This window comes from Acidovorax sp. Q11 (assembly GCF_054950075.1).
Map to the genome: position 1 here is coordinate 1 of NZ_JBUDZG010000019.1, position 53,238 is coordinate 53,238.

Sequence of the window (53,238 nt, forward strand, 5' to 3'; positions counted from 1 at the left end):
CCACGAGCGCATCAAGCTCCGGCTGCAGGGGCTCAGTCCGGTGGAATACCGATTGAGAAGCACCGCCTAATCGGCGGAATCGTGACCGTCCAACTTCTGGGGGTCAGTTCAAAACCGGGGCGATTCACTGGTCAAAGACCTACAAGCCTTTAGAGAAGAGACGAAAGACCTGCGAGCAAAGCTTGAGCAGCGCAGCACGGAGATATTCGCCGTCCTCAGCGAACTGCGCGATCGATTGCCGACGATCCCGACCAGCGATCCGGTGCAGTCCACCGTGAAAACTCGCAAAGCACGAGCTAAAGCGAGCAATCGATCGAACTAGCCAATGTTGGTCCAGCGATTGCGTTGAATCTATCGACCGGCCGTGAGGCTTGACGTTTTCCCTTCATCAGCCTTGACGTTTTCCCTTCAGCGGATGTTGGAGCAAGAAGGAACGGCCTTCTCCGATGATTTTGATATTTTACATAATATACAGACGCTGGATTGATTTCAGCAGGGCGGCGCGCAGCTCGGGCGATTTCACGCGCTCGGCGGCCTGATCCAAGATGATCGCCTCAGGCGGTGCGCCTATGAATTTTGCGATGCGCACGGCGGTCTCTTCGTCAAGGGTGGCGATCTTATTTCGATAGCTAGAAACCGTTTGCCTGCTTAGGCCGATGGCCTTTGCTATGCCGTAGTCGCTCTCGATTCCTCGAAGGCTCTTGGCCTTGTCAATCCATTCTGCTGCTTTCATTTCGTCGGCTCCTTAGGAGATGTGTCTTAGGGGGTGATGCATGGTAGTCGGCAGTCGGTTGACGTGCAACGCGCAAACCCGCGCGACGTCGTGCATCGTTTGACACGTCAAAAGCAACCCGACTACAGTCCATCCCGTCAGCGGCCGGGGCGGTCACTTTCGTCGGTTCCCCCGCCCTCCGCTGGCCCCTTGTGGGGCGTCAACGTGGGGACCGGCGAAGGGAATCGACGATCATGAAACTTGCAATGGATACCCGGTTCGCTGGGCGCCTCTATCTCTGCCGTTGGATCGGCGGGCGGCTCATCTGGAGTTCGCACCGTGAGCCGGTCGAGGTGTCACATGACAAGGCCGCGCTGTTCGAGGAATTCCGGCAGGCTGGTGTTGTCAAGTTCGAAAGCGTCGGCGTCGATGTCGTCGGGGTCTGTTCCTTCAACTATGTCGATCTGGAAGTAGTTCGGGTCCAGCTCCTCGCCCTCTTCAAGGTCATCCGCGAAGTCGTTCATGGTGCGGATGTCGGCCACGATCCAATTTTTGCCAGCGGCGTTGGTCAATATCTCGCCCTTGGTGGGTCTGCGCATGTCGGTTCTCCTGTGAAAACCGCCACTGTAGCGGCGGGGGGCTGAGCCATGGCCTTCCACAAAGAAATCATGCTGGCGGCTGCTGTGTCGCTGGTCATCACAGCAGAGCGCGGCGGTGCCGTGCACGTGGGCGTGAAGGCGGGGCCTTTCATGCGTTCCTATTCGATCACGATGAAAAAGCTCGATGACATCGTGGAAGCGCTGCTGAATGCGCGAATCGAGGCGCGGCCATGAAATACCTCCTGCTCGCCATCCCCACCGGCTACGCCGTCGCCTACCACCACGCCAGCGCGGGCCTGGTGGCCCTGTCTGAACACTGGGAGCGCTCCAGTGCCGAGGCTGAGGTGCAGCGCCTGAACGCTGAACACCAGGCCCGCATGGCCCTGGCCGCTTCCTGCCGCCAGCAATTCCGCCAGCACTACCGGCCAGAGCGTCGGCCTGTGCGGTGGTTTCCTGATGATGAGTTTGCATGAGCAGCGCGGCGTTTCTGAGCTGCCATGGGCGAAGTGCTTCTGCAGGCTGGTACCGCTCGCGCTGTGCAATGCCTATGCACTGGGTGGTGGCCGAGTGGGGGCCGTGGGGCACGCCCTTTTGGCTCACGGCATCGCGGAATTACTGCGCGGTCGTTGATGATTTCGGGACGCTGGTCCGGGTGAATACATGACTACCGGCCGCGCCTCCCGCAACTACGCGGGCTCCCTGTTCCTGACCTGGGAACGCATCCGCCTGAACACTCAGGTGGCCCGCTTCCCCTTGTCCTGGCAATCCCGGCTGCGCGACAAGCTGGGCCGCAAATCCACGCCTGAGAACCTGAGCCGCTGGGCTGAGGTGGTGGACAAGCTCTGTGCGTCTGAGAGAGGGGGCCTTAGGCCCGATGCCTCAGATAGCGAAATCTGCGAGCAGGCCGACATTACGGCGCGCGACTTTGGGCGGCGCCTAAGGCTGGTGGCCGGAGTGGCCCGCGCTAAGGGCATGTGCGAGCGCGGCATTGTGCGGTTGCAAGCATTCTTTGCCCGCCACCTGCTGGCGCGGCGTGGCCTGCTGGATGTGTGGCGCTGGAAGAAGGCCAAACACCGGCCGGGGGCCGTGGCCCGCATGGAGTGCGCGCGGTTCTGGCGCCGGGTCTATCGCAGGCTGCATGCCCGCACTGTCGAAGCCGTGGCCGTGGGCATTGGCCTGGTTCGCAAGACGGCGGGCCTGTACTGCAGCGATGACGCGGTACAGCGCAGCAGGGCGGGGGACTTGCGTTGCACGGCGGTGCTAGACACGGTGGTAGCCGTCAATGACCACGCGCAGGCGTACCGCCTGGCAGAGCTGGCCGCCAAGGGTGTGGCGAATCAGGAAATCCGGCGCCATGAGCTGTTGACGCGCATTGCTGGATTTGAGCTGATCGCCAAGGAGTGCGGCCACTTCGCCATGATGGTCACGGTAACCTGCCCCAGCCGGTTCCACGCGGCCAAAACAACGGCCAGCGGCCAGGTGGTGGACAACCGGAAGTATGAAGACCTGACCCCGCGCGATGGACAGGACTACCTGGCCAGGCAGTGGGCCAGGTGCCGGGCCATGGCGGCACGGTGCGGCCTGGAGTGGTACGGATTCCGCATCGCTGAGCCGCAGCACGATGGAACGCCCCATTGGCATCTGCTGCTGTTCATGCCGCACAGCACGGATGGGCTAGACACGCAGGTGATGTTGCGGGCGCTGTTCCTGGCCTACTTTCTGGACAACGACAGCCCAGACGAACCAGGGGCAGAGCAATACCGCGTCGATTTCGAGCTGATCGACTGGGCGCGCGGCTCGGCGGTGGGCTATGTCATCAAGTACATCAGCAAGAACATAGACGGCCACGGCGTGGGCGTGGACCTGTTTGGCAACGATGCAGTGACCAGCTCGCAGCGCGTGCGGGCCTGGGCCAAAACGTGGCGCATTCGACAGTTTCAGCAGGTGGGCGGCGCCCCAGTGGGCATATGGCGCGAGCTGCGCCGCGTGCACCCGGACAACGTGCCGGACACGGCTCCGCAGCCGCTGCGCGAGGCTATCAGCGCAATGAACGTGGCGAAGGTAGAGCCCGGCGTGCAGTCGCTGGCCTGGGCCAAGTACACCAAGGCGCAGGGCGGCGTGCACACCTGCCGCGCAGCGCTGCGCGTGAAGCTGATCAAAGAAAAGCAGGGCAAAAAAACCAAGTACGGCGAGCCATCGCCAGATCGCACCGTTGGCGTGTGGTCGGCGGGCGTTGAGCTGTTTGTGCCTGAGCACATGGCCCACATGAAGCACGCGGCCCCCGTGGAGCGGCCGGTGTTGTTCGGTGTGCATTCAGAGCGCGCGCAGTGGTTGATGGGCTGTGCGTCGGTGGTGGCTGCGCCGGGCGCAGGCGAGCAAGAAAAGGCGGCTGCTGTGGCAGCTGCAAAGGCGCGGGCGCTGGCCCTGGGCGCCGTGGTTTTTGAGCGCAGCCGCGCAGCGGCGAGCACTCGGATTCATGTCAATAACTGTACGCGCCCTGATCCGGGTGCGCGGTCCTCTTTTGCGCCGGTTGTGCGCCTTCGGCCGAAGCTGGGGGTGTTCAGGCGGTTTGAAGCCGCGCCGGGCGGTTCCCGGAATCAACTGGAGTGAAAAAATGAACCGTTTTTCTGTTTGGACTGCCGTGCAAGTGAAGCGCGAAGACCATGAGCGCTTCGGCCAGGCTGGCACCGTGTACGAGGTGAGCCAGGACGTGCCCGAAGAGGTGGTGGTGAAGTTCGATACCGATGGCAACTATGTCGCCGTCGCCGTCGAAGACCTGAAGGCGCTGTGATGCCGCGCATCGGTGAAACCCCATGCTGCAACCCCGCCTGCACGTGCACCGATGCCACGGTGAACCAGACGGGCGGGGGCAAATTGCAAGCCAAGTGCCACAAGTGCGGCACCGAACGCTGGGCGCCGCTGGGCACCAAAGCCCACCGCGATCTGATGGCGCAAACGCGCCTGGATGACGAGGGGGACCAGTACCAAAACGACCCCCCTCCGTTACCTGCTGAACCGATGACGCCTGAGCGGGCGAATCGACTGGCGCCGCCATACACGGCCGGAAAAAAACACACCCTGCTGGGGTAGTCCATGAAAACACCACAAGAACCCACCGACAACCTCGAAAACCTGGCCTTCTCCCCAGTCGATGGCCCAGCCCTCGGCGCGGGCCAGGCGGCGCAGGATGCCGCGGCCGACGAGGCTGCAGCGCAAGAGGCACAGATGCTGCAGGCCGTGAGCCTGGGCGTAGCAAAGATCGTGTTTGCGGGCCTGCGGGCCGTGCGCTCGGCCATTGCCAAGAGCATGCCGGAAATCATGGAGGAGTGGCCCGACGAGGTGCTGCGCGGCCCGGCCGATGCCGCTGCCCCAGTGCTGCAGCGGTACATGACGCGCCTGTCTGAGCTGGCAGGGCGCAACCCTGAATTGGCAATGCTGGTGGTGTCACTGGTGCCCCTGGCCATGGGCTACGTCACGGCCCTGGACAAGCACAGCCGCACCGTGGAGGCCGTGCCCGTGAAGGAATCCGCGTGAAGCCGTTCCGCTGGGCTGTGTTCGGCGCCACCGGCACCGGCAAAACCGCCTGGACCCTGCAGCAACTGCGCGCCATGAAGCCCCGGCGCCTGATGGTGTGGGACCCCAAGCATGACCACACGCTGCAGGATCTGGGCACCGGCTACCGGGACTGGGCCGAGTTCGTGAGGGCCTGCAAGGCGAAGGCCTTCCAGGCGCGCTACCTCATGAACCATGACTGTGACCAGCACGAGCAGTTCGCCGCCTTCTGCGCGCTGGCCTGGCGTGAGGGCAACGTGGTGATGTTCGTGGATGAGCTGGCCGAGGTCACACAGGCCAGCCGGGCGCCCGGGGCCTGGCGCAAGATCGTCAACGTGGGCCGGTCCTACGACGAGGGCAAAAAGTCCATCAGCATCATCGGCGCCAGCCAGACGCCGACCGAGGTGGACAAGTCCTTTTTGGGCAACTGTGACCTGATCCACACCGGCCGCCTGGGCAACGTCAGCGCGGCCAAGCTGTTCGCGCAGCAGTGGGGCATCAGCGCGGCCGAGATCAGCGGCCTGCCACCCCTGCACTGGTTGGAAAAACGCGACACATCGCCGGAAATCAAACGCGGCGTGCTCACTTTTTCACAGCGGGGGAAGGCCGTAAAACAAGGGTCTTAGGCGCAACGCCTTAGGCGGTGCGTTTTGCATTTTGTCGGGCCGGGGTTGTCATCGGGGCATCGTTTCAACAACCCCGGATGCCTGAGGTCCCGACATGAACCTGACCACTTCCCAGCTCACCAAAATTGCAATCGCGCTGGGCGGTTGCTTCGCCGCGTACAAGTTCATCGACAACCCGGCCGCGCGCACCATGGCGCTCGGTGTGGCCGGTGTCATCGTGGCCCGCCAGGTGCCCTACATCCAAGACGCACTGAACTGATCGGGGCACGCTATGAACAAGCAAATTGCCCTTGATCCGTTCCAGAACGTTGTCAATTCCGGGGTCGCGATCTCGGACCTGAACAAGCTGCTCGGCTCGGTGCTGGAAAAGCTGACCCTCACTTTGGGCGGCACCTTCACCAAGTCCATGATCACCAAGATGGAGCTGAAGGCCAATGCGAAGGTGATCTGGGAGTCTGACGGCTCCAAGCTGGAAGCCTCCAACCTGTACAACGGCGGCGCCTCCGATGTGACGGTCCTCAAGATTGACTTCATGGACCGCAAGGCCATCACGCCCAACGCGCGCCAGGCCGGTGCCATCGACCTGTCCGCAGGCTCGGGTATCACCACGCTGCGTTTCGAGGTGACCATCGCGGGCGCCACCGGCCCCACGCTGGTCGGCTTTGCCGATGTGTCGCCTCCAAACGGCTCGGATGAGGAGAAGGGTATCCGTGGCCTGATCGCCCGGCGCCACCGCGTCACGCAGGTGATCGGCGCCGCTGGCACCTTTGCGCTGTTGCTGCCCCACATCGATCCCGTGGGCGGCGGCTCCAACTACCGCCGCGTGTACATCTACAGCGCCAACATGACGGCCCTGAAGACCGTGCGCGAAGGCGTGACGGAGCACGAGCTGACCAAGTTGCAGAACGAAGCGGCCCAGAAGGACAACTTCAAGGTGCCGCAGGCCAATCTGGTGGTGTTTGACCCGGTGCAGGACGGCCAGCTCTCGGGTCGCACCTGGGATACCCGCCTGGCTGTCGGCATCCGCTCGGCCATCTTCTACGGCACGTTCTCCGCTGGTGAAACCATCACCATCGAAACCGAAGAACTGCTGCCCTACGCGGCCTACTGACCATGGACCAAAACGCACTCATTGCGCAACAGGACGCGTTGCGCCCGCTGCGGTACTTCGTGGGCGCGTTCTCGGGCGCGCTGGCGGGATATGACCAGGCGGTAGCGGGGCAAGATGGCTGGAGCTGGAACCAGACGGGCCAGTATCAGTCGATTGGCCCCTACGGCGTGGCCGTCGAGGGCACGCCCATCGCCACCACGCGCGGCGGCGGCCTGTACATCTCGCCCATGGTGGTCCTGATCGGCATCGGCGCTGCTGCCGTGCTGCTCATGAAGGGCTGACCCATGGCCGGGCTCTCGTTCTCCCTGCCGTTCGCTGGCGGTGGTGGCGTCGGCATGGGCATGGGCCTGCCGCCGTTGTCGCTCTCCAGCTCGGCAAGCTCGGGCATGGACCAGAGCGGCGCCCAGTTCTCGGCATCTGGCAACGGGGATTGGGTGGTAAACCTGGGCGGCTCGGGCGGCGGGCTGCAAACCGCCTCGGGCGGGATCAACTGGCTGCTGATCGCGGCGGGGGTGGCGGCGTGGTACCTGCTGCGCAAGTGAACCCCGTCCCGGTGTGGACTGCGGACCATGTGGCGGCCCTGCTGCCATCCGTGGAGGCCAGCCCATGGGGCCCGCTGGAATCGGCGGGCGATGTGCTGGGCGGCTCCTACCTGTTCGACTTCACCCAGGCCGGGGCGCATGCGCTGCTGGCCGTGCGGCCCGTGCGCCTGGCACTGGGCACCCGGCTGGATGTGGTCGGGCTGGTCAGTCTGGGGGACCGCATGCAATCCGGCGCCCTGGATGCCGCCTTGTGCGATATCGCCGGGCGCCTGGGTGCGGCGCAGGTCGCCATGTGCACCAAGCACCAACACGTGGCGCAACAGTGCGCCCGCCACGGCTGGACGCAAACCGGCGTGGTGATGACAAAAGGCTTGTATGTCTAGCAGTAAAAGCAGCACCTCACAGGCCACCAGCCAGACCGACAACCGGCGCGTGATCGGGCAGGGCGGGGCGTCCGCTGAGGGCGGCTCCACCGTCACGATCAACGCCCTGGATGGTGAGGCCCTGAACAACTCCTTGCTGTTCGCGGGCAACACCGTCACCAGCGCTTTCGACTTCGGCAACGAGTCGGTAATGAGCGCGCTCGGCTTCGGCGGCAAGGCCCTGGCGGCGGCGCTGGATGCCAGCTCGGATGCGCTGGCCTTCGCGGACCAGAACGCAACCCGCAACACGACGGCGGCCTACAACTTCGCCACCGATGCGCTGGGCGGCGCGCTGGGCATGGGCACGGCGGCCATGAACAAGGCGGCCAATGCTTTTGAGCTGTCTACAGGCCTGGTGAAAGACGCCTATGCAGACGCCAAAGGGCGGGGCGCGCTCACCGACAAGATTCTGATAGGGGCCATCCTTGCGATGGCCGTGGTTGCCTACGCATCGGTCAAAAAATGAGCCTCAAACCCACCGACATTTACGAGTTCACGGTACCGGCCAGCGGCTCGTACCGGCTGATGGTCCAAGGGGACTATTTCAAGATCCTGGCCGCCTCGGGCGCTGTGGATGTGCTGGGCAACTGGGGGCGCCTGAGTGGCCTCACTGCGGGCCAGGGGCTGGAAGAGTCGCCGTTTCAAAGCCTGCTGTTCACCGACAAAACGGGCGGGACAAACGTGCTGCGCGTGGTGATCGGGGATCAGAAGTTTATCGACGGCGTGAGCGGCTCGGCGGCCATTTCCAGCAACGTGGTGGCCCGCGTGGGCGGCATGACGCACACCAGCGTGACGGTGACAAACGCCAGCGCGCAACACGTGGCGGCCAACGCGGCGCGCCAGTACATCGCCGTGCAGAACCGCGATGTGTCGGGCATCTTGTACCTGCGCTTTGGTGCTGCGGCGACGACTGCCACGGGCATCCTGATCCCCCCTGGTCAGTCCTATGAATCGGGGGCGGTGGTGTCCACGCAAGCCGTGCACATCATTGGGTCCATCGCCAGCAATGCCAACGTTTTGATCGTGGAGGGGTAACCCATGGGAATGCCTGCATCGTCGGCTGTGCTGAACCGGTTCCCGGGGCTGCAGCTCAAGGCCTGGGCGCTGTTCAGTAGTACGGGGGTGCTGAATGCGTCCTCGGGTGTGGCTTCGGTCGTCGTGGCGGCGGGGTCCGTCACAGTCAACCTCTCAAGTTCGGTGAATGGCGGTGTGTTTGTCGTGGATGAGGAGCTTGGCGGGGTGCATTGGTCGGTGGCGGGGGCAACTTCGGCCACTGTGGTCTATATCACCACATCGGACCAGGCAGGGGCGGCAATGACGCTGGCCAGGCCTGGCTACGTGGCTGTCTATGCCCCATGAGTCGCCTTCTATTCCTGGCAGCAGCTTGCGCGGTGGTGCTGGTGGCGATCGATCTGGCCAGGCGCCAGGGCGAAGCCAGCAACACGGGCGGCGCGGCCTGGGACGGCATATTGCCCGAAGGGTGGCAAGACCTCGTTCCGGCCTGGGGCGGTGATGAGCCAGACCAGACCACCAACGTTTTTGAGGATCTGATCGTGAACGTGAACCCCAGCACCTACAGCCCGGCCAACGTGGCGCCCGATGTGGCGGCGGCAAACGTGCGCGCCTTTCTGGACATGATCGCGTTTGCTGAGGGCACGGCAGGGCGGGGCGATGACGGATACAACATCCTGTTCGGCTACGGCACTTTCAGCGACTTCGCCGACCACCCCCGCGTGCGGGTGCCATTCCGCGATACCTACAGCACGGCGGCCGGTAGATATCAGCTGCTGGCGCGCACCTGGGACAGCCTGCGCAACCGCCTGAGCCTGCCGGACTTCTCGCCAGCCAGCCAGGACGCGGCGGCCGTGGAGCTGATCCGCGAGCGTGGCGCCCTGGCCGATGTGCAGGCCGGTCGCACGGCGCGCGCCATCGGCAAGGTGGCAAAGATTTGGGCCAGCCTGCCAGGCGCTGGCTACAACCAACCAGAACGCAAACTTTCCGCCCTGCTGAATGCCTACGCCAGCGCGGGCGGTATCACCACTGAGGCCTGACCATGAGCGCTGCAACTTCCCCCGGACCAAACAACCTGCTGCTGCTGGCCGTGCTTGGCATCGGTGCCTACTACCTGATGACCCGGCGTGTCGCTGCGCAGCCAGCCTACGCCACGCGGCCAACCACCACCACGCAAGAGCGGGCAAACCTGCTGGCAGCGGGCGCGAATGCACTGGGCGGCCTGTTCAGTCGATTGGGCGGTTCGTCGGGCTCTGTGCCTCTGCTGGGCACCTATGACGGCCGCGCGCAAACCCCTTGGGATGTGACCCCGCAAGGGACAGATGGCCCGCGCTACAACAACCCCAGCGCCTACGTGGCAAACGATGGCATCGCGGCAAACCCGATAAACGTATCGGCGTTTGACTACTTTGATCAGTACTACGCGATGGCCTGAACATGGAGCGAAAAACTATCATGGGACTGGCGGCGGTGGCGGGCATCGGCCTGCTGATCTACCTGCGCCGAAGCGCGGATACGGCGGGCGTCACTGCCGCTGCCAACACCCTGAACGGCGCCAGCTACGCGGGTACCTGGGGCGCCAGCCCTGCGCCAGTTACATCCCCAGCAAGTGCAAAGCCCGCTGCCGTGGACAGTGCGGCCATCAACACCAAACCCGCACAAGTCCTGCCACCGCAGCCCGTGGGCTCCGGGGCCGCCAGCGTCTTCGTGGGCGTGGGCAGCGATGCACCGCCCGCCGATGTGGCCTATTGGCTCTGGTCCGATGTGGGCCAGGGCAAAAACGGCATTCCCATCACAGACGCTGCCAAGGTGGCAGAGCTGGACGGCGTGCGCGCCTTCGCCACACAGCATGACCTCATGAGCGACTCGGGCACACAGACCGTGTTCGAAGCAGCCAAAGGCCAGGGCCTGTCGTACATGGACACACTGCAGACCCTCGGATCCGCATTCAAGCTCACCGACCGTGAAGTACGGGACCACGCGTCCCGCCACGGTGTGACGGCCTGGTGATGAAAATCGCCCCCGTCTCCGGTGATCTGCTCGTCAAGGGCGCCCTGATGATCGGCGGCGTGCTGCTGGCCGTCTGGGCCGTGCGCCGGATCGCGGGCGCTGCCAGCGATGCCGCTGGCGCAGCCTGGGATGCCACCAGCCAGGCGGTGAGGGATGGGGCCTGGGCCGTCACCCCCTGGAACAACAACAACGTGATCTATCAGGGCGTGAACAGCACCCTGTTTCCCGATGGCTCGGACACACTGGGCACCTGGCTCTACAACGTCACTCACCCAGAACCCCGCCCGGAAAACACGGGCGAGAACTGGGCGTTCTACGTGCCCAGCGGCTGGGATGTGACCCCGCAAGGCCCCAATGGTCCCCGCTACAACAACCCCAGCGCCTACATCGCCCCCGTCGGCGCGCACTCCATCTACAGGTGACCCCATGAAAAAGACCGTTCTGGCAATCGCCATCGCTGCAGCACTCGCAACCATGTCCGGCTGCGGCGGCCTGCATGTTTCCTGGGTGGCAACGGCCAGCTACAACGCCGACGCCATCACGCAAACCCGCGTGATCCACCAGGACGAAAGCAAGAAGTGAAGTTCACCACCGCGCTGCAGCTCGAACGCCTCGAAGACACCAGCCGCGACGGCCGGGGCACCTGGCGGCTACTGGGCCGCCTGGGCTACAGCTCGGACCTGATCGGCCAGGTGGACGTGCCCCAGGGCTTCGTGACCGACCTGGCCAGCGTGCCCCGCCTGCCGGTGGCCTACTTCCTGGCCGGTGGCCTGGCCCACGCGGCCGCCGTGGTGCATGACTGGCTGTACACCACCCACCAGGTGGAGCGGGCCACGGCTGACGCCGTGTTTCGTGAGGCCTGCCAGGCCTGCGGCGTCAGCGCCTGGCGCGCCTGGGTGATGTGGCTGGGGGTGAGGGCAGGGGGCGCCAGTTCGTGGGCCGCCACGGGCCCGCAGCAGGCCCCCGAAGTGGCAATCCAAATCCAACAAGAGGGACTCCTACCATGACCGTCGCCGAAGCGCTCCCCTGGCTCAACCTGCTGATGCTGCCCATGCTGGGCCACATCCTGCGCACCGAAAGCCGCCTGACCAAGCTGGAAACCCAAATGGACCTGCTGCTCGAACGCCTGGGAGTCAGCCAGTGAACATCAAAGCCATCATCCCCACCCCGGCCGAGTTCGGCCGTGAAGCCCTGATCTTGCTGGGCGGCGCCCTGATCGCCGCCTACCTGATGCGCCAGCTCCCTGGCGTCCGCTCGTACATCCGTGAGTCCTGGGGAGAGCCAGGCGCGCACACCTGACAGGAGAAACACCATGGCACGTCGCCGCATGCCCCCTCGCCACAAGTCCGGCCCCAAGAAGGGCCAATTCAAGAAGCGCCGATAGCGTAGAACGGGGCATTGGCCGCCGTGCCGGTGCCCTCGGAAAGCTGCAACTCCAAGGACTCAATTTGCCGCCTCAGGGCGGCATTTTCACGTTCAAGTATCTGTGCGCGGTGGTGCTGCAGAGCGGCCCAGTTCACGGCCTCGCAGTCGGCGGCGGAGCGGCCCCACCGGCTTTCCCAGAACAGGGCCAGCATCACGGCGCGTGGCGCTTCTTCCTTTGCGTGATACGCGGCCATCTGATCGAATGGGATTGCCAGGTGCCGGGCAATCTCCAGGGTGGTTGCTGGAATGTCGGAAAGCAGGGTTTTCAGCGGCGGTAACCCGGCCTGTGATGGTGCTCGGAACATAGGCAAACCATCTTTACCAAAACTTTACAAAGCAGTGGCCGGAAGTGCCGGATTTTGTGGGCCAAATCCGGGCTTACCGCGCACCTAGTATGCAAAGTGCGCTACGTTATTCATAGCGCAACAGCCATTTAACATAATATACATCGTATCTACTAAAGGCTATCTTTTGCGAACGCCATAGACCAGCCTAACCGCGCCGTCTTTCCCTATGATGACCCACCTACCGCACCACTAGGCGCCATGAACATTGACACCACGTCTTTGATCCGGGACATGGGCATGAACGCGGGCCTGCTGTGTTTTCTGGCCGCGCTGTACAGCATTGTCCTGAGCGGGCTGCGCCATCCTGATCTGAGCATCAGGAAGTCGCGTCAGCGATGGTTGCCATCGATCACGGGGCTCATGTTTGGGCTGACCGGCATCCTGACCATGCTCGTGCCGCTGCGGCTGGCCGAGGGCGTGATTGTTGATGCCCGGCTGGTGATGGCGGGCCTGGCAGGTGCCTATCTGTCGCCCCTGGGGGCCTTGCTGTGTGCGGCGGTGCTTGGTGCCTACCGGCTCAGCCTTGGGGGCATCGGCAGTGGCCCGGCCATGGTGGGCATTGTTCTGACCACGGGCATCGGTTGGCTCTGGCAGCGCCACAGGCCTTACTTTTCTAGGCAGCGCTTTGGCGCCTGGTCCGACGGGTTCTGGCTGGTTGGGCTGGGCTTCAGCCTGGCGGTGGGCGGCATGCTGGCGATACAAACCTTGCCGCCGGAGATCGCCCGAGCGGTCACCGCACGGTCCTGGATGGCGGTGGTGGTGATCTATCCCATCGGCACGGTGCTGCTGGGGTTTCTACTCGACAACACGCAAAAGCTCAACCAGCGCGAAGAAGCCCTGGAGCAGACGGCCGAAACCTTGAAGACCATGCTCGCCGAAGCGCGCCAGGCCGCCAGCGTGTTTGTCAATAGCAAGGACACGATCGCCATCGTGCAGCCGGATGGCACCGTGCTGGATGTCAACCCGACCTACACCAACGTGCTGGGCTATTCGCGCGAAGAGCTGATTGGCAAGTCGTCCGCCGTCCTGCGCATTGACGAAGGGGGCGAAGCCACGTTCCTGCGCCGCGTGGCGCATGCTATCGAGCGGGACGGCCGATGGCATGGCGAGCTGGTCCGGCGCCGCAAGAATGGCGAGGCTTTTGTCTCTGAAGTCACCATCGAAGGCATCAAGGACCCGGACGGCGTGGTGCGCAAGTGGGTGTCGGTGGGCAAGGATGTGACCGAACAGCGCCGCCTGGAGCAGGCGCTGCAGCAGTTTGGCAACTACGATGCCCTCACCGGCCTGTCGAGCCGCCGCCTGTTTGCCAAGGAACTCAACGCGGCCCTCCAGAAGCACACCGACGCCGCCGGCATCCTGGTTCTGTGTCTGCTGGACATCGATCAGTTCAAGGACCTCAACGAGCAATGGGGCCAGCCGCTGGCGGACCAGTTCCTTCGCGTGTTTGCCCAGCGCCTGCGGGCCGAGGCGGGGCCGGACAACCTCATTGGCCGCATTGGCGGCGACGAGTTTGCCGTGGCACTCAAAGACTGCGCACACACCGAGGCCGCCCTGCAACGGCTGGAAGCCCTGCGCCAGGCGCTCGCGCGGACGGCGGTGCTGGACAACGCGCAGCTGCGCCTGACCTGCAGCGCCGGGGTCACCTTCTACCCCGATGATTTGGCAGACGCCGACGGCCTGATGCGCCACGCAGACCTGGCGCTGTATGCGGCCAAGGAACAAGGCAAGGACCGGATCGTGGTGTTCGACATCCAGCAGGGCCAGCGGGTGCAGGCGCGCAGGCACACGGCCAAGCTGGTCGAAGACGCCTTGCAGCAAGGCGAGATGGAGCTGTTCTTCCAGCCCAAGGTCAGGATCTCCGATGGGCAGGTCATTGGGGCGGAATCCCTGATCCGGTGGCACCACCCCGAGCGGGGCCTGCTGGCGCCGGGAGCCTTCATGGATGACATTGTGGGCACCCCTGCGGCCAGCAAGCTCGACTACTGGGTGCTGTCCGCCGCGTTCAAGGCCGGTCTCACCCTCGTCGCCCAGGGCAGCCCCCTGCCCTTGAGCATCAACGTCGCTGTGCCCACGCTCATCGACAGCCGGTTTCAGCAGGAAGTCGGCCGGCTCATCCGGCAGCACCCTTCCCTGCCCCAGCCGTTTCTGGAGGTCGAGTTGCTGGAGACCGAGACCTTCAACGACCTCTCGGCCGTGGCTTATGTCATCCAGGGGCTGGACGAGCTGGGCGTACAGTGCTCCATCGACGACTTCGGCACGGGCTATTCGTCGCTCACCTACCTGCAGCGCCTGCCCGCTCAGATTGTGAAGATTGACCAGTCCTTCATGCGCGACATGCTCAATGACGAGCGCGACCGGGCCCTGGTGCGCGGCATCGTGAGCCTGGCCCATGCGTTCCACCGCAACGTGGTGGCAGAAGGCGTGGAAACCCCCGCCCATGCCGAGGCCCTGCGTGACCTGGGCTGTGATGGTTTGCAGGGTTATGGCATTGCCAGGCCCATGCCGCTGCCAGATCTGGTCGACTGGATCCGGGCGTGGCAGCCACCGCCGGAGTGGGGCGGCGCCGGGCAGCCTGTGCGCTGACCGCTGAGAGTTGGCCGTCCTGTTCACGCGCTGACAACAGCGCAAACTGCTGCGTTTCCGGCGCTGCCCTCCTCCCCCAGCCGCTACCATCCACGCCCATGAATCCTTCACGCCCTGCCCCCTCCCTCCCGTCTTCCGTCCACTTTGGCCACACAGGCCGCGTCTGCATCGTCACCGGTGGTGCACAAGGCATTGGCGAAGCCTGCGTGCGCCGCTTTGCCGCCGAAGGTGGCAAGCCCGTCATCGTGGATGTGGACGATGCCCGTGGCCAGGCCTTGGCTGCCGAACTGGGCGCGCTGTATGTGCGCTGCGATGTGGGCGACAAGGCCCAGGTAGATACACTGGTGGCCCAGGTGCTGGCGACGCATGGGCGCATTGATGTGCTGGTGAACAACGCGGGCATCTTCCGCGCGGCGGATTTTCTGGAGGTGACCGAGGCGGACTTTGACGCCGTGCTGCGGGTCAACCTCAAGGGCTCGTTCCTGGTGGGCCAGGCCGTGGCGCGGGCCATGGTTGCATCGGGTGGCGGCGCCATCGTCAACATGAGTTCGGTGAACGGCGTGCTGGCCATTCCCAACATCGCCAGCTACAACGTGAGCAAAGGCGGCGTGAACCAGCTCACGCGGGTGATGGCACTGGCGCTGGCCGACAGGAACATCCGCGTGAACGCCGTGGCCCCCGGCACCATCGCCACCGAACTGGCCGCCAAGGCGGTACTGACCAGCGACGAGGCCAAACACAAGATCATGAGCCGCACGCCGATGAAGCGCCTGGGCGAGCCGTCGGAGATTGCCGATGTGGTGGCCTGGCTGGCCAGTGACGCCGCCAGCTATGTCACGGGTGAAATCGTGACGGTGGACGGTGGCCGCATGACGCTGAATTACACCGTGCCGGTGTAATTCAATGCTATTTTATTGATAGCTTAAAAGGCAATACCATCAGGCGGTAGGGCCATTTTTTAGTCATATTTCAAGCCTGCGCCACGCGCCGCAGCAGCCCCGACATGCTGCGCGGCCAGCCCACCCGGCCAAACCAGGCACCGCCCGCAATGGCCCAGGCGTTGATCAGCCCATACAGCACCAGCGCCCCGCCCTGCGCAGCAAACACGGCCTGCAGCCCGCCGCCCCAGCGCAGGGCCAGCCAGCCCCCGGCCACGGCCACCGCCAGCCGGGCGATGTTGCCGATCACCGGCCACATCAGGCGCCCAGCCCCTTGCGAGGCGAAGTACAGCACCAGGCCCAGGCCGAAGAAACCATAGACCGGGCCGACGGTGCGCAGGTAAAGCGCGCCGGATTCGAGCATGGCCGGGTCGCTGTTGAACAGCCGCAGCCAGGTGGCTGGATAGGCGGCGGCCCAGAGCCCGATGGCCTCGGCCATGGCAAAGGCCATGGCGGCGCCGATCCAGGTGGCGCGCAGCGCCCGCTCGCGCTGGCCTGCGCCAATGCAGGTGCCGACCATGGCCACCAGGGGCGCGCCCAGGCCGAACACCAGCGGCACCAGCAGATATTCGAGCCGCGACGCCGTGCCATAGCCCGCAATGGCCGCTGTGCCAAAGCCGCCCACCAGTGCCGTTGTCACGCCAATCGCGAGGTTGGTGGCCACGGTGGAGACCGTGCCCACCAGGCCCACCCGCAGGATGTCCTTGAACAGCGCCCAGCGAAAACGGATGTGCGCCAGCGACGGCCGCAGCAGGCTGCGTGGCGACCACAGGTAGGCCGCCAGAACCGCGCTGCCCACTGCGTAATACGCCATCAGCGCAATGGCGCCGCCCGCAATGCCCAAGCCCGGCAGCGAGCCCCAGCCAAAGATCAGCAGCGGCGACAGCGGCACCAGCACGACGGCGCCCAGCACCGTCACATACGCAGGCACGGCCATGTTGCCCGTGCCGCGAATCACGGCCGAGAAGGTGTTGAACAGCCAGACCAGCACCGCGCCCGCAAACACCCAGTTGGAGTAGACCAGCGCCGCCTCCAGCGCCCCGCCCGTGCCGCCCATGCGGGTGTAGAGCCAGCGCCCTCCTCCCACCACGCCCACGGTGAAGACCAGCGCAAACACCGCCGCAATGGCCAGCGCATGCAGCACCAGCGCATCGGCATCGTCACGCCGCCGTGCGCCCAGCGCGCGCGCAATGGCCGAGGCAATGCCGCCGCCCATGGCACCGGCCGAGGTCATCTGCATGAGCATGACCACCGGGAACACCAGCGCCATGCCCGCCAGCGCGTCAGTGCCCAACTGGCCCACGAAGTAGGTCTCGATCAGGCCCACGCCCGCCTGGGCCAGCATGACCAGCACATTGGGCATGGCCAGGCGCAGCAAGGTGGGGGCGATGGGCGCCTCCAGCAGCATGCGCGTGCGTGGGTCGAGCGCCGGGGCGGCCGATGCGGTGCTCATGAAGCCGCCCCAGTTGCTGCGGTGGGGGCGGTTGCTGCGCCGGGCCGCCGTGGCACCACGATCCGCACGGTGGACAGCTGCAGCACGTCGCCATGCTGGTTGCGGGTTTCGCTGCGCACCGTGACCATGCCCCGGTCAGGCTTGGATCTGGAGGGCTGGATCTCCATGACCTCGCTCACCACATGCAGCACATCGTTGGCGCGGGTGGGACGGGGCCAGCTGATCTCGGCCCCCGCACCGATGATGCCGCCCGCAATCGGCAGGCCCGTGGTCACCTGCAGCCGCATGGTGATGGCCGCCGTGTGCCAGCCGCTGGCAGCCAGCCCGCCAAACAGCGTGGCGCGGCCTGCGGCATCGTCCAGGTGAAAGGGCTGGGGGTCGAACTGCGCTGCAAATGCCTTGATCTGGGCCTCGTCCATCGCGTGTTCGCCGCTGGTGTAGCGGTCGCCCACGGCCATGTCGCCCAGGTACAGCGGGGTGTGCGTTTCGGGCAATGCGGCGGCTGCCGCCAGGGTGGAAGTCATGGCAGGTTGCTTTCGATGTCGAAGAAAAATGCGTGGGGGGTCAGGCCGCAACGGCAGCGGTCCGGCGCGGTAGCGGCGATTCGCGGATGGGCAGGTTCACCAGCGCGGCCCCGGCAGCCAGCGCGATGTCGATGTACCAGACCCAGTCGTAGCTGCCCGTGGCCTGGAAGACGCTGCCGCCCAGGTAGGCGCCCAGAAAACCGCCGATCTGGTGCGACAGCATCACGATGCCAAACAACATCGCCATGTTGGCCGTGCCAAACATCTTGGCCACCAGGCCCGCCGTGGGCGGGACGGTCGATAAAAAGGTCACGCCCATCACGGCGGCAAACACCAGCACCACGGTGGGCGTTTTGGGCGCTAGCAAGAAGATGAGCACCGCGATGCCCCGTGTGGCGTACAGCAGCGCCAGCAGCGACTTCATGCGCCAGCGCCCCACGGCCCAGCCCATGGCCAGGCTACCGACGATGTTGAACAGCCCGATCACGGCCAGCGCCCAGCCGCCCACCTCGGGGGCCAGCCCGCAGGCGGCGATCACGCCTGGAAGATGCGTGGCAAGGAAGGCCACGTGAAATCCGCAGACTAAAAAGCCCGCCGCCAGATAGCGGTAGCTCGGTGTGGCCAGTGCCTGGGCAATGGCCTCGCGTGCAGTGAGCGCCTTCTGGCCCGATGCGGCAGCAGCCTGCGCCGCCAGCGCGTTGGAATTGCCCTTGAGCACCCACACCGCAGGCAGCGCCAGCAGCACCAGCACGCCCAGCCACTGCATCGCGTTGGCCCAGCCCACGGCGGCTGTCAGGCTGATGGCAATGGGCGCCATCACGAACTGACCAAACGAACCACCCGCATTGACGATGCCGCTGGCCAGCCCCCGCTTGTGCGCAGGCACCAGCCGCGCCGTGGCCGCCATCAGCACCGAGGGGCCGGCCATGCCCGCCCCGCCCGCCGCCAGCACACCAATGGCAAAAATCAGCCCGGCGGTGCTGGTCATGTAAGGTGTGATGAAGGTGCCCAGTGCCACCAGTGCCACGCCAATCAGGATGACGCGGCCGGTGCCAATGCGGTCGGCAACCGCGCCTGCAAAAGGCTGGGTCAGCCCCCACCACAGCTGCCCAAAGGCAAACGCCAGGCTGATGCTGCCAATGCCCAGCGCGGTGGAGGTGTTCAGAGCAGACAGAAACAGGCCCATGGTCTGGCGTGTGCCCATGGTCAGCGCAAAGGTACCTGCGGCGGCCAGCAGCACCAGCCACAGGGCCAGGGTTGGCGCTGCCGACTTCATGCGCGTGGGTTGGGTGTCAGTCGCCATGGCCAGTCTCCTGGTTGGGCAGCGCAGCCAGCAACTGCAGTGAATCGTCCACCAGCGCATGCAGCGCCACCACGCGTTCTGCACCCAGGGCGTCGTTCAAGGCCAGCTGGGCGGCTTTCCAGTGGCGCTGAGCCTCGGCGCGTTTGTCACGGCCTGCCTCGGTGATGTGCACCAGGCGGCTGCGCGCGTCGGTGCCCGCCTCCAGCGTCACCCAGCCTGCATCCACCAGCGGGCGCAGGTTGCGGGTGAGTGTGGAGGCGTCCATCTTCATCTCGGCCGCCAGATCGCCCGGGCGGATTGGCCCGAGCTTGAGCACATGGGACAGCAGCGAATACTGCGTGGTCTTGAGTCCGCAGCGGGCCATTTCCACATCGTAGTGGTTGGCCACACGGCGCATGAGCTGGCGCAGCTTGAAGTTGGTGCAGCCCTGCGGCACTGCAGTGGCTGCGACAGAAGCGCCAAGGCGCAGGGGGCTGGTTTCGGCTTGCATGGATTTAATTGTATCTGCAATAATTGCATATGCAAGTCATCAGTTTCAACCACGGCACCGACCAGGACACCCCATGACCCAACACAACCACCTCGAACACTGGCTGGCGCAGGAGCGCGACATCCTCGCCACCCTGGACGCGGGCCCCGGCCCGGGCGTGGCCCGGCGCGAGCAGATCGCCCACCTGAACGGCCTGCAGCAGATGCAGGCCATGCTGCGTGGCGAGCTGCCCTATGCCGCCATTGCCAAGACGCTGGATTTCTTGATCGTGGAAGTGGGCGAAGGCACGGCCATCTTCCAGGGCACGCCGCGCGCAGAACACCTCAACCCCATGGGCACGGTGCATGGCGGCTGGTTCGCCACCCTGCTCGACTCGGCCCTGGGCTGCGCCGTGCACACGCGCATGGAACCCGGGCGCGGCTACACCACGGCCGAGCTGGGCATCAACCTCGTCAAGGCCATCACCCCCAAGGTGCAGCGCGTGCGCGCCGAAGGCCGCGTGATCCACAGCGGGCGCCAGCTGGCAACGGCCGAAGCTCGCCTGGTGGGGCCGGACGGCACGCTGTATGCCCACGCCACCACCACCTGCTTGGTCTTTGACATGCCTGCACAATCGAAGGGATGAAATTCCTCCACACGATGCTGCGCGTTGGCAATCTTCAACGCTCGATTGACTTCTATACCAACGTCCTGGGCATGCAGCTGCTGCGCCAGTCCGAGAACCCCGAGTACAAATACTCGCTGGCCTTTCTGGGCTTTGAAGGCGGCAACCCCGGCCAGGCCGAGATCGAGCTGACCTACAACTGGGGTGTGGAAAGCTACGAGATGGGCACGGCCTACGGCCACATCGCCCTGGGGGTGCCGGATGCGTATGCCGCGTGCGAGAAGATCAAGGCGTCGGGCGGCAACGTGACGCGTGAAGCGGGCCCGGTGAAGGGGGGCACCACGGTGATTGCGTTTGTGACCGACCCCGATGGCTACAAGATAGAGCTGATTCAGCGCGCCGAGGGCGCGGGCGGCCAGGGTCTGCGTTGATGATGCCTACTATCAAAAATGTAGCTGCTTGGGCATGATGGATGCGCGCAGACGGCATTTTTGACCATAAAAAAACCCGGCATTGCCGGGTTTTTTTATGGAGCGCAGGGTGCAGCCGTTACAGCGCACCCAGGGCCACTTCCACGCGGCGGGCTTCGGCGTTGCTGCCACTGGCCGTGGTTTCTTCGGGCTTCTTCAGCTCGATCTTGTCTTCGGCCACACCCAGGGCCTTGAGTGCGTCGCGCACGGCAAAGGCACGCTGCTTGGCCAGCTCGGCGTTCAGGGCGGCGTCGCCGGTGGCGTCGTGAAAGCCCGAGACCACAGCCTTCTTGCCTTCGGCCACACCCTTGACCACATCGGCCAGGGCTTCGTTGGCGCCGCCCGCCAGGTCGGCTTTGGCGGTGGCAAAGTAGAACTTCACCACACCGTTTTCCACCCGCACGCTGGCTTCGTCTGCCACAGCGGCAGCCACTGGTGCCGCTGGCGCGCTGCTCGCAACGGCAGTGGCCGCAGGCTTGGCCGCGCCCGAGGCGCCGACGCGCTTCACCACCACGGTGCCCACCACGGCCGAAATCACCAGCGCAATCAGCGCAAACAGGAAACCAAGGGCAAAACGTTGTTGGCTATCGTCGTCAGAACTGGACATGGAAAATCCCCCGAGTGATGGATGAATGAATAGATGAGCGAATGGCCAAGCCTTGGGCCCGGCCTGCTGAACAAAGCTTTCGATTGTAGAGTGCAGCCATGACGAATTTCCCCGTGCCCCTGCGCGACCCAGCCCCGATGCTGGAGCGCGCCCTGCATGAATGGGGCGGCCACCAGGACCTGTGGATCTTTGGCTACGGCTCGCTCATCTGGCGCCCGGATTTCGACTACGCCGAGCGCCGCCCGGCAACAGTGCACGGCTGGCACCGGGCGCTCAAGATGTGGAGCCGCATCAACCGGGGCACGCCCGAATGCCCGGGCCTGGTGTTTGGCATGCTCTCGGGCGGCAGCTGCCGGGGCATGGTGTTCCGGGTGGACAAGGCGCATGCCCGCCAGGTGCTCATCAATCTGTGGCAGCGCGAAATGCCCACCGGCGTCTATGACCCCCGCTGGCTCACCTGCCACACGCCCCAGGGCCCCGTGCGTGCGCTGGCCTTCACCCTGTCGCGCAAAAGCCCCAACCACACGGGCGAGCTGCCCGACCACGAATACCGCCGCATTTTTGACGAGGCCTGCGGCCGCTACGGCACCACACGGGACTATGCCCAGGCCACTTACGATGAGTTGCGCCGCCATGGCATCCACGACCGGGCCCTGGCAAGACTGATTGCGCTGGCCCAAAAAGAGGCATAGTGCACACTTTTGCTGGACGCGTGTGCAGCAGGTGGCGAGACTGTGCCCTTGTGCCGGTTTCAATACCGCGTTCTTTTTAGTTGTTCATCTGGAGGAGTTGGAGCCATGAAGATTCGTTTTGCTATTGCCCTGTCGTCCCTGGCCGCCGTCGCGCTGGTGGGCTGCGCGTCACACCTGTCTGGCAACCGCGTGACCGCCAAGCTGGAGCCCACCCGTGGCAACACCACCAGCGGCACTGTGAGCTTTGTCCAGACCGGCGACGGGGTGCAGGTGTCTGGGGAAGTGCGCGGTCTCAAGCCGGACTCCGAACACGGCTTCCACATCCATGAAAAAGGCGACTGCTCCAGTGGCGACGGCATGAGCACGGGCGGACACTACAACCCCGGCGGCAAACCGCACGGCGCCCATGGCGCTGGCGAGCACCACACGGGCGACTTGCCCAGCCTCAAGGCTGACAAATACGGCGTGGCCGCATTCAGCTTTGTATCGCGCAGCATCAGCGTGGCAGGCCCCACCAATGACATCACAGGCAAGGGCCTGATCGTCCACCGCGACCCCGACGACTACAAGACCCAGCCCACGGGCAACGCCGGTCCCCGCCTGGCCTGTGCGGTCATCGTCGCCAAGTAAAAAATCAGGTCCCCCTGGGCTGAACAGCCTCCGCAACCCGCCCGCCAGAGATGGTCGGCGGGTTTGTTTTTGACTTCAGCCCATTTGGCGGCTCGCCAGGATGCGCTCAGCCCGTTCCAGATCCTGCACGGTGTCGATGTCTGTCACCGTGCCTTCATCCGCCACCGCCAGGTTCTGCACCTGCCCCTGCTGCGCAAACTGGCGCACCACGCTGGCCGCGCCTTGTTCGCCTGACAAGGCCAGCAGGTCCTGCAGGCACTGCGCGCCAAACCCTACAGGGTGACCCCGCTCGCCCTGGAAGAAGGGCACGGTCACGGCGCTTCCCGCCACGGCCTGGGCCAACATTCGCAAGGTGTCCGGCCGGACCAGTGGCAAGTCCCCCGGCAACACCAGCCAGCCCGCTGCACCGGCCGTGGCCCGCACCGCCGCAGCAATCGAATCGCCCATGCCCGGATGGCCCACGTCCTCCAGGTGCCAGGCCAGCCCACTGGCGCGCACGGCGGCCAGCGTGTGCTGGAGCACAGGCACCCCGGCCAGCAGCGCACGCAGCTTGTGCACCTGGCCGCCCGAAGCCACAAACCGCTCGCCCCGTCCGGAGGCCAGCACCAGCACCACGGGCAGGCTGGGCGGGATCGTGTTAGAGCAAGGGGCGGTAGCGGTAGTGGGCTGGGTAGGCATATCGCACCATGCTAAGCCAACGGCTGGCCCCCTGCCCTGTCCTGTGCTGCGTCAAGCCAGCGTGTAGCCGCCATCCACCACCAGGTTGTGCCCGCTCACATAGCGGGCCGCCTCCGACAGCAAAAACAGCACCGGCCCCGCCATGTCCTCGGGCCGCGCGGGGCGCCCTGCGGGCGATGCCTGCAGAGCGGCGTGCATGTTGTCCTCACTGCCAAAACCCGCCAGTGCCATGGGCGTGATGGTGGGCCCCGGACTCACCGCGTTCACGCGGATGCCCTGCTGAAAATACTCCAGCGCCGCATTGCGCGTCAGGCCCAGCGCCGCATGTTTGCTGGCGGTATAGGCAGAAATGCCTGCAAACGCCACGCCGGACGAGATCGACAGGTTGTTCACGATGGCGCCGCCACCAGTGGCCAGCATGGCCGCAATTTGGTGCTTCATGGCGTGGAACATGCCCATCACATTGGCCTGCAGCACCGCCTGCACATCGGCCGCAGCCAGCGTGTGCAGCGGCGCGCCCGTGCCCAGAGCCCCCGCATTGTTGAAAGCGCCGTCCAGCCGTCCAAAGCGCTTGACGGCTGCGTCGACACAGCGCTGCACGCTGGCCTCGTCGGTCACGTCCACGGGCGTGACCCAGGCCTCGCCGCCCGCGGCCCGCACCTGCTCTGCAACGGCTTCGCAGTCGGCCACGCGGCGCGCGGCCAGCACCACACGGGCACGCTGGTGCCCCAGGGCCACGGCAGTGGCTGCGCCGATGCCAGACGAGGCACCGGTCACCAGGATGGCCTTGTCGGCCAGATTCCATTCGCTGTTTTGCATGTTGTTTCTCCTTGGGTTGTGCAAATCAGCGGCTAGCTTATTGACGCATTCATCACGCATAAATAGTCAAAGAATGGATTAGTTGGTGAATATGATTCATCAATGAACCTGGACCTTGCCGATCTCAAACTCCTCAGCACCGTGGCCCGGCACCTCAGCTTTCGCATGGCTGCGCAAGAGCTGGGCCTGTCTGCCTCGGCCGTGAGCCACGCCGTGCGCTCCATCGAAGAGCGGCTGGGCGTGCGCATGTTCAGCCGCACCACCCGCAGCGTGGCCCTCACCCCCGCCGGGCGCCAGCTGCTGGACCGCGTGGGCCCGGCGCTGCAGGACATCGCCGCCGCCATCGACGGTATCAACGACTTTCGCGACACACCACAGGGCCTGCTGCGCATCAACGCTCCCCGCCCGGCGGGCGAGCTGGTGCTGGGCCCCTTGGTGGCCGAGTTTCTGAACCGCCACCCCAAGGTCGAGGTGGAGCTGGTGCTGGACGACGGTTTTGTGGACATCGTGGAAGGCGGCTTCGATGCCGGGGTGCGCTACGGGGAAAGCCTGCAGCAGGACATGGTGGCCCTGCCCCTCGGCCCGGCCCAGCGCTTGATGGTGGTGGGCGCGCCCGCGTTGCTAGAGCGCGTGGGCCCCCCCCACACGCCCCGCGACCTGCTCACCCTGCCCTGCGTGCGCATCCGGTTTCCCAGCGGCGCGCGCTACGCGTGGGAGTTCGAAAAAGCCGGGGAGAAGGTCACGGTGGATGTGGAGGGCCGCCTGACGGTGGGCGAGATGCCGCTCATGCTGCAGGCGGCGCTGGCCGGTGTGGGCTTTGCCTACATGTACGAGCCCTACGCCCGTGAGGCCCTGGCCAGCGGTGCGCTGGTCAGCGTGTTGGATGACTGGTGTCCGCCCATCCCGGGCTTTTACCTGTACTACCCGAGTCGCAAGCTGCCCACCGCCACGTTGGCGGCGTTTCTCGAGATGGTCAAAACCGCGCAGTGGCCGGGTTGATGGCCAGCGAAGGCGCAAGCGGGCGAGCGCGGCGTATGACCGCGTGCTCGAATCGTTCTCCCAACCGGTGACGCACGCTACGAAGGCCAATACCGCTTTGCCACCCTGCAAACCTACCCCGATGGCGTAACCAGCGACTTCCACTTTGCGGCCGAACAGGCTTCCCTGCACGCCTGGCGTTACCCCGACCTGACAAGGCATGTGCGCAACTTCAGTGATCTGCTGCGCGACAACGACGCAGCCCGCGGGGCCATCCAGCAATCGGTGGAAATGCCCGATCCCGATGCCGACCGCTTCATCGCGTCCTTCCGCGGCAACGGCTGGGCCTTGACCGGCAAATTGCGTTGTGATCAGTCCGTCATCTTTGCGCCTGAAGGGCGGTTGCACCAAATGCAGGACGCGATTGTGGAGGCTGTGAAAGAGGCGATGTAACCCTAGAAGCCCGCATCTGGCAAGGGGCTGCCACCGCCGGAATTCGAGACCGGTCGTCCAACGTAGAGCTAACCGGCTTGCGACGGCGTGGCGCAAGGTAGCGCTAAGGCGCCGCGCGGCAAGCCAGGGCGTCGGCTAGAACGTGGGTTGTGATTTCACGGGTTCGCGCATCGTGACGAACTCTTCCGCTGCGGTCGGGTGGATGCCAATGGTGCTGTCGAACAAGGCTTTGGTCGCACCGGCCTTCATTGCCACCGCAAAACCCTGCACGATCTCGCCCGCCTCGGCTCCCACCATGTGCAGGCCCACCACGCGGTCGGTATTCGTCTCTACCACCAGCTTCATGAGCGTACGCTCGGTGCTGCCCGAGAGCGTGTGCTTGAGTGCCTTGAACTCACTGCGGAAGATGGTCACGGCACCGTACTTCTTGCGCGCGTCCGCCTCGCTGTGCCCCACAGTGCCGATGCTGGGATGGGTAAACACGGCGGTTGGAATGAACTCGTAGCTCATGCTGCGCGCGGCCTTGTCGGCGGGTGGACCGAACAAGTGATCTACCACCACCATCGCCTCGCCCAACGCCACCGGCGTGAGCTGCAAGCGGTTGGTGACATCGCCCACCGCGTATATCGAGGGAACGTTGGTTTGGTAGTGCTCGTCGACGACCACGGCGCCGTCCTTGCCGAGCGCCACGCCTGCCGTGTCCAGACCCAGGCCATTCACGTGGGGCACGCGGCCTGTGGCGTAGAGTACGGCGTCGGCGACCACCTCACCACCGCCCTTGAGCAACACCCGCAAGCCTTCGGCGGTCTTGGTGATGGAGGCCACGTCGGCGCCGAACCGCAGGTCTACGCCGGCCTTGGCCATCTCGTTGGCGAGGAAATGGCGGATCTCGTCGTCGAAGCCGCGCAGCACCTGTTCGCCACGGTAGAGCTGTGTGACCTTCGCGCCCAGGCCGTTGAAGATGGAGGCGAACTCGCAGGCGATGTAGCCGCCGCCGACCACCAGCAGACGCTTCGGAAAGGGATCGATGTCGAAGATGGCGTTGGAGTCGATGACGTGCTCGCGGCCTTCGATTTCAGGCACGTGGGGCGTGCCGCCAGTGGCGATGAGGATGTGCTTCGCGGTGAAACGCCGTTCACCGGATTCGCCGTTGACCTTGAGCACGACCGCTTGTGCTCCGTCGAGGCGCGCGAAGGCGTCGAACACAGTCACGCCCGAGCCAGTCAGCAGGTTGCCGTAGATGCCGTTCAGGCGCGAGATTTCGCGCGCCCGGTTGGCCTTGAGCGTGGCCCAGTTGAGCACTGGCGCCTCGCCCTCCCAGCCGAAGCCGTACGACTCCTCGAAGGCCTTGGCGTAGTGCGCAGCGTAGCTGTAGAGCTTCTTGGGGATGCAACCCACGTTGACGCAGGTGCCACCCAAACCATCGGTGCCAAGCATCTCGGCCAGCGCCACGCGCGCACCGCGCTGCGCGGCCATGCGCGCGGCTCGCACGCCGCCGCTGCCGCCACCGATGACGACCAGATCAAAATCATAGGTGTTCATCGTGTGGTGCTTTCCAAGAAGCACTTCGCAGCGTCGTTGTGCCAGAGAAAAATCGTGTTTTGGCTGATCATCTTGGTTATCCGAAATTGAGGCATGTAAATGCATTCAAGCCGCACAGGCAGATTGGCGCACATGCCCCGTTGTTTGCAACGGCGCCGCTCAGGTGGAATCGTATCAACGATGGGGACCAAGCGCATGGCCGACACGCGCATTCACGACAGCCAACGGCGGCGACCGGCTGGCATGTTCTTTACGTCGGTGGTACATCTGAAACCGGCCGAAGGGTCTGCGAGGATCGCCGACTCTCCGATGACCGCTGCTGGACCCAGACCGTGAGTTGAAGTCGCAGCCATGGACGGCGGCAGTCGCTGCGTATCGGACATTTGCCACAAGAACTAGGGTGATCGCAATCGCCGGGCGAGGGAGCATTTTGATCTCACGGTGCGCCCAAGTCGATTGCTCGGCAGCGCGCGTGCAACCTGAGCATTGGCGCTGCGCTTTTCCTAGTCGTCTTCGCGCACCCGGTACTGCCTCATCAGCGCCTGTTGGACGGTCTGCGGCACGGCCTCGTAGTGCGACAACGCGATGGTGTAGCTGCCCTGGCCGCTGGTCATCGCATTGAGCCGCGACTGGTAGTCGGCCAGCTCGGCCTCTGGCACCCGACCGCCGATGGCCACAGTGCCGGCCCCCAGCCCCGATGTGCCGGTGACCAGGCCGCGCCGCAACGACAGGTCGCTCGTGACGTCGCCCACGGAATGCTCGGGCACGGAGATCTCGATTTGGACAATCGGCTCGAGCACAGCCGGCCGGGCCTCGCGAATCGCCGCCATGAAGGCCTTTCGGCCGGCGGTCGCGAAGGCGATGTCCTTGCTGTCCACGCTGTGGTGCTTGCCGTCGTACACCACGACGCGCACATCGACCACTGGGTAGCCGGCGATCGCGCCGTACGCCAAAACCTCGCGCACGCCTTTCTCGACGGCAGGGATGAACTGGCCCGGGATCGCGCCGCCCCTGACTTCGTCGGCGAACTCGAAGCCCGCGCCGCGCGCGAGCGGCTCGATGCGCAGGAAGACTTCGGCGAACTGGCCGGCACCGCCGCTCTGCTTCTTGTGGCGGTAGTGGCCCTCGGCCGATGCGGTCACGGTCTCACGGTAGGCGATGCGCGGTGGCCGCGTCTGGACCTCGAAGCGGTAAACCTCGCGCAGGCGTTCGAGCACGATGCGCAGGTGCAGCTCGCCCAGCCCGTAGAGCACCGTCTCGTTGGTCGCGGCCACATGCTCGATGCGCAGGCACGGGTCCTCGGCCGCGAGCTTGCCGAGGATTTCCCAGGCGCGCTGCTCGTCGCCATGCCGCTTGGGCTCCACGGCCAGGCCGTACACCGGCACCGGGAACGGCAGCGGTGCAAGATGCACATGGCTGTCTTGCGCCGCATCGTGCAACACGGCATCGAAATGGATCTCCTCAACCTTGGCCACCGCCACGATGTCGCCCGGCGCCGCGTGCGACACCTCGACATGGTCCTTGCCCTGGAGCATGAACAGGTGCCCCACCTTGAAGGGCTTGCGGCCGTCGCCGATGTAGAGCTGGCTGTCACGCGTGACCGTGCCCTGGTGCACGCGGAAGATGCCCATCTTGCCGACAAAAGGGTCGATCGTGATCTTGAACACATGCGCCAGCACGTGCAGCGTCGGGTCAGGCTTGGCCTTCATGGGCATGGCCTCTGCGCCCTCACCAACGATGAAGCTCGGCGGGTTGGCTTCGGTCGGATCGGGCAGGAGCTTGACGATCACGTCCAGCAACTCGGCCACGCCGGCGCCGCTGCGCGACGAGGCGAAACACACCGGGATCAGGTGGCCTTCGCGCAGCGCCTGCTCAAGCGGCGCGTGCAGCTCGGCCGGATCCACGTCGCCTTCCTCGAGGTAGCGATCGACGAAGGCCGCGTCGACCTCGACCACCTGTTCCACCAGCGCGCGGTGCGCCGCTTCGACGGGACCGAAGTCGGAGCGCCCGAAGCGGTTGAAGAAGCAGTCGATCACCTGCCTGCCGACCCCGTCGGGCAGGTTCAGCGGCAGGCATTCGCGGCCGAAGGTCGCCTGGATGTCGGCCAGCAGGCCCGCCAGCGAGACGCCCTGCGCGTCGATCTTGTTGACGATGATCATGCGGGCGAGGCGGCGCGAGGCGGCGTATTCCATCATGCGCACCGCCATCGGCTCGATGCCGGTGGCGGCATTGATGACCACTGCCACCGTTTCGACCGCCTCCAGCGCCGGCAGGCTCTGGCCGAGGAAGTCGGGGCCGCCGGGCGTATCGATGAAGTGGATGCGCGTGCCGCCGTGCGTGAGGTGCATCACCGATGCGTTGAGCGAGTGCTGCATGCGGCGCTCGAGCGGGTCGTGGTCGCTGACGGTGCTGCCGCGCTCGACGCTGCCGCACGCGCCGATGGCGCCCGCCTTGTACAGCAAGGCCTCGGCCAGCGAGGTCTTGCCGGCGGCCGCGGCGCCCACAAGCGCCAACGTTCGCACGGCTTTCATTTCGGCCGCGAGGCCGTTCGATCGGCTTGGCATGGCTGGACTCCTTTGCACGTCCGGAAGGCCCGCCCGGCGGCCCGCATGGGCTCGGGCATTGCACGTGGACGTCGGGGCAGCGTACGGGATTGACCGCGCTGATGCAAGTTGATTGCGCCGCCGATTTCCTGTACCTGACAGGCATGCATGCCGCATTGACCTCCCCGTGTTGCCAGCGTGCAGAGACATGGGCTCACGCTCAAGTTGTCTCAACAACAACTCTCTGAGCCCGTCACGAGCACTGTCACCACCTACTCTGCATGCCATTGCTGGCGACCGGTCACCGCGCTCTACATGTCGAGCTGACGCAACGGGATGAGCAAAAAAAAGCGCCGGGCTTTTCCAAACCCGGCGCTCTCATTCCATCCAGCCCCCCTCAAGCCAACTTAAACGGCAACTCCCTGGGCGTCTTCCCCGTCAACTTGGCCACTGCATTCGCAAACGCAGGCGCCAGCGGCGGCAACCCTGGCTCGCCCATGCCCGTGGGCGGCTCCGCACTCGGCACGATGTGCACGGCCACCTGGGGCATGTCGGTGATGCGGGGCACGGCGAAGTCGCCGAAGTTGCTTTGCTCCACCACGCCATCCTTGAGCGTGATGGCAGCGCCGGGCAGGCACATCGACAGGCCCATCAGCGCCCCGCCCTGCACTTGCGCTTCCACGCTTTTGGGGTTGACCACCAGGTTGCAGTGCACGCCGGCCGTGATGCTGTGCAGCTTGGGCGTGCCGTCTTTGACGGATGCCTCGACCACATAGGCCACGACAGACTGGAAGGACTCGTGCACCGCCACGCCCCAGGCGCGGCCGGGGGCGAGCTTCTTTTTGCCGTAGCCCGACTGCGCCACGGCCAGTTGCAGGGCGGCCTTGTGGCGTGGGTGCTTGTCGCCCATCAGGGCCATGCGGTAGGCCACGGGGTCTTGCTTGGTGGCGCGGGCCACCTCGTCGATCAACGTTTCCATGACGTAGGCCGTGTGGGTGGATCCCACGCTGCGCCACCAGAGTACCGGTACGTTCACGTCGGGGTGGTGCACCGACAGCTTCATGGGCAGGTCGTAAGGCTCCTTCATGCCCTCGATGGCGGTGGCGTCGATGCCGTTCTTGACCATGAAGGCCTCGAACGGAGAGCCCTTGGTGATGGATTGGCCCACGATGGCGTGGTCCCACGCCAGGATCTTGCCCTTGGCATCAAAGCCGATCTCGGCGCGGTGCACGTGCATGGGGCGGTAGTAGCCGCCCTTGATGTCGTCTTCACGGCTCCACAGGGTGCGCACCGGCACGGTAATGCCTGCGGTGCGCGCGGCCTTGGCCACGCCACAGGCTTCCACCACGTAGTCGCTGGTGGGGATGGCGCGGCGGCCAAAGCCGCCACCGGCCATCTGGGTGTTCACCTTGATGTTCTGCGGCTGCAAGCCCAGTGTTTTGGCGGCGGCCATCGCGTCCAGGCCGGGCATCTGCGTGCCCATCCACAGTTCCGCCTTGTCCCCGTCCAGCTTCACGGTGCAGTTCAGCGGCTCCATGGGAGCGTGCGCCAGGTACGGGAAGACGAACTCGGCACTGATCTTGTGGGGAGCGCCCGCCAGCGGCGCCATGTCGGCTTGCAATGCCACATTGCCTGGCTTGGCGGCCAGTTCGCGGTACTGTGCCAACAGCGCGGTGGTGTCGGGCTTGGTTACTGCGCTGGTGTCCCATTCCACCTTGAGCGCGTCGCGGCCCTGTTTGGCAGGCCAGTAGCCGTCGGCGATGATGGCCACGCCCTCCCCGCCCCGGTCGGTGGGCACGCGCAGCACGGCCTTCACGCCTTTGATGGCTTTGGCGGCGCTGTCGTCCAGCGACTTCGGCTTGGCGCCAAAGACGGGTGGGCGCGCCACCACGGCCGTGAGCATGCCGGGCAGGCGCACGTCAATGCCGTAGTCCTGCTGGCCGCTCGACTTGGCCTTGGCATCGAGCCGCCCGGTGGGCTTGCCGATGATGCGGAACTGCTTCGGGTCCTTGAGTGTGACTTTCTCGGGCACGGGCTGTTTCATGGCGGCTTCGGCCAGTGCGCCGTAGCCCAGCTTCTTGCCGCCATGGCCCACCACAAAGCCGTTGCTTGTGCGCAGCGCCGAAGCGTCCACGCCCCACTGTGCGGCTGCGGCCCCCACCAGCATGGCCCGGGTGCGGGCGCCCAGCTCGCGGTACTGGGTGTACGAGTTCTTGATGGAGTTGGAGCCGCCCGTGAGGTGCATGCCAAACGCCGGGTCGGCATAGGCCGGGTTGGCGTCGCCGTGCACGCTGCGCACCTTGCTCCAGTCGGCATCCAGCTCTTCGGCCAGGATCATGGGCAGGCCGGTTTGCACGCCCTGGCCAAAGTCCAGGCGGTTGATGGTGACGGTGACGGTGCCATCGGCGTCGATGCGCACAAAGGCCAAGGGCTGCTCATGCGGCTTGAGGCCCGCAGGCGCCGCCGCGCCCGCACCCTGTGCGGTGGCCGCCAGCGGAAACGCGCCCAGCGCAAAGCCCGAGGCTGCTGTCACCTTCAGGAAGGTGCGGCGCGCCATGCCATCGGCTGCGTCGTTAGCTATTGAATCAGTAGCTGCTTGTGCTTTATCCATCAGCGCAAGCAGGTTTTTTGGCATGTTGTGGCGTGCGGCAGCCACGGCAGAAGGCTCGAAATGCATGGTGTTCTCCTTCAGTCAGTGGGCTCGGTCAGGCCAGTGCCTTGGCGGCTTCGTGGATGGCGGCGCGGATGCGCACATAGGTGCCGCAGCGGCACACGTTGCCCGCCATGGCGGCGTCGATGTCGGCGTCGGTGGGCTTCTTCTTGCCCTTGAGCAATGCAGTGGCGCTCATGATCTGGCCGCTTTGGCAGTAGCCGCACTGCGCCACGTCGTGCTTGACCCAGGCCGCATGCACCGCCTGGCCCACCTTGTCGCTGGCCGTGACGGCCTCGATGGTGGTGACCTTCTGCCCAGCGGCGGCCGAGATCGGCGTGATGCAGGAACGGATGGGCGCGCCGTTCAGGTGCACCGTGCAGGCGCCGCACAAGGCCTGGCCGCAGCCAAACTTGGTGCCGGTCATGCCCAGCGTGTCGCGCAGGGCCCAGAGGATGGGCGTGGATTCGTCGGCATCGACTGCAGTGTCTTTGCCATTGACGTTCAAAGTGGGCATCGTGGGACTCCTTGGGGCGAAGGACAGCGCTCAAAAGTACAGCGCAAGCAGGTGCGGGTTGGGGATGTGTTTCCGCCGCGTTGTTGTTTTAAAGAATATTTATTCGATTAAAGTCTAAATCGAGAATCTGTGCTGGCCTTCTAGTTCTCAGAACCTGTTCAAGATCTTTTCAGGGTCGCACAAGTCCCTTGCCGGGATGGGATGCAAGGCGCGGTGCGCAGTGGATAGCCCGGCTATCCACAAGCGCCGCAACGCCGCAGACCGCCTTGCCCGAAGGGTTGGAGTGAAATCGGGCGACAAGGCCGCCCCGGCTGCTTGCATGGGCATGAGCCCATGCTGCGCATCCGAAGCATCCATTCATCCCGATTGCACTCCAATGCGATCCCCGAAAAGATTTTGAACAGGTTCTCAGGCCTTGATCGCGTCCCAGCACAGGCCAAAGGCCATCTGGTGCACGGCGTCGTCGTCGGGTAGCACCTGGGTGCGGATCAAATTGCCCGTCTCGCGCACCGAGCCCACCAGGCTGGCGGTGAGCAGCGGGATGGGCACGGCCTTCAGAATCTCTTGCTGCTGCCCCTCTTCCATCAGGGCAAAAAAACCCGCCATCAGCCGGGTCGAAAACTCGCGGTTGCCCTCGGTGAACCAGGGCGAGTTGTAGTACTGCTCCTGAAACACCACCTCGGCATACTGGTCCAGCCGGTGGCGCAGCAGGTTGCCCCAGATGCGCCGCACCCGCCCCCGGTACGGCGTGCCGGGCACCACACCTTCCATGATGCGGGCGGCGGTCACGGTCTTGGCGTCCTGGTAGAGCTGGCTGATGAGTTCGTCCTTGGACGGGTAGTACACATACAGCGTGCTGGTGGCCAGCCCCGCGTTGCGGGCAATCTCGGCCATGGTCAGGCCGCTCAGGCCCGTCTGGGCCACCAGATCGAAGGTGGCCTGGGCTATCGCGCGCTGCTTTTCGTCATCTTTGGGTTTCATCGCTGCGCCAATATAAGCGAATAAGAATTCGACAACAACCCGGCCCACCTTTGGCCACCTGGCGCGGGGCCCAGGCGCCCAATCCCGGCGTGCACAATCGTGCCCATGACCACCTCCATCGCCGACCTTCGCAAGAGCTACGAGCGCGCCGAACTCAACGAAGACGCCTCGCACGCCGCCCCCCTACAGCAGTTTGACCAGTGGCTCAAAGAAGCCATCAACGCCCAGGTGCCCGAGCCCAACGCCATGACCCTGGCCACCGTGGGCAGCGACCTGCGCCCCAGCACGCGCATCGTGCTCATCAAGGGGTATGACGAGCGTGGAATTGTCTGGTTCACCAATTACGACAGCCGCAAGGGCCGCCAGATTGCAGGCAACCCGTTTGCGGCGCTGCAGTTCCATTGGGTGGAGCTGGAGCGTGTGGTTCGCATCGAAGGCACTGTGGAGAAGGTCAGCGACGAGGAGAGCGACGAATACTTCCACAGCCGCCCGCTCGACTCGCGCATCGGCGCCTGGGCCAGCCCGCAGAGCCAGGTCATTTCAGGCCGGGGCGTGCTGGTGGCCAACGCGGCCAAATACGGTGCGCAGTTTTTGCTGAAGCCCCCTCGTCCGCCACACTGGGGTGGGTATCGCCTCAAGCCTGACCAGTGGGAGTTCTGGCAGGGGCGCAAGAGCCGCCTGCATGACCGGTTGCGCTACCGGCTGGATGGGGGCGAGTGGGTGCGGGAGCGGCTGGCGCCCTGAACCTGGGCTGCAGTGGTCACCCCACCACCCACCGCGTCACCACCACAATCACCACCGGCATCGTCACCAGCCCCAGCGCGGTAGACACGGCCACGCTGGCCGTCACCTCTTCTTCTGCCACGCGGTAGCGCTGCGAGAACAAGAACACGTTGGCCCCCACAGGCAGCGAGGCGGCCACGATCATCACCGCCAGCGGCAGGCCCGACAGGCCCAGCGCCCAGCCCAGGGCGGCCAGAACGACGGGGTGCACCACACATTTGACGAGCGCAATGCGCAGCGCCGCCTTGAACTGGTGGCCCACCTTGGTAAACGCCAGCGTTACCCCCACCAGCAGCAGCGCAATCGGCCCCAGGGCCTGGCCGAGCAGCAGCAGGGGCTTGTCCACCACCTGGGGCACCACCAGGCCGGTTTGCGCAAACAGCAGGCCTGCAATGATGGGCAGCGGCACCGGGTGCACGATGCCGTTGCGCATGGCCTGCAGCACGGTGCGCCACATGGGCTGCTGCGTGCCGCCCGCCTGCCCGGCGTGTTCGCGTGCGGCGGCCAGCTCGAACACCACCGTGGCGGCGGTGAGCAGGATGAGCGAGTGCACCGAGATCAGCGTGAACAGCGTGACCAGCCCCGCATCGCCAAACACCAGGCCCACCAGCGGCACGCCGATCATCAGCGTGTTGCTGAAGGTGTTGGCCAGCGCCCGCGCCGCGCCCAGCGTGTTGAAGCCCTGCAGCGCCAGCGTGGCGGCATACACGATGCCAAACGCCACAAAGTAGATGCCCACGGGGCCAAAGTTCAGGTCCTGGATGTGCACCGTGCTCATGGTGCGAAACAGCAGCGCGGGCGTGAGCACCATGAACACCAGGTTGGCCAGGTCCTTGACCGACGCCGCGCGGATCCAGCCGCGCCGCCCCACATAAAAGCCGATGGCAATGAACAGGATGACGGGGATCAGCGAGGTGAAAACGGGCGAGTTCAAGATGGTAGCCGGCGCGCGAACGCGGCAAGAAGGGGCAAGCGGGGGGCGGCAAATAGCCAGCAGCAGGGCCCTATTGTGGCCTGGGCGGCCGCCGAACGCGCGTCTCTACACTATGAATTTAATAGCTGCCAGCGCTTTACCAGAAGGCGGAAAAGGCCATTTTGATGCAGAAACTCACGCTATCAGCACCGGCCCGCGATCCCTGGCACGGCGCTTTATTGAAACACGCACACGCCCAATGACTGACTTTTGGCGCGGTACATGGCAGTGTCTGCAGCGCGCAGGTAGTCATCGACCGTCGCCAGCCTGGATGCGCTGCTGGCCAATCCGATACTCGCACCGCTGATCACGATGTGCCTGCCAATCACGTAAGGTACTTCCAAGGCAGCGGCAATCTGCCCTGCGCGTTGGCTGGCTTCAGCGGGATCAATGGACTCCAACAGCACATTGAACTCGTCGCCCCCCATGCGGGCGACCAGATCCACCGCCCGCACGCAGGATTCGAGCCGCCGTGCCACCTGTTGCAATAGCTGGTCGCCCACATGGTGCCCGTAGCTGTCATTGACGGCCTTGAACCGGTTGAGATCCAGCAGCAGCACCGAGAACATCGTGGCTCCATCGCGTGTCGGCACGCCATCACCGTTCACTCCGTCGTTCTGCTGCAGCGCGATGAGTTGCGAGAGGCGATCGCGAAACAACGGCCGGCCGGGCAAGTTGGTCAGCGCATCGTAGGAGCTGCCCCGCTCGGCCAGATCGCTCAACGAGCCTGCCATGCGCACGGGAACACCCTCTTCGAACTCGGCGAGCCCGCGCCAATTGACCCACACCAGCCGCCCAGCCCCATGGAAGGCACGGAAGTCCACCGAAAAGTTCGGGCTGTTTCCCGATAGGTGCCTGCGGTAGGCCTCCTGCACGCGCTCGCGATCCTCGGTATCGATGAGCTGCTCCAAAAAGCGCCAGCCTCCGTCATGCACAAGATCGGCGCTACCCAGTCCGACGATCTGGAGAAAACGCCCGGACACATGCAGCGCGTCCGTTCGCAAGTCCCAATACCAGATACCGTCATTGGATCCGCGCGTCGCCAGCGAACAGCGGTTTTCGGAGCGCAACAACTCGAGTTCGGTGTTCTTCTGCTGGGTCACGTCGATCATCAGGCCGATCATGCGGTTCGGCCGCCCCGGCTCGACCACTGCACGGCACAGATCACGCACCCACACGACCTTGCCGAACTTGGCAATCAGCCGATAGCTCATCTCGTAGGCATGGCTGTGCGTGGCGTTGTAAGCGGCATCGTCGATGCGCAGTGCCTCCTCCAGATCGTCGGGGTGTACATGCGCCCGCCAGAAGCCCGGGTCAGCCCGCCATTCCTCGACGGAGTAGCCGAACAAGCGTTCGACCTGCGGACTCAGGAAGGTATTGCCCACGCCGATTTCAGCCTCCCACACCACGCCATCAATGGTTTCCAGCAAGCGCAGAAAGCGCTGGCGAATTTCCACCAGCACCTGCTCGGTGACCTCGGTGATCTCGATCAGGACACCCTGGCGGCTGATCACCCGGTCCGCCACATCCGTCTCCGGGTGGAGCTGCAGACGCACCCAGCGATAGTCCGCGTCGGCAAAGCGCAAGCGGAACACCGGCATGCCCGAGCGCATGGTGCCGATGTCGTCGGGATGCACGAACTCCAGCAAAGACCTGCCGAGCGCCGCCGCCACCGAATGGCCGGTGAGCTTGTGCCACGCCGGGTTCAGGTAGGTGATCTGCCACAGCGCATCGGTTTGCACCACCGCCTCGGGAAGCAATTGCAGCAGGTTGGCGGACGGCGTGGGCGTGGTGGGCATGCAGGGCTATCGCAAAACGGGGCAGATACGGCAAAGGCAACGCTGAACAAGTCCTTCGCGCGTCGCGCTACCCGGCTTGGGGCGGCCTGCTGCGCTGCCAATCCCATTCCAACATCGGGTGCACGCCATCGCCGAGGCTCGGGCCGCGTCGCCTTGACGGATCGGAACATCAACCATCTGAAACCAAGTATGGCATGCATCCAGGCCCTCCTTGGTTTCGGTGGTTTGGGCCAATGACGTGTGCGAGCTAGCAGCGCCCTGCCCCGCCGCTGGCTCGCTCATATCACGACGGCATCACCCGTCAGAACGCCACCTTCACCCCCACCGTCACATTCCGCCCCATCAACGGCGCGGCGTTTTTGATGAAGGAGGTGTGTGCATACGCCAAGCGGTCCGTCAGGTTGGTGCCCTTCAGGTACACCTGCCAGGGCGTGCCGCTGCTGAACTGGCCGTTGTAGGCGAGGCCCACATTCAGCATGCCGTAGCCGGGGGTTGCAGTTTCGAAGGCGGCGATGCGGTTCTGGCGGGCCACCTGCACCCATTCCACCTGGCCTTCCCAGGCGTTCCAGTTTGCATCCAGCCGCAGGCCGGCGCGGGTGGCGGGGATGCGTGGCAGATTGCCTGCGCCGTCGATCTTGGCGCGCACGGTGTCGCCGAACAGGGTGACGCCCAGGTTGCGCGTGAGGCGTTGGCGCACCTGGCCTTCGATGCCGGTGAAGGTGGCGTCGGCCTGGCTGTATTGCAGCAGTTGCAGGCCGTCCAGTGCATCGAGCGTGCGGCCGTAGATGTAGTTGTTGATGCTGTTGCGGAACACGCTCACGCCAAAGGTGGTGTCGCCCGCCGTCTTTTTCAGGCTGAGGTCGAAGTTCTGCGAGGTTTCGGAGCGCAGGCTGGCGTCGCCGCGCTCGTACGTGCTGGTGGCCATGTGCAGGCCGCGTGCGTACAGTTCTTCGGCCGACGGGGCGCGGCTGGCGCGGGTGAAGGATGCTCCCACCTGGTAGCCGGGCGTGAACTTCCAGACCGCGCCCAACGATGCCGACGTGCCGTTGTGGCTGCGTTCGATGCCACTGGTTTCGGCGCGGGCGGTCTGGCGGTCGTGGCGCAGGGCGGCTTCAAAGCGCCAGTCGCCCAGGCGGTATTCCTCCAGCGCAAACAGGCCGGTGCGGCGGGTGACGGTGGGTTGCACGTAGGCTTCTTCACCCTCGGCGCTGAACTTGCGCTGCGAGGTCTGCAGGCCGATCACGCCCTTGAACCCGGCAATGGGCTCGTGCTGCAGCTCGATGCGGGTGTCGTAAGCCTTGTTCTTGAAGGTGGTGGCGATGGTGCCGCCCTCGACTTCATCGTGCACGTAGTCCGTTACACCCGCGCGCAGGCGCAGAGCCGAGAAGCCCGCAAAGGGGTTGCGCAGCTCGCCCCGGATGTCGAAGCGCTCGCTGCGCAGATCGACCACCGGGACGTCGCCATGTTCGGCGCCATGGTCATGGTCGTGGCCGTCTTCGCCCTCCTCGCCTTCGTGGGCGCCGCAGTGCAACTGGTTGCCATGGGTGTGGCAGCCCTCAAAGCTGTGGTTGTGGCCCGGCAGGCCGTACTTGGCGGCCTGGCGGGTGTAGGCCGCGCCCAGGTAGCCCCGGTCGCCCACCCACGACAGACCCACACTGCCGGTGTTGGTGCGGTTGAAGCTGCCCAGCACCTTGCGTGTGGCTTCGCCCTCGGGCGCCCAGCCTTTGCCCACGCGGTAGTCGCCCGCGTCGCGCGCCACGCCTTCCACATGCACGGCCAGGTTGCCCGTGCCGCCCGTCAGCGAAAAGGCCCCTGCCCCTTCGCGTGCGCCGGTGTTGGCACGCAGTTCGGCACTGCCCTCCAGGCCCTTGGCCGGGACGGCGGTGGGCACCTTGCCATCCAGCACATTGACCACGCCGCCCACGGCGCCGTTGCCGTAGATCAGGGCCGAGGGGCCGCGCAGCACTTCGATCTGCGTGGCGAGCATGGGCTCGGACACCACGGCGTGGTCGGGGCTGATGGTGGAGGCGTCATGCAGCTCGGCGCCGTCCGACAGCACCTTGACGCGCGGACCGTCCATGCCGCGGATGATGGGGCGGCTGGCACCGGCGCCAAAGTGGCTGCTGGTGATGCCGGGCTCGCTGTTGAGCGTTTCGCCCAGCGTGGCCTCGCGGCGGCGCACGAGCTCGTCGCCCTCCAGCACGGTGGCAGGCGTGGTCATGTCGCCGGCACCCAGTTGCAGGCCGCTGGCAGAGACGGTGACGGGCGGCAGGCTGGGTGCGGCTTCGGCGGCCGCCGGGGCCGTGGTCTGCGCCTGGGCGATGGGGCCTGCGCCCGACAGGGCCAGCATGGCGGCCAGGGCCACGGGGTGCAGGGTGGTGGGGCGGCGGCGCTGGGGCATTGTGGGGTGGGCGAAGGAGAGAGAGGTCATGGTGGTGGCTTGCAACAGGGGCATGCGCTGCGCCACACCGGGCGGGCCGGGTGTGTGCGGGCAGGCAGACAGCTTCACGCCTGGTGGGCGTGAAAATATGAGTGAAAACAGCCTTTTGCGCGCATCTGTATTGCGCTTTTAGCTATGAAATTGGGAGTAATGGGTGCCGAGAGGCGCTTGCGCACGGTGCGACCCCGGCCAGGGGCGGCTGGGGGGCCACGGCGCCAGGAGGTGCCAACGCGGGCAGGCGCTCAGGCCGCTGGCGGGCCCCGCGCCAGGAACAGCGCGGTGTGCGGGAGCGTGGTACGCCCGGCGGGGGGACAAGGCTGCGCCTGCGCGGGGGCGGCCTCGGGCAGCGCCAGGGGGGCGCTGTGCAATGCGTCGCCCAGCGCGAGCTGGTCGAGCAGCAAACAATCGGCGGGGGCGTGACCCGCCACCAGCTGCGCGAGCAGCCCGTGGCCGTGCTCGGCGCTCGCCGTGTCTGTGATGTGGGCATGGCCCTGCACCCGGTCCAGCGCATCGCCATGCACCACCTGGTGCAGGCGCCCCAGGCTGGGGGCTGCGACCAGCGCCAGCACCAGCCATACCAGGGCCAGGTGCGCCCACCAGCGCGCAGGCGCACCCTGCCCTGCACCGCGCGGCAAGGCGGGCAGCCGGGGCTGGAGCGGGCCGAAGCAGCGGCGCGTCATGGGAGGGGTCAGAGTCGGGTCACTTCACCTGCACGGCATCGACCACGCGGTAGTACAGGCCGTACTGGTCGTTGGTGAGCACGGTGAAACGGCCCTCGACCACCACGGGCTCCATCGAATAGCGCACGGGGGTCTTGGCCTTGACCTCGACCATGCTTTCGGGCCCGCCGGGCAGGCAGAACGAGCACGTCATGGGCACGGAGGTGAGCAAAAAGTGCGTCTGCGTAGCCTTGGCGTCCAGCGGCATCATGAAGCCCTGGATGCGCTGCACCGTCTTGTCCATGCCCTTCTGTGCCTCGTTGAACACGGGCACGATGCCGTCCTTGGTGGTCTTGCGGGTCAGGTCGGTCAGCACCGACCAGGGGATCACGTCATTGCGCTGGGGCAGCGGCGCGATGGGGCTGTTGGGGTTGTGGTAACCCGCCCCGGTGCCGGATGGAATGCCAGCGGCCGCCCCGGCAGACAGTGGGGACGAGAGCACGGGGGCTGCGCCCGCCCCGCCCGCCGCCGCAGGCGCTGCAGCGGTTTTACCCGTAGCCCGCTCGAACGCGCCCGGCTCGGGCTTGGTGGCCGGGGGCTGGCCAGACGCCTGGGCCAGCACAGCCCCGGCGCAGCACAGCAAGGTGGCCGCTGCCGCCGCCTGGCGTGCGGCACGGGCGCGGCGGGCGGCGGGTTGCCAGAAGGCAGTGGTCAGGCGAGAGGGCTGGTGGGTGGCCATGGCGGGAGAACCTGTGGGTGGGGGCGAACGAGGGGTGGAAGCGGTGCGCTGCGACTCAGTGCGCGTGCTTCATGCCGCAGTATTTTCCGATAGCCAGGTTTTTGCAGGCGGCCTGCAGGTCTTTCTGGCACTGGTCATGGCCCTTGCCAGACTCCAGGCATTTGGCGGCGGCCTCATGCGCGGCGGCCATCGCGCGGTGGCGGGCGATGTCCTCCTTGGTGTCCTTGTCGTTGTGTGCCTGGGCGTGGGCCAGGGCACCGGCGAGGAGCATGGGGGCCAGCGCAAGAGCGGTGAGGAGTTTTTTCATGGAGGGGCTTTCAGGTTGAGTTGGTAGGGGGTTTGTGGCGGTCAGAACTCGGCGGCTGCATCAGGGCTGGCCGAGCAGGTCCGCCACATCGGTGCGGTACGCCTGCATCGCGGGCAGCAAGGCCGCCAGCGCTGCCACACCCGCTGCCAGCAGCGGCACACCCGCCTCGGCGGGCAGCCAGATGAGGCCGGTCACGGGCAACAGCCCTTGCGCCTGCAGCGCCCAACCCAGGCCATGCGCCAGGCCATGGCCCAGCAGCAGCCCCAGGGCAGACGCCAGCGCAGCCAGCCACAGCGCCTCCCACAGCACCAGCCCCGCCACGCGGCCGGGCGGCGCGCCCAGCATGCGCAGCATGGCCAGGTCGGCGCGGCGCTCGCGCACGGCGTTCCACAGCGCGATGAACACGCTCAGCGCGGCCACGGCCAGCAGCACGCCGCCAAAGGCGCGCAGCACATCGGCGCCCACGCCCAGCAGACGCAACAGGCGCGTGACCTCAATGGCGGGTGCCGCCGCCTGCATGGCGGTGTCGGCGTTGATCTTGCGCGGCAGCGTGACGGCAGCCATGGGCGTGCGGTAGCGCACCAATGCCACGGTCACTTCGCGCTCCTGTTTCATGATTTCCAGGTCCTCCGCATCGTTGGCTGTGGCGGTCTCGTGCACCATCCAGACGGATTCGGTGCTGGTCAGGATGAGCCGGTCAAGCACGCAGCCGCAGGGCGCGAGCACGCCGCTCACGCGGTAGGGGTGGTTGCCATGCGCGTGCCCTCCCCCGCCCAGCCCGTGGCTGCCGACAAAGGTGGCACCTACCAGCGGCGCACCGGCATGGCCGCTTTTGACAATGCCACGCGCCACGCTGGCGCCCAGCACCGCATCCATGGGCTGCTGCCACAGCGCGCCCTCGGCCAATTGGGCCCCGTAGTGCGCCACGTAGTCGGGCGTGGTGCCCACGATGCGAAAGCCCTGGTAGCTGTCGCCCAGGCTCAGCGGGATGACCTGCGCCACCAGCGGGTTCTTCTGCAGCGCCTGCACTTCTTGCAGCGGGATGTTGCCGGTGGGCACGTCGATGTGGAACACGCCCGCCAGGATCAGCTGCAGCGGGCTGCCCTTGGCACCCACCACCAGGTCGATGCCATCCAGGTCGCGCTCAAAGGCCTTGTCGAGCTGCGTGGCCACCAGCAGCACCAGGGTGATGGCAGCCAGGCCCAGCGTGAGCACCAGCAGGTTGAGTACCGCCGCCAGCGGGCGGGACCACAGGTAGCGCCAGGACAGGTGGGCCAGTTTTACTATGTTTTTCATAGCTACTCGCGCCCTTCTGTTGCGCGGTAGGCCGCTATTTCATTCAAATCCAGCGTCTGCGCACCGGCCAGGGCCGACACCACACGCTGGTCGTGCGTGGCAATGATCAGGCTGGCATCGCAGGCGGCGGCGCTGCGCTGCAGCAGTGTCAGCGCATCGGCGGCAGCTTCGTCGTCCAGGCTGGCCGTGGGCTCGTCGGCCAGCAGCACCTGCGGCGCCAGCAGCACGGCCCGCGCCAGCGCCACGCGCTGCGCCTGCCCGCCCGAGAGCTGGTGCGGCTTGCGCTCGGCCAGCTCGGCCACGCCCACCTGCCCCAGCGCGCGATGGATGGCCGCATCGTCGCGCGGCAGCCCGGCCGCAAAGTAGACCAGTGCGAGGTTGTCAGCCACCGTGAGCGCGCTGCTGAGGTAGAGCTTCTGCGGCAAAAAGCCGATGGTGCGCGCGCGCCAGGCATCGATCTCGGCCCCGCGCTGCGTGCCCAGCTGCGTGCCCGCCACAAACAGGTCGCCCCCGCTGACTCCGCGCAGCCCCGCCATCAGCGCCAGCCAGGTGGACTTGCCCGTGCCAGAGCGCCCGCGCAGCAGCAGCGTGCCGCCCTGGCGCAGATCCACATCAGGAAAACGCAGCGGCGCAGCGCCGCCGGTGGCATAGGTGTAGGAAAGCCCCCGGGTGCGGATCATGCGGCGGTCCCTTCTGCCGGGTGGGCGCACTCCACACACCGCCCGTGCACGGCAATGTCCACCGCCAGGCTCTCATGTCCCGCTGTGGCCAGGGCCAGCAGCACCTGCTTGAGGGCGTTCTGCACCTTGGCCGAGCCCTGCGACAGGCGGAACTGGCGGTGACAGTCGTCGCATTCAAATCTTGGGGCTGTGCCCTCTTCTCCCTGTGGAGCGCGCGTGTAGCGGGTGACGCGGGCGGCATCCACCTGCTTGTGCAGCAGCCCGGCGCCGGCAAAACGGTCGAGCATGCGGTAGACGGTGACTTTGTTGACCGGGGCGCCCGCCTCAACCAGCGCCGCTTCGACTTCCGCTTCGGAGAGTGCGGCGTCGGGGCGCGTTTCATACAGCGCCGCCAGCGCCCGCGTGGCGCGCGTGGCGCGCATGCCGGGGGGGAGCGACCAGGGCTGAGGGAGGGAGGATGAAGGGACTGGAGCGGGCATGAGGCACTGCGGCAGGCTGAAAACGCCTTTAACGCAATTGGGTTGCATTATGCGCGCTCTGTCCACGCCTTTTACTATGGTGGCTCCGCATAAAGGGCCACTCAATGGGCTACGAATACACGCTGAAGGTACAGAAAGAATTCAGAGCCGCCGTTGCAGAGCAAGCCAGTACAGGCATATCTCATATTTACGAGCGTTTGCCCGCAGGTGCTTCGAAGCATGTCAGCCTCTCGCCCGTCCCGGAAGGTTTGCTGCTTTGCGACTATTTGTCGCATGAAAGCGATGCAGCGATGGCCCTTCAACGGGCGGTTCAATGGCTGCTTCTGCACGCCCCGGAGGTCACTATTGCAGAAGCTTGACATGGTGTGACAAAGCAGGACCCCACGATGAACTAGGCCTTCAGGTACTTCGCAAACGTCTTCCTGAACTTCTCTACCTTTGGCCCCACCACAAACGCGCAGTACCCGGCGTTCGGGTGCTTGGCAAAGTAGTCCTGGTGGTACGCCTCGGCCGTGCTGTAGTTGGCGAGTGGCTTCACTTCGGTGGTGATGGGCGCACCAAACAGCTTGTCTTGCGACATCTGGCGAATCATGTCATTGGCAATGTCACCGTGCATGGGGTCTTCGTAGTAGATGCCGCTGCGGTACTGCGTGCCCACGTCGTTGCCCTGGCGGTTGAGCGTGGTTGGGTCGTGGGTGTGGAAGAAGATCTCCAGGATTTCTTCCAGGCTGATCTCGTCGGCATCAAACGTCAGGCGCACTACCTCGGCGTGGCCGGTATCACCCTCACAGATCTGCTCGTATGTGGGGTTGACGGTGTGGCCGTTGGTGTAGCCGCTTTCCACATCGGTGATGCCGCGCACGCGGTCGAACACGGCTTCGGTGCACCAGAAGCAGCCGCCGCCCAGGGTGATGGTTTGCAAAGTCATGGGGTCCTCGGGTTCAAACGGAGACAGAGCCTTGGATTATGAATTGACGCCCCAACCCGTGCTTGCTACATTACTAACCGGTCAGTCATTAACTCAAGCGCCTTGTCTCCCACACCCTTTTCTTCTTCGACAGCTGCAGGCACCAAACGCGAGCGCCGCAAGGAAGCCCGCCCGGGAGAACTGCTGGAGGCCGCACTTGACCTGTTTGTCGAGAAGGGGTTTGCCGCCACACGGGTGGACGAGGTGGCAGCGCGTGCCGGGGTGTCCAAGGGCACGCTGTTTCTTTACTTTCCCAGCAAAGAAGAACTCTTCAAGGCCGTGGTGCGCGAGAACATCGCCGGGCGCTTTGCCGAGTGGAACAACGAACTGGAAAGCTTTGTGGGCACCACCAGTGAGGTGCTGCGGTATTGCTACCAGGTTTGGTGGGAACGCATTGGCGCCACCAAGGCGTCCGGCATCACCAAGCTGATGCTGAGCGAGGCACAAAACTTCCCTGAGATCGCGCAGTTCTATCAGCACGAAGTCATTCTTCCCGGGCAGGCGCTGATCCGTCGCATTCTGGAACGAGGTATTGCCCGGGGTGAGTTCCGCCCCGTGAATCTGGACTACGCCGTGTACCTGGTGCTGGCCCCCATGATCTTCCTCATGATGTGGAAGCACTCGGTGGGCGCCTGCGTGCCCGATGCCTTGGGCATGACGCCAGAGCAGTACATCGAGATGCAGGCCGACAACATCCTGCACGGGCTGTGTGTGCGGCCCGGCACCACCCCGCCCGCCCCCTCCTCTTCAACCCCTGTTTGATCAGATCATGAAACGCTGGATTCCCTGGGTGGCGGCAGCCATCGCCGTTGTGTTGGTGGGCAGTGGGGTCTGGCGTGCCATGGCCGCGCGGCAGGCGCAGCAAAAAGCCCTGAGTGAGGCCACCGCGCAGCGCGTGGCAGCGCCGCTGCAGTTGGGCGCCGACGAGGTGCTGCGGGTGGCGCAGGTCAACCTGCCGCTGGGCGTGCCGGTGTCGGGCGCGCTGCGGGCGGTGGATTCGGCCATGGTCAAGGCACGCGTGGGTGGTGAACTGCAGGGCCTCACGGTGCGCGAAGGCGATAGCGTGAAGGTGGGCCAGGAGGTGGCGCGCATCGACCCTACCGAGGCCCGCGCCCGCTTGCGCCAGGCGCAGCAGCAGGCCGATGCAGCCAAATCCCAGGTGGACATCAACCAGCGCCAGTACACCAACAACCGTGCGCTGGTGGACCAGGGCTTTATTTCACCCACCGCGCTGGTCACCTCCCAGGCCAGCCTGGAGGCCGCCCAGTCGAGCTACCAGGCGGCCGTGGCTGCGGCCGATGTGGCCCGCAAGGCGCTGGACGACACCGTGCTCAAAAGCCCCATCAGCGGCCAGGTGGCACAGCGCCTGGCGCAACCGGGCGAGCGCGTGGCGGTGGATGCCCGCATCATCGAGGTGGTGGACCTGTCGCGCCTGGAGCTGGAGGCGCTGCTGCCCCCGGCCGACTCCGTGGCCGTGCGGGTGGGCCAGAAGGCGCAACTTTCCGTTGAAGGAATGCCAGCACCGGTGACGGCTACGGTGGTGCGCATCAACCCCAGCGCCCAGGCAGGCAGCCGCACGGTGCCGGTGTACCTGCGCGTGGAGCAGGCCCAGAACGCAACGCCGCTGCGCCAGGGCCTCTTTGTGCAGGGCACGCTCGACACCGGCCGCGCCGATGTGCTGGCCGTGCCGCTTGATGCGGTGCGCACCGACAAGCCCGCGCCCTACCTCCAGACACTGAAAGATGGCCGCGTGGCCTATGCCGAAGTCAAGACGGGCACACGCGCGGTGGTCAATGGCCAGCCCCTGGTGGCGGTGGAAGGGGTGCCTGTGGGCACACCCGTGATTGCTGGCCGCATCGGTCAGTTGCGCGAGGGCACGGTTGTGTCTATTGCCGGGGCGGCCGCTGCGGCTGCCGCTGTGCCTGCGGCCTCCCGCACGGCGCCCTGAGCGCCCCGTCCCGCCATGTGGTTCACCAAAGTCAGCCTCAAAAACCCCGTGTTCGCCACGATGGTGATGCTCGCCATCGTCGTGTTGGGCTTGTTCTCGTACCAGCGCCTCAAGGTTGATCAGTTTCCCAACATCGACTTCCCCGTGGTGGTGGTCACCGTGGACTACCCCGGTGCCTCGCCTGAAATCGTCGAGAGCGAGGTCACCAAGAAGATCGAGGAAGGTGTCAACTCGATTGCGGGCATCAACGCCCTCACCTCGCGCAGCTACGAAGGCACTGCGGTTGTCATCATCGAGTTCCAGCTGCACATCGACGGCCGCAAGGCCGCCGAGGATGTGCGCGAGAAGGTGGCCACCGTGCGCCCCAACCTGCGCACCGAGGTCAAGGAACCGCGCGTACTGCGCTTCGACCCCGCGAGCCGCGCCGTATGGTCGCTGGCCGTGTTGCCCGACGAAAAATCGAGCCGCAGCGCCGTCGAACTGACCACCTGGGCCGAGCAGGTGCTGAAAAAGCGCCTGGAGAACGTGCGCGGCGTGGGCGCGGTGAACCTGGTGGGGGCCACCAAGCGCGAAATCAACATCTACCTGAACCCGCAGGCGCTCGAAGCCTTCGGCGTGACGCCCGAGCAGGTGGCCAGCGCCGTGCGCAACGAAAACCAGGATCTGCCCGTGGGCGCGATCCGCTCGCTGGCGCAGGAGCGCGTGGTGCAGATCGATGCGCGCATGGAGCGCCCCGAGGACTTCGGCAAGATCATCGTGGCCCGCAAGAACGGAGCGCCCGTGCGCCTGGACCAGGTGGCACGGGTGAACGACGGTGCGCAGGAAGTGGAGAGCCTGGCTTTGTACAACGGCCAGCGCACCCTGCTCCTGTCGGTGCAGAAGTCGCAGGGCGAAAACACCATCGAGGTGGTGGACGGCCTGAATACCGCCGTGGCCGAACTCAAGAACCAGCTGCCCCCCGGCGTGCGGCTGGAGAGCATTGGCGACAGTTCGCGCCCCATCCGCGTGGCGGTGAACAACGTGCGCCAGACGCTGATCGAGGGCGCGATCCTCACAGTGCTCATCGTGTTCCTGTTCCTGAACTCCTGGCGCTCCACCGTGATCACCGGGCTGACGCTGCCGATTGCGCTGATCGGCACCTTCCTGTTCATGAACATGTTCGGCTTCACCATCAACATGATCACGCTGATGGCTTTGAGCCTGTGCGTGGGCCTGTTGATCGACGACGCCATCGTGGTGCGTGAGAACATCGTGCGCCATGTGCAAATGGGCAAAGGCGCGTATGACGCGGCCATGGACGGCACACAAGAGATTGGCTTGGCGGTGCTGGCCACCACCCTGTCCATCGTGGCGGTGTTCATGCCCATCGGGTTCATGGGCGGCATCATCGGCAAGTTCTTCCACGAGTTCGGCATCACCATCGTCGCGGCGGTGATGATCTCGATGTTTGTGAGCTTCACGCTCGACCCCATGCTGTCCAGCATCTGGCACGACCCGAGCATCCACGCACACGGCCAGAAAACGGAGCCCGTCACCTTCTACGACAAGACCATTGGCCGCGTCACCGGCTGGTTTGACCGCGCCACCGATGCGCTGGCCGAGGGCTACCAGCACATCCTGCGCTGGTCGCTGGTGCACAAGCTGGCCACCATGGCCATTGCCGTGGCGATCTTCGTGCTGAGCGTGGTCATGGTGCCGCTGCTGGGCACCGAGTTTGTGCCCAAGGCCGATTTCTCTGAAACATCGCTCAACTTCTACACCCCTGTGGGCTCATCGCTCGAAGCCACCGAGGCCAAGGCCAAACAGGTGGAAGGCATCCTGCGCGAGATGCCCGAGGTGCGCTACACGCTGGCCACCATCAACACCGGCAGCGCCCAGGGCAAGATATACGCCAACATCTACGTGCGCCTGGTGGACCGCAAGGACCGCAGCCGCAGCGTGGACCAGATGTCCGACGTGCTGCGCGAGCGCCTGAAAACCGTGCCCGGCATCACCATCACCCACTTGGGCCTGCTGGACGCCGTGGGCGGCAACAAGCAGGTGGAGTTCTCGCTGCAAGGTCCCGACCTGCAGGAGCTGGAGCGCCTGACCAAGGTGGTTACGGAGAAGATCCGCGACATTCCCGGTCTGGTGGACCTGGACACCAGCGCCAAGCCCAACAAACCGGTGATTGCGCTGGAGGTGAAGCGCGATGTGGCCTCGGACCTGGGGCTGTCGGTGGCGCCCATGGCGGCATCGCTGCGCACGCTGGTGGCGGGCTCCACGGTGGGGAACTGGCGTGCGCCGGACGACCAGACCTATGACGTGAACGTGCGACTGGCCCCCGAGGCCCGCACCCAGCCTGCCGACCTGGAGCGCCTGCCCTTTGCGCTGGCCGCTGCCGACGGCAGCACCCGCATCGTGCGCCTGAACCAGGTGGCCCGCGTGACCGAATCGACTGGCGCCAACCAGATCAACCGGCGCGACCTGACCCGCGAAGTGGCCGTGAACGCCAACGTGGCCCAGCGCTCGGCGGGCGAGGTCTCGGGCGACATCAAGAAGGCGCTCGACACCGTGGCCTTCCCGCCCGGCTACCGCTACCAGTTCGGCGGCTCGACCAAGAACATGGCCGAATCGTTTGGCTACGCCATCTCGGCCCTGGCCATGGCCATCATCTTCATCTACATGATCCTGGCGAGCCAGTTCAAGAGCTTCCTGCAGCCGCTGGCGCTGATGACCTCGCTGCCGCTGACGCTCATCGGCGTGGTGCTGGCGCTCCTGATGTTCCGCTCCACGCTGTCGATGTTCTCGATCATCGGCGTGGTGATGCTGATGGGCCTCGTGACCAAGAACGCCATCCTGCTGGTGGACTTTGCGATCCGTGCCCGCGAAGAACATGTGAATGACGAAGGCCACACCGTGCCCGGCCTGCCCCGCGCAGACGCCCTGCTGCTGGCCGCGCGCGTGCGGTTGCGCCCCATCCTCATGACCACGCTGGCCATGATTTTTGGCATGGTGCCGCTGGCGTTTGCGCTGTCCGAGGGCTCCGAGCAGCGCGCGCCCATGGGCCAGGCGGTGATTGGCGGCGTCATCACCTCGTCGCTGCTGACGCTGGTGGTGGTACCAGTGGTGTATTGCTATATGGATGATCTGGCCCGCTGGGCACGCCGCAAGTTCGCCGGTGCGCCTGCAACGCCCAGTAAAATCGAGGGTTTGTCCTAGACGCCCGCCCCACGGAGATATTCCATGAACATGCCCCTGAACACGTCCGCCAACATCAGCGACCCCGTCGCCCAGGCCCGTTACAACATGATTGAGCAGCAGATCCGCCCCTGGAACGTGCTCGACGCCGACGTGCTCGACCTGCTGGCCGTGGTGCGCCGAGAAGACTTCGTGCCCCCTGCCTACCGCAGCATGGCGTTCATGGACATCGAAGTGCCCCTGCTGGGCAGCGACGCCGAAGAGGCCGTGCGCCTGGGTCACAGCATGCTGCAGCCGCGCGTTGAAGCGCGTGTGCTGCAAGACCTGCAAATCAAGCCCACCGACCGCGTGCTGGAGATCGGCGCCGGTTCGGGCTACATGGCCGCCCTGCTGGCCCACCGTGCCGAGCGCGTGGTGTCCCTCGAAATCAACCCCGAACTGGCCGAAATGGCCCGCGAGAACCTGCGCGACGCCGGCATCCAGAACGCCGATGTGCGCCAGGCCGACGGCGCCCGTGACGCGATCCCGGACGGCCCTTTCGACGTGATCGTGCTCAGCGGCTCCGTGGCCGAAGTGTCCGCCGCCCTGCTCTCCCAACTGCGCGACGGCGGCCGCCTGGGCGCCATTGTGGGTGGTGAGCCTGTCATGCGCTTCACCCTGACGCGCCGCACCGGCGACCGTTTCGAGACCACCTCGCCCTGGGACACCATTGCGCCCCGCCTGGTCAATTTCCCCGAGCCATCCGGCTTCACTTTCTGACTACCGTCCTTCGGAGTTCTGCATGATTGATCACGTCCGCCCCGCTCAGCTGTCTGCCTGGTTTGCCACGGCACCCGAAGGCAGCCAGCCCCTGGTGCTGGACGTGCGCGAACCCTGGGAGCTGCAAACCGCCAGCGTGCGCGCTGAGGGCTTCGAGCTGGTGGCCATACCCATGGGCGAACTGCCCGCGCGGCTGGCCGAGCTGGACGCTGCCCTCCAGGCGCAACGCCCCATCGCCTGCCTGTGCCACCACGGCGCACGCAGCCTGCGGGTGGCCGCGTTTTTGCAGCACAACGGTTTTGAAAAGCTGGCCAACATCACCGGTGGCATCGACGCCTGGTCGCATGAAAACGACCCCGCCGTGCCTCGGTACTGACGCTTTGCCACGGCCCACGACCGCCCGCTCGCTTCCTCCATCGAATCGCAGACCCTTCTGAAGGACCTCCATGACACCGTTCCGGCCTCTTTCCCTGTCCCTCCTGTCCCTGGCACTGGGCGCGGCGCTCACCGCCCCGGCGCAGGCCCAGAGCCTGCTGGAGCTGGTGGAGTCGGCCCACACCTATGACACGGCCTGGCAATCGGCCCGTGCCCAGCTCGATGCGGCAGGCCGCAAGGCCGACCAGGCCCGCGCGGGCCTGCTGCCCTCGGCTGCGCTCACGGGTGGCCTTACCCGCAGCAATGTGGAGTTGAGCAAGCCCAAAATTGAGAACACCGGCACCGCCCAGACGGTGGGCATCAACGCCTCGCAGCCGCTGTACCGCCCGGCCAACCGCATCACCCTGGAGCAAGGCCAGCGCGGTGTGGACGTGGCCCAGGCCCAGCTCGATGCCGCCACCCAGGACCTGCTGGTGCGCGTGAGCCAGGCCTACTTTGACGTGCTGGCCGCGCAGGACACCCTGACCTTTGTGCAGGCCCAAAAGGCGGCTGTGTCCGAGCAACTGGCCTCGGCCAAGCGCAACTTCGAGGTGGGCACCACCACCGTCACCGATTCCCGTGAAGCCCAGGCCCGCTACGACCTGGTGATTGCACAAGAGATCGCCGCCGAAAACGATCTGCGCGTGAAGCGCCTGGCGCTGGACCAGCTCGTGGGTATCACCGGCACCCAGCCGCGCCCCCTGGCCCTGCCCTTGCAGCTGCCCAGCGTGCAGCCCGCCAACGTGACCACCTGGGTGGACACCGCGCGCGACCAGCAGCCCGGCGTGCGCCAGGCCGCCATTGCGCTCGACATCGCCCGCCTGGAAACCAAAAAGGCCGAAACCGGCCACCTGCCCACCGTGGATCTGCAGGCGGGATACAACGTCACGCGCAACCTCAACGGCACCATCAGTGCCCCCGGCGTGACCAACCGCAGCAACGCCGCCAGCGTGGGCGTGGCGCTGAATCTGCCGCTGTTTGCGGGTTTTGCGGTGCAAAACCGCGTCAAGGAAACCCTGGCCCTGGAGGAAAAAGCCACGGCCGACCTGGAAACCGCGCGCCGCAATGTGGCCCAGGCCACCCGCGCTGCCTTTTTTGGCGTGCAGTCCGGCCAGGGCCAGGTGCAGGCGCTCGAAGCCGCCGAGGCCTCCAGCCAGAGCGCACTCGACGCCAACAAGCTGGGCTACCAGGTGGGCGTGCGCATCAACATCGATGTGCTCAACGCACAAAGTCAGCTGTTCCAGACCAAGCGCGACCTGGCCCAGGCCCGCTACAACGTGCTGCTGGGCACGCTCAAGCTGCGCCAGGCGGCGGGCACGCTGGCGCAGCAGGACGTCGAAGCCATCAACGCGCTGCTGGTGAAGTAAGCAGCCAATCAACCAGCCGCTCAGATCACCGCGTCGGGGATGCTGCTTTCCTCCCCGGCCAGCACCTGTGGGTGCGCGCGCAGCTGGTCAGCCGCCATGGGCCGCCCCAGCAGGTAGCCTTGCAGGTAGTCGCAGCCCTCGGCCTTGAGGATTTCGTACTGGCGCCAGGTTTCCACCCCCTCGGCCACCACGTTGAGGTGCAGGCTGTGGGCCATCGAGATGATGGCGCGCACCAGTGAATGGTTGCGGCTGCTCTCCTGCAGGCCCATCACAAAGCTGCGGTCGATCTTGACGGTGTTGAGGCTGAAGCGTGAGAGGTAGCTCAGCGACGAGTAGCCGGTGCCGAAGTCGTCCAACGACAGCCCCACCCCCGCGTCGTGCAGGCGGTGCAGCAGCGCGGGCAGGTCTTCCTGGTCGCTGGCCAGCAGGGTTTCGGTCAGCTCCAGCTCGATGCCCGAGGGGGGCACGCCATAGCGCTCCAGCAGGGCAAACACCTGGCTCTCAAACCCGGGCTGCGCAAACTGCCGCACCGACACATTGATGCTGATCACCGGCGCCAAACCCGGCTGGGCGCGCCACTGCGCCGCCTGGCGGATCGCCTCTTCCAGAATCCACTGGCCCACCTCCAGGATGAGC

The 53,238-nt window shown here is 65.6% G+C and carries 65 protein-coding genes (1 of these 65 only partly in view); 39 read left to right on the top strand and 26 right to left on the bottom strand.

Annotation, left to right across the window (positions count from 1 at the left end; translation table 11 throughout):
- Positions 1-460: 460 nt before the first annotated feature.
- Both ACYZGB_RS15100 and ACYZGB_RS15105 read right to left on the bottom strand, forming a co-directional pair.
- Positions 461-733: a helix-turn-helix domain-containing protein gene (locus tag ACYZGB_RS15100; protein ID WP_462389399.1), complete on the bottom strand. Its 273-nt coding sequence runs from the start codon at positions 731-733 to the stop codon at positions 461-463.
- A 335-nt stretch (positions 734-1,068) separates the two neighbouring features.
- Complete coding sequence (locus ACYZGB_RS15105; RefSeq protein WP_462389400.1) at positions 1,069-1,311, bottom strand: hypothetical protein; 243 nt, start codon at positions 1,309-1,311, stop codon at positions 1,069-1,071.
- A gap of 48 nt (positions 1,312-1,359) precedes the next feature.
- Here ACYZGB_RS15105 and ACYZGB_RS15110 point away from each other — a divergent pair, with 48 nt between their 5' ends.
- The 23 genes from ACYZGB_RS15110 to ACYZGB_RS15220 all read left to right on the top strand — a co-directional run bounded on the left by ACYZGB_RS15110 (position 1,360) and on the right by ACYZGB_RS15220 (position 11,884).
- Positions 1,360-1,545: a hypothetical protein gene (locus ACYZGB_RS15110; RefSeq protein ID WP_462389402.1), complete on the top strand. Its 186-nt coding sequence runs from the start codon at positions 1,360-1,362 to the stop codon at positions 1,543-1,545.
- On the top strand, positions 1,542-1,784 hold the full coding sequence (locus tag ACYZGB_RS15115; protein WP_462389404.1) for a hypothetical protein: 243 nt from the start codon (positions 1,542-1,544) through the stop codon (positions 1,782-1,784). Before ACYZGB_RS15110 ends, ACYZGB_RS15115 begins: the two co-directional genes overlap by 4 nt.
- Positions 1,785-1,971: 187 nt before the next feature.
- Positions 1,972-3,921 (top strand): replication endonuclease, encoded by a 1,950-nt coding sequence (locus ACYZGB_RS15120; RefSeq protein WP_462389405.1) that lies wholly within the window; start codon positions 1,972-1,974, stop codon positions 3,919-3,921.
- Between the two features lie 4 nt (positions 3,922-3,925).
- Complete coding sequence (locus ACYZGB_RS15125; RefSeq protein ID WP_462389406.1) at positions 3,926-4,102, top strand: hypothetical protein; 177 nt, start codon at positions 3,926-3,928, stop codon at positions 4,100-4,102.
- Entirely contained in the window at positions 4,102-4,401 is a 300-nt protein-coding gene (locus ACYZGB_RS15130) for a hypothetical protein (protein ID WP_462389408.1), read from the top strand. The genes ACYZGB_RS15125 and ACYZGB_RS15130 overlap by 1 nt, the downstream gene beginning before the upstream one ends.
- Positions 4,402-4,404: 3 nt before the next feature.
- Positions 4,405-4,845 carry a hypothetical protein gene (locus tag ACYZGB_RS15135; RefSeq protein WP_462389409.1) on the top strand — a complete coding sequence of 147 codons (441 nt, stop codon included), beginning with the start codon at positions 4,405-4,407 and terminating at the stop codon, positions 4,843-4,845.
- Entirely contained in the window at positions 4,842-5,489 is a 648-nt protein-coding gene (locus ACYZGB_RS15140; RefSeq protein ID WP_462389410.1) for a hypothetical protein, read from the top strand. Before ACYZGB_RS15135 ends, ACYZGB_RS15140 begins: the two co-directional genes overlap by 4 nt.
- A 94-nt stretch (positions 5,490-5,583) precedes the next feature.
- Complete coding sequence (locus ACYZGB_RS15145) at positions 5,584-5,748, top strand: hypothetical protein (protein ID WP_422849582.1); 165 nt, start codon at positions 5,584-5,586, stop codon at positions 5,746-5,748.
- A gap of 12 nt (positions 5,749-5,760) precedes the next feature.
- Positions 5,761-6,600 (top strand): major capsid protein P2, encoded by an 840-nt coding sequence (locus tag ACYZGB_RS15150; RefSeq protein ID WP_462389413.1) that lies wholly within the window; start codon positions 5,761-5,763, stop codon positions 6,598-6,600.
- A 2-nt stretch (positions 6,601-6,602) separates the two neighbouring features.
- Positions 6,603-6,881, top strand: coding sequence for a hypothetical protein (locus ACYZGB_RS15155; protein WP_462389415.1), 279 nt, complete (start codon positions 6,603-6,605; stop codon positions 6,879-6,881).
- 3 nt (positions 6,882-6,884) lie between these two features.
- Positions 6,885-7,142 carry a hypothetical protein gene (locus ACYZGB_RS15160; protein WP_462389417.1) on the top strand — a complete coding sequence of 86 codons (258 nt, stop codon included), beginning with the start codon at positions 6,885-6,887 and terminating at the stop codon, positions 7,140-7,142.
- Entirely contained in the window at positions 7,139-7,525 is a 387-nt protein-coding gene (locus tag ACYZGB_RS15165; RefSeq protein WP_462389418.1) for a hypothetical protein, read from the top strand. Before ACYZGB_RS15160 ends, ACYZGB_RS15165 begins: the two co-directional genes overlap by 4 nt.
- Positions 7,518-8,030: a hypothetical protein gene (locus ACYZGB_RS15170; protein ID WP_462389419.1), complete on the top strand. Its 513-nt coding sequence runs from the start codon at positions 7,518-7,520 to the stop codon at positions 8,028-8,030. Before ACYZGB_RS15165 ends, ACYZGB_RS15170 begins: the two co-directional genes overlap by 8 nt.
- The gene (locus tag ACYZGB_RS15175; protein ID WP_462389420.1) at positions 8,027-8,599 is read left to right on the top strand and encodes a hypothetical protein; all 573 of its coding nucleotides are present in this window, start codon (positions 8,027-8,029) and stop codon (positions 8,597-8,599) included. The genes ACYZGB_RS15170 and ACYZGB_RS15175 overlap by 4 nt, the downstream gene beginning before the upstream one ends.
- 3 nt (positions 8,600-8,602) lie before the next feature.
- Entirely contained in the window at positions 8,603-8,923 is a 321-nt protein-coding gene (locus tag ACYZGB_RS15180) for a hypothetical protein (protein WP_462389422.1), read from the top strand.
- Positions 8,920-9,615 (top strand): glycoside hydrolase family 24 protein, encoded by a 696-nt coding sequence (locus tag ACYZGB_RS15185; RefSeq protein WP_462389424.1) that lies wholly within the window; start codon positions 8,920-8,922, stop codon positions 9,613-9,615. The genes ACYZGB_RS15180 and ACYZGB_RS15185 overlap by 4 nt, the downstream gene beginning before the upstream one ends.
- Before the next feature lie 2 nt (positions 9,616-9,617).
- Positions 9,618-10,010, top strand: coding sequence for a hypothetical protein (locus ACYZGB_RS15190; RefSeq protein WP_462389425.1), 393 nt, complete (start codon positions 9,618-9,620; stop codon positions 10,008-10,010).
- Between the two features lie 2 nt (positions 10,011-10,012).
- Positions 10,013-10,585 carry a hypothetical protein gene (locus tag ACYZGB_RS15195; protein ID WP_462389427.1) on the top strand — a complete coding sequence of 191 codons (573 nt, stop codon included), beginning with the start codon at positions 10,013-10,015 and terminating at the stop codon, positions 10,583-10,585.
- Positions 10,585-11,007: a hypothetical protein gene (locus tag ACYZGB_RS15200; protein ID WP_462389429.1), complete on the top strand. Its 423-nt coding sequence runs from the start codon at positions 10,585-10,587 to the stop codon at positions 11,005-11,007. The genes ACYZGB_RS15195 and ACYZGB_RS15200 overlap by 1 nt, the downstream gene beginning before the upstream one ends.
- A 4-nt stretch (positions 11,008-11,011) precedes the next feature.
- Entirely contained in the window at positions 11,012-11,167 is a 156-nt protein-coding gene (locus ACYZGB_RS15205; RefSeq protein WP_462389431.1) for a hypothetical protein, read from the top strand.
- Entirely contained in the window at positions 11,164-11,592 is a 429-nt protein-coding gene (locus tag ACYZGB_RS15210; RefSeq protein WP_462389432.1) for a DUF1353 domain-containing protein, read from the top strand. Before ACYZGB_RS15205 ends, ACYZGB_RS15210 begins: the two co-directional genes overlap by 4 nt.
- Entirely contained in the window at positions 11,589-11,729 is a 141-nt protein-coding gene (locus ACYZGB_RS15215) for a hypothetical protein (protein WP_462389434.1), read from the top strand. The genes ACYZGB_RS15210 and ACYZGB_RS15215 overlap by 4 nt, the downstream gene beginning before the upstream one ends.
- Complete coding sequence (locus ACYZGB_RS15220; protein WP_462389436.1) at positions 11,726-11,884, top strand: hypothetical protein; 159 nt, start codon at positions 11,726-11,728, stop codon at positions 11,882-11,884. Before ACYZGB_RS15215 ends, ACYZGB_RS15220 begins: the two co-directional genes overlap by 4 nt.
- A gap of 68 nt (positions 11,885-11,952) precedes the next feature.
- Here the strand turns inward: ACYZGB_RS15220 and ACYZGB_RS15225 are convergent, their stop codons facing one another.
- The gene (locus tag ACYZGB_RS15225; RefSeq protein WP_462389438.1) at positions 11,953-12,315 is read right to left on the bottom strand and encodes a hypothetical protein; all 363 of its coding nucleotides are present in this window, start codon (positions 12,313-12,315) and stop codon (positions 11,953-11,955) included.
- Between the two features lie 240 nt (positions 12,316-12,555).
- On the opposite strand from ACYZGB_RS15225, the gene ACYZGB_RS15230 reads away from it, so the two are divergent.
- Complete coding sequence (locus tag ACYZGB_RS15230) at positions 12,556-14,940, top strand: EAL domain-containing protein (protein ID WP_462389440.1); 2,385 nt, start codon at positions 12,556-12,558, stop codon at positions 14,938-14,940.
- Positions 14,941-15,038: 98 nt separating this feature from the next.
- A complete protein-coding gene (locus tag ACYZGB_RS15235; protein ID WP_462389441.1) occupies positions 15,039-15,839 on the top strand; it encodes an SDR family NAD(P)-dependent oxidoreductase in 801 nt (266 codons plus the stop codon).
- A 70-nt stretch (positions 15,840-15,909) separates the two neighbouring features.
- Here ACYZGB_RS15235 and ACYZGB_RS15240 read toward each other — a convergent pair whose 3' ends face one another.
- Genes ACYZGB_RS15240 through ACYZGB_RS15255 form a run of 4 tightly spaced genes read right to left on the bottom strand, consistent with a single transcriptional unit; the run spans position 15,910 to position 19,648 of the window.
- The gene (locus ACYZGB_RS15240; protein WP_462389443.1) at positions 15,910-17,331 is read right to left on the bottom strand and encodes an MATE family efflux transporter; all 1,422 of its coding nucleotides are present in this window, start codon (positions 17,329-17,331) and stop codon (positions 15,910-15,912) included.
- Entirely contained in the window at positions 17,328-17,855 is a 528-nt protein-coding gene (locus ACYZGB_RS15245; RefSeq protein WP_462389445.1) for a MaoC family dehydratase, read from the bottom strand. The genes ACYZGB_RS15240 and ACYZGB_RS15245 overlap by 4 nt, the downstream gene beginning before the upstream one ends.
- Positions 17,856-17,895: 40 nt before the next feature.
- Complete coding sequence (locus ACYZGB_RS15250; protein WP_462389446.1) at positions 17,896-19,158, bottom strand: MFS transporter; 1,263 nt, start codon at positions 19,156-19,158, stop codon at positions 17,896-17,898.
- Entirely contained in the window at positions 19,148-19,648 is a 501-nt protein-coding gene (locus ACYZGB_RS15255) for a MarR family winged helix-turn-helix transcriptional regulator (RefSeq protein ID WP_462389448.1), read from the bottom strand. Before ACYZGB_RS15255 ends, ACYZGB_RS15250 begins: the two co-directional genes overlap by 11 nt.
- Positions 19,649-19,721: 73 nt before the next feature.
- Here ACYZGB_RS15255 and ACYZGB_RS15260 point away from each other — a divergent pair, with 73 nt between their 5' ends.
- Both ACYZGB_RS15260 and gloA read left to right on the top strand, forming a co-directional pair.
- Positions 19,722-20,273: a PaaI family thioesterase gene (locus tag ACYZGB_RS15260; RefSeq protein ID WP_462389450.1), complete on the top strand. Its 552-nt coding sequence runs from the start codon at positions 19,722-19,724 to the stop codon at positions 20,271-20,273.
- Complete coding sequence (gene gloA, locus ACYZGB_RS15265; RefSeq protein WP_462389451.1) at positions 20,270-20,683, top strand: lactoylglutathione lyase; 414 nt, start codon at positions 20,270-20,272, stop codon at positions 20,681-20,683. The genes ACYZGB_RS15260 and gloA overlap by 4 nt, the downstream gene beginning before the upstream one ends.
- Positions 20,684-20,801: 118 nt before the next feature.
- Here gloA and ACYZGB_RS15270 read toward each other — a convergent pair whose 3' ends face one another.
- Positions 20,802-21,329 carry an OmpA family protein gene (locus ACYZGB_RS15270; RefSeq protein WP_462389452.1) on the bottom strand — a complete coding sequence of 176 codons (528 nt, stop codon included), beginning with the start codon at positions 21,327-21,329 and terminating at the stop codon, positions 20,802-20,804.
- 98 nt (positions 21,330-21,427) lie between these two features.
- On the opposite strand from ACYZGB_RS15270, the gene ACYZGB_RS15275 reads away from it, so the two are divergent.
- Together ACYZGB_RS15275 and ACYZGB_RS15280 are read left to right on the top strand one after the other, a co-directional pair.
- Positions 21,428-22,021, top strand: a complete 594-nt coding sequence (locus ACYZGB_RS15275) for a gamma-glutamylcyclotransferase (protein ID WP_462389453.1) — start codon at positions 21,428-21,430, stop codon at positions 22,019-22,021.
- Between the two features lie 105 nt (positions 22,022-22,126).
- Positions 22,127-22,651 (top strand): superoxide dismutase family protein, encoded by a 525-nt coding sequence (locus tag ACYZGB_RS15280; RefSeq protein WP_462389454.1) that lies wholly within the window; start codon positions 22,127-22,129, stop codon positions 22,649-22,651.
- Positions 22,652-22,726: 75 nt separating this feature from the next.
- Here the strand turns inward: ACYZGB_RS15280 and ACYZGB_RS15285 are convergent, their stop codons facing one another.
- Both ACYZGB_RS15285 and ACYZGB_RS15290 read right to left on the bottom strand, forming a co-directional pair.
- Positions 22,727-23,329, bottom strand: coding sequence for a nucleotidyltransferase family protein (locus ACYZGB_RS15285; protein ID WP_462389455.1), 603 nt, complete (start codon positions 23,327-23,329; stop codon positions 22,727-22,729).
- 51 nt (positions 23,330-23,380) lie between these two features.
- On the bottom strand, positions 23,381-24,148 hold the full coding sequence (locus ACYZGB_RS15290) for an SDR family NAD(P)-dependent oxidoreductase (RefSeq protein ID WP_462389456.1): 768 nt from the start codon (positions 24,146-24,148) through the stop codon (positions 23,381-23,383).
- A gap of 102 nt (positions 24,149-24,250) precedes the next feature.
- On the opposite strand from ACYZGB_RS15290, the gene ACYZGB_RS15295 reads away from it, so the two are divergent.
- Positions 24,251-25,147, top strand: a complete 897-nt coding sequence (locus ACYZGB_RS15295) for a LysR family transcriptional regulator (protein WP_462389458.1) — start codon at positions 24,251-24,253, stop codon at positions 25,145-25,147.
- Between the two features lie 201 nt (positions 25,148-25,348).
- Positions 25,349-25,579: a hypothetical protein gene (locus tag ACYZGB_RS15300; protein ID WP_462389460.1), complete on the top strand. Its 231-nt coding sequence runs from the start codon at positions 25,349-25,351 to the stop codon at positions 25,577-25,579.
- Between the two features lie 135 nt (positions 25,580-25,714).
- On the opposite strand, the gene gorA is transcribed toward ACYZGB_RS15300, so the two are convergent.
- The 5 genes from gorA to ACYZGB_RS15325 form a co-directional block, all read right to left on the bottom strand.
- Positions 25,715-27,121, bottom strand: a complete 1,407-nt coding sequence (gene gorA / locus ACYZGB_RS15305; RefSeq protein WP_462389462.1) for a glutathione-disulfide reductase — start codon at positions 27,119-27,121, stop codon at positions 25,715-25,717.
- Between the two features lie 503 nt (positions 27,122-27,624).
- Positions 27,625-29,685, bottom strand: a complete 2,061-nt coding sequence (gene fusA / locus ACYZGB_RS15310; RefSeq protein ID WP_462389463.1) for an elongation factor G — start codon at positions 29,683-29,685, stop codon at positions 27,625-27,627.
- Between the two features lie 376 nt (positions 29,686-30,061).
- Positions 30,062-32,341: a xanthine dehydrogenase family protein molybdopterin-binding subunit gene (locus ACYZGB_RS15315; RefSeq protein ID WP_462389465.1), complete on the bottom strand. Its 2,280-nt coding sequence runs from the start codon at positions 32,339-32,341 to the stop codon at positions 30,062-30,064.
- A gap of 28 nt (positions 32,342-32,369) precedes the next feature.
- Positions 32,370-32,831: a (2Fe-2S)-binding protein gene (locus ACYZGB_RS15320; RefSeq protein ID WP_462389467.1), complete on the bottom strand. Its 462-nt coding sequence runs from the start codon at positions 32,829-32,831 to the stop codon at positions 32,370-32,372.
- Positions 32,832-33,239: 408 nt separating this feature from the next.
- The gene (locus ACYZGB_RS15325) at positions 33,240-33,812 is read right to left on the bottom strand and encodes a TetR/AcrR family transcriptional regulator (protein WP_462389468.1); all 573 of its coding nucleotides are present in this window, start codon (positions 33,810-33,812) and stop codon (positions 33,240-33,242) included.
- Between the two features lie 105 nt (positions 33,813-33,917).
- Here ACYZGB_RS15325 and pdxH point away from each other — a divergent pair, with 105 nt between their 5' ends.
- On the top strand, positions 33,918-34,556 hold the full coding sequence (gene pdxH / locus ACYZGB_RS15330) for a pyridoxamine 5'-phosphate oxidase (RefSeq protein ID WP_462389469.1): 639 nt from the start codon (positions 33,918-33,920) through the stop codon (positions 34,554-34,556).
- Between the two features lie 16 nt (positions 34,557-34,572).
- Here the strand turns inward: pdxH and ACYZGB_RS15335 are convergent, their stop codons facing one another.
- From ACYZGB_RS15335 to ACYZGB_RS15375, 9 genes are all read right to left on the bottom strand, one after another.
- Positions 34,573-35,529, bottom strand: a complete 957-nt coding sequence (locus ACYZGB_RS15335) for an AEC family transporter (RefSeq protein ID WP_462389470.1) — start codon at positions 35,527-35,529, stop codon at positions 34,573-34,575.
- Positions 35,530-35,744: 215 nt separating this feature from the next.
- Positions 35,745-37,367 (bottom strand): PAS domain-containing protein, encoded by a 1,623-nt coding sequence (locus ACYZGB_RS15340; protein WP_462389471.1) that lies wholly within the window; start codon positions 37,365-37,367, stop codon positions 35,745-35,747.
- A gap of 301 nt (positions 37,368-37,668) precedes the next feature.
- Positions 37,669-39,717: a TonB-dependent receptor domain-containing protein gene (locus tag ACYZGB_RS15345; RefSeq protein ID WP_462389548.1), complete on the bottom strand. Its 2,049-nt coding sequence runs from the start codon at positions 39,715-39,717 to the stop codon at positions 37,669-37,671.
- A gap of 332 nt (positions 39,718-40,049) precedes the next feature.
- Entirely contained in the window at positions 40,050-40,487 is a 438-nt protein-coding gene (locus ACYZGB_RS15350; protein WP_462389473.1) for a hypothetical protein, read from the bottom strand.
- Positions 40,488-40,506: 19 nt separating this feature from the next.
- On the bottom strand, positions 40,507-41,205 hold the full coding sequence (locus ACYZGB_RS15355) for a DUF3299 domain-containing protein (protein WP_462389475.1): 699 nt from the start codon (positions 41,203-41,205) through the stop codon (positions 40,507-40,509).
- A gap of 55 nt (positions 41,206-41,260) precedes the next feature.
- On the bottom strand, positions 41,261-41,512 hold the full coding sequence (locus tag ACYZGB_RS15360) for a hypothetical protein (RefSeq protein WP_094286078.1): 252 nt from the start codon (positions 41,510-41,512) through the stop codon (positions 41,261-41,263).
- 60 nt (positions 41,513-41,572) lie between these two features.
- Positions 41,573-42,808, bottom strand: a complete 1,236-nt coding sequence (locus ACYZGB_RS15365) for an FtsX-like permease family protein (RefSeq protein WP_462389477.1) — start codon at positions 42,806-42,808, stop codon at positions 41,573-41,575.
- A gap of 2 nt (positions 42,809-42,810) precedes the next feature.
- Positions 42,811-43,488: an ABC transporter ATP-binding protein gene (locus tag ACYZGB_RS15370; protein WP_462389478.1), complete on the bottom strand. Its 678-nt coding sequence runs from the start codon at positions 43,486-43,488 to the stop codon at positions 42,811-42,813.
- Positions 43,485-43,910 (bottom strand): transcriptional repressor, encoded by a 426-nt coding sequence (locus tag ACYZGB_RS15375; protein ID WP_462389480.1) that lies wholly within the window; start codon positions 43,908-43,910, stop codon positions 43,485-43,487. The genes ACYZGB_RS15370 and ACYZGB_RS15375 overlap by 4 nt, the downstream gene beginning before the upstream one ends.
- Positions 43,911-44,071: 161 nt before the next feature.
- Between ACYZGB_RS15375 and ACYZGB_RS15380 the strand changes: the two genes are divergently transcribed.
- Positions 44,072-44,326 carry a hypothetical protein gene (locus ACYZGB_RS15380; protein ID WP_462389482.1) on the top strand — a complete coding sequence of 85 codons (255 nt, stop codon included), beginning with the start codon at positions 44,072-44,074 and terminating at the stop codon, positions 44,324-44,326.
- Positions 44,327-44,358: 32 nt separating this feature from the next.
- Here ACYZGB_RS15380 and msrA read toward each other — a convergent pair whose 3' ends face one another.
- Positions 44,359-44,895, bottom strand: coding sequence for a peptide-methionine (S)-S-oxide reductase MsrA (gene msrA, locus ACYZGB_RS15385; RefSeq protein WP_462389484.1), 537 nt, complete (start codon positions 44,893-44,895; stop codon positions 44,359-44,361).
- Positions 44,896-44,997: 102 nt separating this feature from the next.
- On the opposite strand from msrA, the gene ACYZGB_RS15390 reads away from it, so the two are divergent.
- From ACYZGB_RS15390 to ACYZGB_RS15415, 6 genes are all read left to right on the top strand, one after another.
- On the top strand, positions 44,998-45,696 hold the full coding sequence (locus ACYZGB_RS15390) for a TetR family transcriptional regulator (protein WP_462389485.1): 699 nt from the start codon (positions 44,998-45,000) through the stop codon (positions 45,694-45,696).
- Positions 45,697-45,703: 7 nt separating this feature from the next.
- On the top strand, positions 45,704-46,882 hold the full coding sequence (locus ACYZGB_RS15395) for an efflux RND transporter periplasmic adaptor subunit (protein WP_462389486.1): 1,179 nt from the start codon (positions 45,704-45,706) through the stop codon (positions 46,880-46,882).
- 15 nt (positions 46,883-46,897) lie between these two features.
- Positions 46,898-50,083 carry an efflux RND transporter permease subunit gene (locus tag ACYZGB_RS15400; protein WP_462389487.1) on the top strand — a complete coding sequence of 1,062 codons (3,186 nt, stop codon included), beginning with the start codon at positions 46,898-46,900 and terminating at the stop codon, positions 50,081-50,083.
- A gap of 24 nt (positions 50,084-50,107) precedes the next feature.
- The gene (locus tag ACYZGB_RS15405; RefSeq protein WP_462389489.1) at positions 50,108-50,821 is read left to right on the top strand and encodes a protein-L-isoaspartate O-methyltransferase family protein; all 714 of its coding nucleotides are present in this window, start codon (positions 50,108-50,110) and stop codon (positions 50,819-50,821) included.
- Between the two features lie 22 nt (positions 50,822-50,843).
- Positions 50,844-51,197: a rhodanese-like domain-containing protein gene (locus tag ACYZGB_RS15410; protein ID WP_462389490.1), complete on the top strand. Its 354-nt coding sequence runs from the start codon at positions 50,844-50,846 to the stop codon at positions 51,195-51,197.
- A 70-nt stretch (positions 51,198-51,267) separates the two neighbouring features.
- Positions 51,268-52,602, top strand: a complete 1,335-nt coding sequence (locus tag ACYZGB_RS15415) for a TolC family outer membrane protein (RefSeq protein WP_462389492.1) — start codon at positions 51,268-51,270, stop codon at positions 52,600-52,602.
- A gap of 20 nt (positions 52,603-52,622) precedes the next feature.
- Here ACYZGB_RS15415 and ACYZGB_RS15420 read toward each other — a convergent pair whose 3' ends face one another.
- On the bottom strand, positions 52,623-53,238 hold the final stretch of the coding sequence (locus tag ACYZGB_RS15420; protein ID WP_462389494.1) for a putative bifunctional diguanylate cyclase/phosphodiesterase. 1,688 nt of this gene lie beyond the right edge of the window; only the last 616 of its 2,304 coding nucleotides appear in the window; its start codon lies beyond the right edge, outside the window — the gene reads right to left on this strand; its stop codon occupies positions 52,623-52,625.

Excerpts from the sequence above, each read along its gene's own strand:
- ACYZGB_RS15100 (WP_462389399.1), bottom strand. The coding sequence starts at position 733 with ATGAAAGCAGCAGAATGGATTGACAAGGCCAAGAGCCTTCGAGGAATC.
- ACYZGB_RS15105 (WP_462389400.1), bottom strand. The coding sequence starts at position 1,311 with ATGCGCAGACCCACCAAGGGCGAGATATTGACCAACGCCGCTGGCAAA.
- ACYZGB_RS15110 (WP_462389402.1), top strand. The coding sequence starts at position 1,360 with ATGGCCTTCCACAAAGAAATCATGCTGGCGGCTGCTGTGTCGCTGGTC.
- ACYZGB_RS15115 (WP_462389404.1), top strand. The coding sequence starts at position 1,542 with ATGAAATACCTCCTGCTCGCCATCCCCACCGGCTACGCCGTCGCCTAC.
- ACYZGB_RS15120 (WP_462389405.1), top strand. The coding sequence starts at position 1,972 with ATGACTACCGGCCGCGCCTCCCGCAACTACGCGGGCTCCCTGTTCCTG.
- ACYZGB_RS15125 (WP_462389406.1), top strand. The coding sequence starts at position 3,926 with ATGAACCGTTTTTCTGTTTGGACTGCCGTGCAAGTGAAGCGCGAAGAC.
- ACYZGB_RS15130 (WP_462389408.1), top strand. The coding sequence starts at position 4,102 with ATGCCGCGCATCGGTGAAACCCCATGCTGCAACCCCGCCTGCACGTGC.
- ACYZGB_RS15135 (WP_462389409.1), top strand. The coding sequence starts at position 4,405 with ATGAAAACACCACAAGAACCCACCGACAACCTCGAAAACCTGGCCTTC.
- ACYZGB_RS15145 (WP_422849582.1), top strand. The coding sequence starts at position 5,584 with ATGAACCTGACCACTTCCCAGCTCACCAAAATTGCAATCGCGCTGGGC.
- ACYZGB_RS15150 (WP_462389413.1), top strand. The coding sequence starts at position 5,761 with ATGAACAAGCAAATTGCCCTTGATCCGTTCCAGAACGTTGTCAATTCC.
- ACYZGB_RS15155 (WP_462389415.1), top strand. The coding sequence starts at position 6,603 with ATGGACCAAAACGCACTCATTGCGCAACAGGACGCGTTGCGCCCGCTG.
- ACYZGB_RS15160 (WP_462389417.1), top strand. The coding sequence starts at position 6,885 with ATGGCCGGGCTCTCGTTCTCCCTGCCGTTCGCTGGCGGTGGTGGCGTC.
- ACYZGB_RS15170 (WP_462389419.1), top strand. The coding sequence starts at position 7,518 with ATGTCTAGCAGTAAAAGCAGCACCTCACAGGCCACCAGCCAGACCGAC.
- ACYZGB_RS15175 (WP_462389420.1), top strand. The coding sequence starts at position 8,027 with ATGAGCCTCAAACCCACCGACATTTACGAGTTCACGGTACCGGCCAGC.
- ACYZGB_RS15180 (WP_462389422.1), top strand. The coding sequence starts at position 8,603 with ATGGGAATGCCTGCATCGTCGGCTGTGCTGAACCGGTTCCCGGGGCTG.
- ACYZGB_RS15185 (WP_462389424.1), top strand. The coding sequence starts at position 8,920 with ATGAGTCGCCTTCTATTCCTGGCAGCAGCTTGCGCGGTGGTGCTGGTG.
- ACYZGB_RS15190 (WP_462389425.1), top strand. The coding sequence starts at position 9,618 with ATGAGCGCTGCAACTTCCCCCGGACCAAACAACCTGCTGCTGCTGGCC.
- ACYZGB_RS15195 (WP_462389427.1), top strand. The coding sequence starts at position 10,013 with ATGGAGCGAAAAACTATCATGGGACTGGCGGCGGTGGCGGGCATCGGC.
- ACYZGB_RS15200 (WP_462389429.1), top strand. The coding sequence starts at position 10,585 with ATGAAAATCGCCCCCGTCTCCGGTGATCTGCTCGTCAAGGGCGCCCTG.
- ACYZGB_RS15205 (WP_462389431.1), top strand. The coding sequence starts at position 11,012 with ATGAAAAAGACCGTTCTGGCAATCGCCATCGCTGCAGCACTCGCAACC.
- ACYZGB_RS15215 (WP_462389434.1), top strand. The coding sequence starts at position 11,589 with ATGACCGTCGCCGAAGCGCTCCCCTGGCTCAACCTGCTGATGCTGCCC.
- ACYZGB_RS15225 (WP_462389438.1), bottom strand. The coding sequence starts at position 12,315 with ATGTTCCGAGCACCATCACAGGCCGGGTTACCGCCGCTGAAAACCCTG.
- ACYZGB_RS15230 (WP_462389440.1), top strand. The coding sequence starts at position 12,556 with ATGAACATTGACACCACGTCTTTGATCCGGGACATGGGCATGAACGCG.
- ACYZGB_RS15235 (WP_462389441.1), top strand. The coding sequence starts at position 15,039 with ATGAATCCTTCACGCCCTGCCCCCTCCCTCCCGTCTTCCGTCCACTTT.
- ACYZGB_RS15240 (WP_462389443.1), bottom strand. The coding sequence starts at position 17,331 with ATGAGCACCGCATCGGCCGCCCCGGCGCTCGACCCACGCACGCGCATG.
- ACYZGB_RS15245 (WP_462389445.1), bottom strand. The coding sequence starts at position 17,855 with ATGACTTCCACCCTGGCGGCAGCCGCCGCATTGCCCGAAACGCACACC.
- ACYZGB_RS15250 (WP_462389446.1), bottom strand. The coding sequence starts at position 19,158 with ATGGCGACTGACACCCAACCCACGCGCATGAAGTCGGCAGCGCCAACC.
- ACYZGB_RS15255 (WP_462389448.1), bottom strand. The coding sequence starts at position 19,648 with ATGCAAGCCGAAACCAGCCCCCTGCGCCTTGGCGCTTCTGTCGCAGCC.
- ACYZGB_RS15260 (WP_462389450.1), top strand. The coding sequence starts at position 19,722 with ATGACCCAACACAACCACCTCGAACACTGGCTGGCGCAGGAGCGCGAC.
- gloA (WP_462389451.1), top strand. The coding sequence starts at position 20,270 with ATGAAATTCCTCCACACGATGCTGCGCGTTGGCAATCTTCAACGCTCG.
- ACYZGB_RS15270 (WP_462389452.1), bottom strand. The coding sequence starts at position 21,329 with ATGTCCAGTTCTGACGACGATAGCCAACAACGTTTTGCCCTTGGTTTC.
- ACYZGB_RS15275 (WP_462389453.1), top strand. The coding sequence starts at position 21,428 with ATGACGAATTTCCCCGTGCCCCTGCGCGACCCAGCCCCGATGCTGGAG.
- ACYZGB_RS15280 (WP_462389454.1), top strand. The coding sequence starts at position 22,127 with ATGAAGATTCGTTTTGCTATTGCCCTGTCGTCCCTGGCCGCCGTCGCG.
- ACYZGB_RS15285 (WP_462389455.1), bottom strand. The coding sequence starts at position 23,329 with ATGCCTACCCAGCCCACTACCGCTACCGCCCCTTGCTCTAACACGATC.
- ACYZGB_RS15290 (WP_462389456.1), bottom strand. The coding sequence starts at position 24,148 with ATGCAAAACAGCGAATGGAATCTGGCCGACAAGGCCATCCTGGTGACC.
- ACYZGB_RS15295 (WP_462389458.1), top strand. The coding sequence starts at position 24,251 with ATGAACCTGGACCTTGCCGATCTCAAACTCCTCAGCACCGTGGCCCGG.
- gorA (WP_462389462.1), bottom strand. The coding sequence starts at position 27,121 with ATGAACACCTATGATTTTGATCTGGTCGTCATCGGTGGCGGCAGCGGC.
- fusA (WP_462389463.1), bottom strand. The coding sequence starts at position 29,685 with ATGCCAAGCCGATCGAACGGCCTCGCGGCCGAAATGAAAGCCGTGCGA.
- ACYZGB_RS15315 (WP_462389465.1), bottom strand. The coding sequence starts at position 32,341 with ATGCATTTCGAGCCTTCTGCCGTGGCTGCCGCACGCCACAACATGCCA.
- ACYZGB_RS15320 (WP_462389467.1), bottom strand. The coding sequence starts at position 32,831 with ATGCCCACTTTGAACGTCAATGGCAAAGACACTGCAGTCGATGCCGAC.
- ACYZGB_RS15325 (WP_462389468.1), bottom strand. The coding sequence starts at position 33,812 with ATGAAACCCAAAGATGACGAAAAGCAGCGCGCGATAGCCCAGGCCACC.
- pdxH (WP_462389469.1), top strand. The coding sequence starts at position 33,918 with ATGACCACCTCCATCGCCGACCTTCGCAAGAGCTACGAGCGCGCCGAA.
- ACYZGB_RS15340 (WP_462389471.1), bottom strand. The coding sequence starts at position 37,367 with ATGCCCACCACGCCCACGCCGTCCGCCAACCTGCTGCAATTGCTTCCC.
- ACYZGB_RS15345 (WP_462389548.1), bottom strand. The coding sequence starts at position 39,717 with ATGCTGGCCCTGTCGGGCGCAGGCCCCATCGCCCAGGCGCAGACCACG.
- ACYZGB_RS15350 (WP_462389473.1), bottom strand. The coding sequence starts at position 40,487 with ATGACGCGCCGCTGCTTCGGCCCGCTCCAGCCCCGGCTGCCCGCCTTG.
- ACYZGB_RS15355 (WP_462389475.1), bottom strand. The coding sequence starts at position 41,205 with ATGGCCACCCACCAGCCCTCTCGCCTGACCACTGCCTTCTGGCAACCC.
- ACYZGB_RS15360 (WP_094286078.1), bottom strand. The coding sequence starts at position 41,512 with ATGAAAAAACTCCTCACCGCTCTTGCGCTGGCCCCCATGCTCCTCGCC.
- ACYZGB_RS15365 (WP_462389477.1), bottom strand. The coding sequence starts at position 42,808 with ATGAAAAACATAGTAAAACTGGCCCACCTGTCCTGGCGCTACCTGTGG.
- ACYZGB_RS15370 (WP_462389478.1), bottom strand. The coding sequence starts at position 43,488 with ATGATCCGCACCCGGGGGCTTTCCTACACCTATGCCACCGGCGGCGCT.
- ACYZGB_RS15375 (WP_462389480.1), bottom strand. The coding sequence starts at position 43,910 with ATGCGCGCCACGCGCGCCACGCGGGCGCTGGCGGCGCTGTATGAAACG.
- ACYZGB_RS15380 (WP_462389482.1), top strand. The coding sequence starts at position 44,072 with ATGGGCTACGAATACACGCTGAAGGTACAGAAAGAATTCAGAGCCGCC.
- msrA (WP_462389484.1), bottom strand. The coding sequence starts at position 44,895 with ATGACTTTGCAAACCATCACCCTGGGCGGCGGCTGCTTCTGGTGCACC.
- ACYZGB_RS15395 (WP_462389486.1), top strand. The coding sequence starts at position 45,704 with ATGAAACGCTGGATTCCCTGGGTGGCGGCAGCCATCGCCGTTGTGTTG.
- ACYZGB_RS15400 (WP_462389487.1), top strand. The coding sequence starts at position 46,898 with ATGTGGTTCACCAAAGTCAGCCTCAAAAACCCCGTGTTCGCCACGATG.
- ACYZGB_RS15405 (WP_462389489.1), top strand. The coding sequence starts at position 50,108 with ATGAACATGCCCCTGAACACGTCCGCCAACATCAGCGACCCCGTCGCC.
- ACYZGB_RS15410 (WP_462389490.1), top strand. The coding sequence starts at position 50,844 with ATGATTGATCACGTCCGCCCCGCTCAGCTGTCTGCCTGGTTTGCCACG.
- ACYZGB_RS15415 (WP_462389492.1), top strand. The coding sequence starts at position 51,268 with ATGACACCGTTCCGGCCTCTTTCCCTGTCCCTCCTGTCCCTGGCACTG.